This is a genomic window from Mesorhizobium sp. B264B1B (genome assembly GCF_020165765.1).
Taxonomy (GTDB): domain Bacteria; phylum Pseudomonadota; class Alphaproteobacteria; order Rhizobiales; family Rhizobiaceae; genus Mesorhizobium.
Genome location: NZ_JAIUIS010000007.1, coordinates 169,013 through 223,314, shown reverse-complemented (window position 1 = coordinate 223,314; position 54,302 = coordinate 169,013). Strand labels below are relative to the sequence as shown.

Here is a 54,302-nt window from a genome sequence, read left to right as displayed (position 1 = left end):
GAGGCGGCTGGAGTGGCGGAGGCGCCGACCATCAGGCCAGCAGCGATCGTCACCGCGGCAAGCGCGGTCCGGTTGTTGTTATTCATATTTGGGGGAAGGCTCCGTTTTTGACAGGCCCCAGCCGTTACGGAGACAATAAGGCACAAAATGCGGCAATCATCCGGCAGTTCCATGGCATCGGCACACGTTTAGAGTCGCCCGGTAACAGTCTGTCAGTGATTTCCCGACGGTCAGCGATCAACTCACGATGATGTTCCAGCGGATATCCATGTCTTGTTTGACAAGATCGAGCGGCAACATCCAAGTAGAAGATGCTGCTGCCGAACCGATTCCTTTGCCTCTTTCATCGCGACGGCGACGACGCGACCGATCAACTTCGGAAGGGAGAATCCGGCAATGAGACTGATCAAAAATCTGCTGGCGTTGATTGTGCTGGCCGTCGGCGCGCTGTGGTCGCTGCAAGGCATCGGCGCGATCGGCGGCAGCTTCATGACCGGCCAGTCGCAATGGCTCACCATCGGCATCATCGTCATGCTGGTCGGTCTCGCCGGGCTGGTGTGGGCGAACCGTTCGCGCGGTTGAGCCGCTCTCACTGCGACCAGTACTGCCAGGCCCAGTAGAAGCTTTCGTCTCGCGGCGGCAGGCGGTCACGCCCGGCCGGGAGTCGGACGGGCGCCGGCGAGCGCGGACCGTCCTCCCTTGTCGCCTTGTCCTCCTCTATCGCCTTGCCATCGGATGTCAGGCCCAGCAGCCAGGTGCCGAAATGGGCGAACAGCATGGCGGTGGAATGGGTCATCGTCATCTCCGTTTCCCGATCATTCGCGTCCCGCCCACGGCACGAGCGCGCGCTCGATCCTGCGGATGGCGAATTCGAGCACGAAGGCGATGGCCGCGATCACCAAAATGCCCATGACCACCACGTCGGTGACCAGGAACTGCGCCGCCGACTGGATCATGAAGCCAAGCCCGCGCGTCGCCGCCACCAGTTCGGCGGCTACCAGCGTGGACCACCCGGCGCCGAGCGCGATGCGCAGTCCGGTCAGGATCGACGGCAGCGCGCTGGGCAGGATCACGTGGCGGACCACCTGGCGCCTCGTCGCGCCAAGCGAACGCGCGGCGTTGATGCGCTCCTGCGAGACGCCGCGGATGCCGGACGCGGTCGACAAGGCCACCGGCGCCAGCATGGCGATGGCTATCACCAGGACCTTCGACGGCTCGCCGATGCCGAACCAGATGATGACCAGCGGCAGATAGGCGAGCGGCGGGATCGGCCGCAGGAATTCCAGCATTGGATCGAAAATGCCGCGGCCGACGGTGCTGATGCCGATGGCGAGGCCAACCGGCACGCCGACGAGGAGCGCCGCGACGAGCGCGGCGAACACCCGCCCCAGGCTGGCGGCGATATGCTGGACGAGCGTTGCGTCGACAAAGCCATCGCGGGCGACGATGATGAATTTGTTCCACACCGCCACAGGCGAGGGCAGGAATACCGGCGACACCAGTTGCAGGCGGGCCGACAGCGTCCACAGCGCCAGCACGAGAAGAATGGTAGCCGCGCTGACCATGCGCGCCGAAACGCCCTTGCGCTTCGGGACCGGGCGCGACCATGGCACCGACAGGCCGTCGGCCTCTTCGGTCCTGGAGCCGGAGCGTTCGGTGTAGGAGGAAATGGTCATGCCGCCTCTCCCTCGAAGATGGCGTCGGTCAGTTCGCCGCGCGCCGCGGCGAAGCCAGGATCGGCCTTGATGGCGCGGATGGCCTCGCCCGCTGCGTAGCGCCTGGAGAAACCCGGCTCCAAGGTCCGCACCACCCGGCCCGGCCCGGGCGCCAGCACCACGATGCGGGTGGCGAGCACCAGCGCCTCGTCGATGCCGTGCGTGACCATAAGCACGCCGACCTTGCTTGCCGTCCACAGGTCGAGCAGCGTCGTCTGCATACGCTCGCGCGTCAGCGCATCGAGCGCGCCGAGCGGCTCGTCGAGCAGCAGGAATTGTGGCTCGGCAGCCAGTGCCCGGGCAAGGCCGACGCGCTGGCGCATGCCGCCGGACAGCTCCCAGATGCGCTTGTCGCCGGCATCGGTGAGCTTGACCAGGCCGAGCAATTCGTCGGCGCGGCGCGCCCGCTCGGATGGCCCGACACCGCGCAGCCTGAGCGCGAAGGCGACGTTCTCGCGCGCCGTCAGCCAGGGAAACAGCGCGTCGTTCTGGAACACCACCGCACGGTCCGAACCGGGTGCTGCGATCGGCCGGCCGTCGATCGTGGCCGTGCCGCGTGCCGACGCGACAAAGCCGGCGGCGACATTGAGCAGCGAGGTCTTGCCGCAGCCGGAACGGCCGACAAGGACGACGAGGTCATCGCTGGCGACGTCGATCGACACCCGCTCGACGGCGGGTGCGGGCTGGCCGTCATAGTGGATCGAGATTCTGTCGAGCACGAGATGCGACATGAGCCCTCGCAGGGAGTTCGTTGAAGTCCGCCTGCCCGAAGCCGCGCCTCGTCAGCGGCTCCGGGACAGGCGACACGCGGCGTCAGGAAAGACGTGCGCGCGTCTCATAGGGGCGCCACCTGCCCGTCGTGACATGGGGCGCTCCAACGCTCGGGTCAGTTCGAGGCCAGCGCCTCGGTGACGTATTTCGATGTCACATATTTCGAATAGTCCGGCAGCACGGCGTCTACCTTGCCCTGCTCCTTGAGGAAGGCGGACGCGGCCGCGATCGCCTTGACCGTGCCGCCGCCGAGGAACTTGTCGGAGGCTTGTTCTTCGAGTGTCGGGAAGACATAGCCCTTGAGCAGTTCAGGCACTTCCTCGACCTTGGCGCCGGTCAGCTTGGCGATCTCGGCCGCCTGCGGCGACGCTGCCGACCAGGCATCGGGCTTGACCAGGTACTCGGCATAGGCCGCACCCGTCACCTTGACGAAGTCGCGCACCGCTTCCGGGTTCTTTTCGGCAAAGTCGGTGCGCACGATCCAGGCGTCGAAGGTCGGCGCGCCCCAGGCGGCGACCTGGGAGGAATCCAGCACCACCTTGCCTGATGTCTTGACCTGGCCGAGCGCCGGATCCCAGACATAGGCCGCATCGATATCGCCGCGCGAAAAGGCAGCGGCGATTTCCGGCGGCCTGAGATTGAGGATCTCGACCGATTTCGGGTCGACATTCTCATGTTTCAGCGCGGCAAGCAGGCTGTAATGCGTCGTCGAGACGAAGGGCACGGCCACCTTCTTGCCGGCGAGGTCGGCGACCTTCTCTATGCCGGCGCCGTTGCGTGCGACCAAGGCCTCGGATCGCCCGATCAGGCCGACGACGAAGATGGTCTGGACCGGCAATTCGCGGCTCGCCGCCGCCGCCAGCGGGCTCGAACCGACATAGCCGATGTCGACCGAGCCGGATGCGACCGCGGCGATGACATCGGCGCCGGAATCGAATTTGCGCCAGTCGATGGCGGCCTTGGTAGCCTTTTCATAGGCACCATCGGCCTGCGGCACCTTGGAGGGTTCGACCACCGTCTGGTAGCCGATGGTGATTTTGAGGTCGTCGGCAAAAGCCGGGCCGAGGAAGGCGGCGCCGGCAAGTGCGGCCGTAGACAGGAGAAGGATGCGTCGCGAAATGGTGGTGGACATCAAGGGCTCCATGAAACAGGGGAAAACCGGATTGCTTCATGATAGTCCGCTAATTCTATGATTCTTGTAGAGTTAAATTCTTCTAGCAGGGTTGGATTTGTTGGAAAAAGCTGCCGGTGCCGAGGTCCCCAGGCGGATTTGGCGGCTATGGCGCTTCAAGAGTGGCGAGATCATCACGTTCGGGAAGCTCCAGCCACCGCTACGGCCTCCGATCGCGAACGAGAATTCACGTTGCAGCCGCTTGAAAGGCAAATCCATGCTTCAGATGGATTGGAATTTAAAAACGTGTTCCGCCTGTTCGCGTTTAAGTATAGTAAACTTATCGACATAGAGACTTGGAGGCGACGATGAGAGGTCATACCCATCCGTATCGCGGCGATCGCCGGTGGCACCGGTCTCGGGCCGTCGCGCCACGGTTTGTGTCCCCGGCATCACAAGTCAGGTCCAAAATCGCCGCAATGGCTTGAAAATCAAGCAAGATCAATCGCGATTGGCTTGTATATCATGTCGGTAGAATTTATGTCATGGATGCTTGAGCGCGGCGGGATGCACGCCAGGCGTTTCGCAACGGATGGCCTCGAGCCATCGCATGACAGAGAAACGTTCGGATCATGCTCACCAAGAAAGGCAAGTACGGCCTCAAGGCGCTCGTCCATCTGGCGCGGATGCCGGCCGGGCAGCTTGCCTTCGTCAACGACATCGCGACCGGCAACAACATCCCGAAGAAGTTTCTCGACGCCATCCTGGGCGAACTGCGCAATGCCGGTTTCGTGCAGAGCCGCAAAGGCAAGGATGGCGGCTATCGCCTGGCGCGGCCACCGGAGGAAATCAGGGTCGGCCATGTCGTGCGTGTGCTCGACGGCCCGCTGGCGCCGATCCCTTGCGCCAGCCGTACCCAATACCAGCGCTGCGAAGACTGTAACGAGGCGACATGCCAGGTTCGACATCTGATGCTGGAAGTCCGGCAAGCGATCGCCGAGGTGCTCGACCAGCGCAGCCTCGCCGAGATGCGCGACATCGGCCTCGACGACCTTGGGGTCGCAAGGGGCCTCGACGACCTCTCGGTCGCGAGCGACGATCTGCCGGTTGCGGTGAAGGCCTGACGCCGGCGCGTCGCACGGGGCTGGCATGAGCGGCCGCGGCAACTCGATCATCATCGTCGGCGGCGGCGCCAGCGGGGTCGTGCTCGCCGCGCATCTGCTGAGACAGCCCAATCCCGACCTTCGCGTCACGCTGGTCGAGAAGCGCCCGCATTTCGGCCAGGGCATCGCCTATTCCACATTGCTCTCCGCGCATGTGCTGAACGTCAGCGCCGCCGGTATGAGCGCCTATGCCGACGATCCCGGCAATTTCTGGCGCTGGCTGCTGGAACGCGGCCTGGCAACGCCCGAGCAGGCGCCGGTCTACGCGCCGCGCAGCATCTATGCCCGCTATCTCGGCGAATTGCTGGATGATCTCGAGGCGCGCGAGAGGGAGACCGGACGCCTCCGGCTGATCCATGAGGAAAGCCTGTCGATCTCGCCCACGGCCTCGGGGGTCGAAGTGGCGCTCGCCAACGGCACCAGCGTCGTCGCCCATCTGGCGGTGCTCGCCACCGGCCATGACGAGGTGCCGGCCATGGGGCAAGGCCATGCGGTTCGGATGGGATCGGAGGCCGACACCGCGCTCGATCCCGACCGGAGCGTCATGGTGCTGGGAACGGGCCTCAGCATGGTCGACGCGTTCCTCGCCCTCGAACAGCGCGGCCACCGCGCCGAGATCGTCGCGGTGTCGCGGCGCGGCCTGCTGCCCTCGCCGCACCGCAAGGGCAATCCGATCAAGCTCGACGTCGCCGATATCCCGCTCGGCACCCAGCTTTCCTATTTCGTCGGCTGGTTCCGCGATTTGATCCGGGAAAACCAGAAGGCCGGCATCGACTGGCGCGACGTCGTCGACGGCCTTCGCCCGTTCAACCAGAAGATCTGGCAGAACTGGCCGGCCTCCGCCAAGCGTCGTTTCGTCGAGCACACCAAGGCGTGGTGGGACATCCACCGCCACCGCATGGCGCCCGAGGTCCATGCCCGCGTCACGCAAGCCGTGCAGTCCGGCCGCATCCGCCTCGTCGCCGGCCGTGTCGTCGACATCGCGGCGGGCGGCGAGTTCACGGTCCAGGTCCAGTCGCGCCACACCAAGCGGCTGGAGAGGTTCGAGGTCGCCCGCATCTATGATTGCTCCGGTATCGTCAGGGACATCTTGGCCTCGTCGAACAGCGTGGTGCGCTCGCTGGTCGACCGCGGGCTGGCGCGGCCGGATCCGCTGCGCATCGGCCTCGACGTGACGGCCAATTGCGAGATCATCGCCGGGGACGGCACGGTGTCCAGGAAAATCCTCGCCGTCGGCCCGCTGACCAGAGGCACCTTCTTCGAGATCGACGCCATTCCGGATATTCGCGTCCAGTGTGCGAGGCTGAGCAAGCAGCTGCTGGGGTAAAGTGTTGACGTCGGCGCTCTACGGCAGGCCAGAGGGGGGACGTGCCGCACAGTCCTGCAGCCGTTGCGCGTCGCAACCCGGAATTTCATTCTCCATCTAGCCGGTCGATTGGCACGATCTATCTTCTTTCCCACTGCAAAGGGCTGGAAAAGAGGATACGCTGCCGCCCTGCACGAGGCGGCCGCTTGATCATGGAGCATCGATATGAGCAGGCACAAGATCGCGCCCTCGGATAGCGCCCCTTTGGAAAGCGCCGCTTCGGAAAACGCAACGTCGCGCCTGCGGCCGCCTTACGGATCGGTGCTCGACCTGATCGGCCAGACCCCCGTGGTCGAGCTGACCCAATTCGACATCGGCAAGTGCCGGCTGTTCATCAAGCTCGAAAGCCAGAATCCCGGCGGCTCGATCAAGGACCGTATCGCGCTGTCGATGATCGCGGCGGCCGAGAAGGAGGGCAGGCTGAAGCAAGGCGGCACGATCGTCGAGGCGACGGCCGGCAATACCGGCCTAGGCCTCGCGCAGGTAGGCATCCCCAAGGGATACCGCATCATCCTGGTCGTGCCCGACAAGATGTCGCGCGAGAAGATCCAGCACCTGCGCGCGCTCGGCGCGGAAGTGCGCATGACGCGCTCCGACGTCGGCAAGGGCCACCCCGAATATTATCAGGACATGGCCGAAAAGATCGCGGCCGAGCTGCCCGGCGCCTTCTACGCCAACCAGTTCGCCAATCCGGCCAACCCTGAGGCGCACGAAACCACCACCGGTCCGGAAATCTTTTCGCAGCTCGACGGCGATGTCGACGCGGTGGTGGTCGGCGTCGGCTCCGGCGGCACGCTGACCGGCCTTGGCCGGTTCTTCGCCAAGGCATCGCCGAAGACGGAAATGGTGCTGGCCGATCCGGTCGGCTCGGTGCTGGCGCCGCTGATCAAGACCGGCAAGATGGTGGAGGCCGGCAGCTGGACTGTGGAAGGCATCGGCGAGGACTTCGTGCCGCCCAATGCCGAGCTGTCGCTGGTCAAGAAGGCCTATTCCATATCGGACAAGCAGAGCATGCTGGCGGTGCGCGATCTCCTGTCCCGGGAAGGCATCCTGGCCGGCTCGTCTTCGGGCACGCTGCTGTCGGCCGCCTTGCGCTATTGCCGCGAGCAGACGTCGCCCAAGCGCGTCGTCACCTTCGTTTGCGACAGCGGCAACAAATATCTGTCGAAAGTCTTCGACGATTTCTGGCTGGCCGAGCAGGGGCTGGCCGAGCACGAGCAGCATGGCGACCTGCGCGACCTGGTGATGCGCACGCACCGCACCGGCGACACCGTCTATGTCGGTCCGGACGAGAGCCTGCTCAACGCCTATGGCCGCATGCGCCGCTCCGATGTCTCGCAGCTGCCGGTGCTCGACGACGGCAAGCTGGTCGGCATCGTCGACGAAAGCGACATTCTGGCCAAGGTCGACGGCCCCTATGAGGGCCGCTGGGAGCGCTTCAACGCGCCGGTACGCACGGCGATGACCTCCAATCTGCATACTTTGCAGGCCAGCCAGACGCTGGACGCGCTGCTGCCGGTATTCGACCGCAACGAGGTCGCCATCATCTTCGACGGCGACGAGTTCGTCGGCCTGATAACCCGCATCGACCTGATCAACCATTTGAGGCGCCGTGCACGATGACCGCATCCGGAAAGAACCGCCTGGCCTTCTCCACCCGCACCATCCATGGCGGCCAGAGCCACGATCCCCTGACCGGAGCGGTGATGGTGCCGATTTACGCCACCTCGACCTATGGCCAGCAGTCGCCCGGCGTGCACAAGGGCTTTGAATATGCCCGGAGCCAGAATCCGACGCGCTTTGCCTTCGAGCGCGCGGTGGCCGATCTCGAAAGCGGCTCGGCTGCCTTCGCCTTCGCCTCCGGGCTGGCGGCGATCGCCACCGTGCTGGAACTGCTCGATTCCGGCGCCCACATCGTCGCCACCGACGACATCTATGGCGGCTCCTTCCGCCTGCTGGAGCGTGTGCGCAAGCGCTCCGCCGATCTCAAGGTGAGCTTCGTCGACTGCACCGACCTTGCGGTTATAGAGGCGGCAATCCGCCCGGAGACGAAAATGCTCTGGGTCGAGACGCCGACCAACCCGCTGCTGCGCATCGTCGATCTCGAAGGCGTCGCAGCCCTTGCAAGGCGCAAGGGCATCCTCTCGGTCGCCGACAACACATTCTGCAGCCCCTATTTGCAGCGGCCGCTGGAGCTCGGCATCGACGTCGTGGTGCATTCGACGACGAAGTACCTCAACGGCCATTCCGACATGGTCGGCGGCGTGGCTGTTGTCGGCGACAACAAGGATCTGGCCGATCGCCTGAAATTCCTGCAGAACGCCATCGGCGCCATTTCGGGCCCGTTCGACAGTTTTCTCGCCCTGCGCGGCCTCAAGACATTGGCGCTGAGGATGGAGCGGCACTCGTCGAACGGCCTCAAGATCGCGCAGTGGCTGGAAGCCCGCAAGGATGTGCGCCGGGTCATCTATCCCGGCCTCGCCAGCCATCCGCAGCATGCCGTTGCCGTCCAGCAGATGCATGCGTTCGGCGGCATGATATCAGCCGTGCTCGACCGCGACCTCGCCGGCACTAAACGCTTCCTCGAACGCACGCAATTGTTCACGCTGGCCGAAAGCCTCGGTGGCGTGGAGAGCCTGATCGAGCATCCGGCGCTGATGACGCATGGATCGATCCCGGCGGAGAAGCGCGAAGAGATCGGCATATCGGATTCGCTGGTGCGGCTGTCGGCGGGCATCGAGGATGGCGACGATCTGATCGCGGACCTGGAGCAGGCGCTGGGGGGCTGAGCGGCGGCGCTCCCGCTGAGACGAGCCAGTCTCCAAGCCAGCGCTGCCCCTTACCTGCCTGCCGGCATCCTCCCGTATAGTGACGGGGAGAGGGGCGCTGTGTCTCGATTTGCGCCAATTATCAACGGCGGCAAGAGGGAGCCGGGGTTGCGGTATCTCCCTTCTCCCCGTCACTATGCGGAGAGAAGGTGCCGGCAGGCGGATGAGGGGCAGCGCCAACTTCGCAGAAAGCCAGCCACAACCCCGTTGACCCCAAATCCCATCTGCCCGAGATGTAGAGCCTATGGCCACGCGCGACACATCTCCAGACGCTCCCCTCACTTTCGCGGTGCTGGTCTTCCCCGGCTTTCCGATGATGGCGTTCAGCTCGGTCATCGAGCCGCTGCGCGCGACCAATGTGCTGGCGAAGCGGGAATGCTATCGCTGGATCATCGTCGGCGCTACCCAAGGCGCGGTCGAGGCCTCGAACGGCGTCGTCATCCAGCCGCGCTTCTATGCCGGGGATGCGCCGAAGGTCGACCGCATCGTCGTCTGCTCAGGCGGCGATGCCGATCATCTCGTCGCCGAGGATGCGGCAAGCTGGATCCGCCGCAGCTTGCGCAGTGGCGCCCATATCGGCGCGGTGGCGGACGCCGCCTTCTTCCTCGCCCGCGCCGGCCTGCTCGACGGCCATGCCTGCACCTTGCACTGGACCAGCCAGGCGGCCTTCACCGAGGCCTTTCCCAATGTCGAGCTGAGGCGCGACCTCTATGTCATCGACCGCAAGCGTTTCACCTCGGCGGGCGGCGTCGGCAGCCTCGACATGATGCTGGAGATCATCACCCGCGACTACGGCGCCGAGCTTGCGGCCGGCGTCGCCGAATGGTTCGTGCACAGCCAGCTGCGCTCCAGCGTCGACCGCAAGCTGATGCCGCTGCGCCTCCGTACCGGCGTGCGGAACGAGCTGGTGCTGTCGGCCATCGCCATCATGGAGGACGCTGTGGAGGAGCGGCTCGGCATGGCGGAGCTGACGGCCAGGCTCGGCGTCTCCTCCGATAAGCTCGAACGCTCCTTCCGCTCCGAACTCGCCATCTCGCCCAATGGCTACTATCGGCGGCTCAGGCTGAAACGCGCCGCCGATCTCCTGGCGCACTCGACGCTCGCCGTGCGCGACGTGGCGCTCGCCTGCGGCTTTGCCTCGATGTCGAGCTTCGCGCGCGCCTTTCGCGAGGAGCACGGCCATCCTCCGAAGCTGGCGCGACGGCATTAGAGGTCTTGCTGGCGCTGAGAGACGTCGCCCCCCTCTGTCCTGCCGGCCATCTCCCATACGAGGGTCCCTCAAGGGGGGAGATTGAACGTCACAACAGCTTTCGCCAATTTTCACCGAAGAAGCGACGAGGTCAAAGCTGCCAATCTCCCCACTTGAGGGGGAGATGCCCGGCAGGGCAGAAGGGGGGCGCTTGGCACCTGCATCTCTTATTACCCAGCGGCATCTCGCACAACAAGCGCGGTTTTCCGCACAATCCCTCGTTATCTCCTGCGCCATGGTCTGATCTTGCAAACCACCCAAGGTCAGCCCCCATGAGCATCGTCGTATTCGACCCCGACAGCACTGAAGACGTCGACTTCAAGGACCGCATGCGCCACCCCGCGGCGGCCGATCCGGCGGGCGGCATGTGGCTGTCCGATACCGAGCCGTCCTTCATCGATGCCGACGCGCTTCGTAAAGGCCGGCTGGCCAAGCTGCGCGGCTGGATGCGTGAGGCCGGATATGGCGGCGTGGTGCTGTTCGATCCTTATAACCAGCGCTACGCCACCGGCTCGCGCAACATGTTCGGCTATTTTCTGCGCAACTCGACCCGTTATTTCTTCATTCCGACCGAAGGGCCGATCGTGCTGTTCGAATATCCGCAGAGCTACCATGTCTCGATGGTGCTCGACACGATCGACGAGGCGCGTCCTTCCAAGCTCGTCTGGTCGTCGGTCTCGGGCCGCGACGACGAGACCGCCGGTCCCTTCGCCGACGAGATCACCGAACTCCTGAAGCAGCATGGCAGCGGCTCGATGAAGCTCGGGCTCGACCGTTGCAGCCATCTGCAGGCGCTGGCGCTGGAGAAGCGCGGCTGCGAGGTCCGGGATTGCCAGGGCGAGATCCTGGCGGTGCGCGCGGTCAAGACGCCGGAGGAAGTGAAATGCCTGCAGGTGTCGATGGCCGGCGCGGAAGCCGCCGTCTATGCGGTGCGCGAGGCGATCAAGCCCGGCGTTTCCGAGAACGAGCTGTTCGCCATCATGTATGGCGAGGTCATCCGCCAGGGCGGCGAGTTCATCGAGACGCGGCTCTTGACGTCGGGCCAGCGCACCAATCCCTGGTTCAACGAGGCGAGCGGGCGAAAAATCCGGCCGGGCGAATTGTTGGCGCTCGATACCGACACGATCGGCTGCTATGGCTATTATTCGGATTTCTCGCGCACCTTCCGCTGCGGGCCCGGCAAGCCGACCCCCTATCAGAAATCGCTCTACCGCATGGCGCACGACCAGGTTCAGCACAATATCTCGATCGTGAAGCCGGACATGGCTTTCCGCGAGATCGCCGAAAAGGCGTGGAAGATCCCCGACCGCTTCGTCGACCAGCGCTACACCTCGGTCATGCACGGCGTCGGCATGCATGGCGAGACGCCCTTCATCGCGCACGCCATGGACTACGAAACCTATGGCCGCGACGGCCATATCGTGCCAGGCATGGTGGTGAGCGTGGAAAGCTATATTGGCGAGAAGGGCGGCCGCGAGGGCGTCAAGCTGGAGGATGAAATCCTGATCACCGAGACCGGCACCGAGCTCCTGTCGCGCTTCCCCTATGAGGATGAGTTTCTGGAGAAGCAGGTTTGACATCCACTGCCCGCCTCGGCGACGCATCGCAGCTGCAGAACGAGCGCCTCATTCCTTGGCGCCCCCCTCTGTCCCTCCAGCGTTTGGAAGTATCTTGGGGGCCAGGCGCATCCGCATGAAAAGCCCTATCTCCGTCAAGCGCGGCACCGTGGCCGCTGTCTTCATCGACCTGCAGGAAGAGCACCGGCAGGACCCGCGCTACCTGGTCGAGGGTTTTGACAAGATTCTCGCCAACATCCAGCGGCTGCAGGCGGCGGCGCGGCAGAACAATGTGCCGCTCTATCACTGGGCCTACATTGTCGATCTCGACAAGCAGGAGCGGCCCTTTCACCCTGTTGGAACCGACGGCAAGTCGGCCTTCTCCGACAAGAGCGATCCGCTGACCGAGATCTGCCGTGAGGTGGCGCCTGCTGATGGCGAGGCGCTGCTGATCAAGGCCGAGGCCAGCGCCTTCCGCGCGGGACCGGCCGCCGATCGGCTCAAGGCTTCCGGCGTCGAATGGCTGGTCATATCTGGCGTGTGGACCGAGGCCTGCATCGATGCCACCGTGAAGGACGCCGTGGCGCGCGGCTTTCGCGTGCTGCTGGTCAAGGACGCCTGCGGCAGCGGCAGTGCCGCCATGCACCAGACCGCAATCCTCAACCTCGCCAACCGGCTCTATGGCGGCGCCGTCACCGACACCGACGGCGCCTGCCTGCTGCTGGCTGGCGAGAGCGTCGCCGTCTGGCAGGTCGAGGGCTCGGTGCCGCTGCGTTTCAGCTTTGAAAACGCGGCCAGGCTTTACAGCGAGCTTTGAGGCAATGCCTTCCGAAACCGTGGGCAGCACTGAAATGACCGGTCGCAGCAAATACGCGACGCGGCTCGACCCTGCGCTGTGGGCCTATATAGACGGCATCAACGCCTGGTATCCGCCCGAGACGATCGACCTGCCGATCGCCAAGCAGCGTGCGATCTATGACAGGATGTGCCGGGCGCTTCGCCAGCCCTATCCGCCGGGGGTGACGGCGAGCGACGACCTCATCGCCGCCCCCGGCCGGAACATCGCGGTGCGGCACTACGGGATGGCAGGCACGGCCGCGCGGGCCACGGTGCTTTATTACCATGGCGGCGGCTTCATCCTGGGCGGGCTCGACAGCCATGACGACATCTGCGCCGAGATCTGCGCCGGCACCGGCTTTGCCGTGCTCTCGGTCGACTATCGGCTGGCGCCCGAACATCTCCACCCCGCCGCCTTCGACGACGCTCTGGCCGCCTTCGAATGGGCGGCGGCTAGAGCGAACGGGCCACTGCTGCTGTCCGGCGAGAGCGCCGGCGGCAATCTGGCGGCGGCGGTCAGTCACGCGACGCGCGCTCGCGCGAAGAGGCCGACCGGCCAGGTGCTGATCTATCCCGGCCTCGGCGGCGACGAGACTGCCCGCTCCTACATCGAGCATGCCGAGGCGCCGCTTCTGTCGACCGGCGACGTCGCCTTCTACCGCCACGTCCGCTCGGCCAAGAGACAGGCGCCGGACGATCCGACCTTCTCGCCGCTGCGCGCCGCCGACTTCTCCGGCCTGCCGCCCACCATTGTCGTTACCGCCGAATGCGACCCGCTGTCGTCGGACGGCGAGGCCTATCGCGACCGCATCCTGGCCGCCGGCGGCAAAGCGAGCTGGCACGAGGAGAAGCGCCTCGTGCACAGTTTCCTGCGCGCCCGCACCACCGTGCCGGCTGCCGCCGAGGCGTTCCGGCGCATAATCGCGGCGATCGCGGCACTTGGCGCGGGCGAATGGCCCGTCGAACACTGAACCCGAGCGACGCAGCCCTCAATTGCGCCCGTAAAACGCGTTCGGGACATGCACCGGCCAGCGCCATGGCAGCACGGCGATCATGTCGAACCGCATCGACAGCCTGCCGTAATCCGGCTGGCGCGACAGCCAGATGTCGGCGGCGCCTTCGATGCGGCGCTCCGATTCATGGGCGATCGCCTCCATCGCTTCCATCAGCGTGCGGCGCGCCTTGACCTCGACGAACAGCACCAGGTCGCCGCGCCGCGCGATCAGGTCGATCTCGCCGAAACGGGTGCGATGGCGGCGCGCCAGGATCCGGTAGCCTTTCAGCACCAGCGCCGCCGCCGCCAGCCATTCGCCGCGATGGCCGCGCCGGTAGGCCTTTTGACGGCTGACGCTCGGGAGCCTAGCCACGGTCCTCTCCAGAGGCATCCCTGAGTTCCAGCAGCCGCCGGTAAAGCGCCTGCTTCTGGCCGCCGGTCATCTTCGCCGCTTCCGCCGCCGCCTTCGAAGCCGGCATTTCGGCGGCGAGCGACAACAGCATCCGGTCGATATCGGCCGGCTCGTCCGCCCTGGCCTCGGCCGGACCGACGCACACCACGATCTCGCCCTTCGGCGTATCGGCCGCCGCATAGTGGTCGGCCAGCGCCCGCAGCGTGCCGGTGCGCATCTCCTCGAAGGTCTTGGTCAATTCCCTGCCGATCGCTGCCTTGCGCTCGCCGCCAAGCGCTTCGGCCATCGCGCCGAGAGACTCGGCCAGCCGGCGCGGCGATTCGAAGAAGATCAGCGTCGCCGGCACCGCTTTAAGCGCGTCCAGCCGCGCCAGCCGCTGCCCCGCCTTGACCGGCAGGAAGCCGGAGAACAGGAAGGCATCCGAAGGCAAGCCGGATGCGGTGAGCGCGGCAAGCGGCGCGGACGGACCGGGGATGGGCACGACGCGAATGCCCTGGTCGAGCGCCTCGCCGACCAGCCGGTAGCCGGGATCGGAAACCAGCGGCGTGCCGGCATCCGAGATCAGCGCCACGCTCTGCCCCGACTGGAGCGCCGCTATCAATTTTGGCCCGGCCTCGCCGGCATTGTGCTCGTGATAGGCCGTGGTGCGGCGGCGGATGCCGTAGCGGTCGAGCAGCACGCGCGACACGCGCGTGTCCTCGCAGGCGACCATGTCGGCGGCGGCCAGCGTCTCAAGCGCGCGCAGCGTGATGTCGGCGAGATTGCCGATCGGCGTCGCCACCAGATAGAGCGCGGGTTCGAGCGGCCGGGCCGCGATCTCGGTCTGCCCGATCACATAGCTGCGCTTTCCCGTCTCGCCAGTCACCGGTGCCCTTCTCCGTCAGCGGCGCGCCCGCGTCCAGATGGAGCCGCGAAGGACGTTCCGAAATCATCCGCCCTGTTTGGCACGGCCCGCGCCGGGTTGCAAAAGCCGCTGTAATGCAAGGCGAGCGCCATTCCTTCGCCACAGTAGGGAACGAAACCGTCTTTCGCAGATTTAGCCCCTGATTCCCCCGGGAGGACAGGATGGACAGACTGACCATACAGGACGCTTTCGAGCCCTACTATGCAGGCCGCAAGCGCTTTGCCGCGCAAGGAGACGGGAAGCCGCCCGCCACCACGGACGGCAAGCAGGGGCTCGCGCGCCGCCCTCCACCAGAGATCAAGCTACCCGACAACGAACCCGACAGCACGACGGAGCACTGACCGGACGATGCCCAATCGCTTCGATATTTTCATCACCCGTCTCGAAACCAAGAACGCCCGCCACGGCGCAGCACTACCCTCGATAAGCGACCAGCACCGCGCCCGCCGCGATAAGGGTGACGCCAAGCCAGTTCGCACCGGTGAGCCGCTCGCCGAGAAAGACCGCGCCAAACACCGCCACAAGCACGACGCTTAGCTTGTCGATGGGCGCCACCTGCGCCGCATTGCCGATTTTCAGCGCGCGGAAATAGCAGAGCCACGAGGCTCCGGTCGCCAGTCCCGACAGGCTAAGGAAAAGCCAGGTCTTCCCGGAGATTGAGGCCCACGATTGGAATTGGCCGCTGGCGGCGAGGATCGCCGCAAGCACGACCAGGATGATGGCTGTCCGGATGAGGGTGGCGAAATCGGAATTGATGGTCTCGATGCCGACCTTGGCAAAGATCGCCGTCAGTGCCGCGAAAGTCGCCGACAACAGCGCCCAGAATTGCCAGGAAAGCGTCAGGTTCATTCGGATAGCCTCACCGGTCGGGTCTCAACTCAGATACCGCGAAACAGCTGCCTCCAGAAGCGTAATCTTGGCTTCGAGATTGGGAGCAGCATCCCCGCCTACCGCGCCAGATCGGCCACCACTGCGTCGAGCACGATCATGCCGGCGGGCGTGGCGCGCAGGCGGGCGTTGCCGATCGGCGCCACCAGCCCTTCGCCTTGCAGCACCGACAGCCGTGCGCTCGACAGGCCGCGCCCGGAAAACGCTTCGTAGCGCGACAGGTCGATGCCTTCCGCCAGCCTCAGTCCCATCAGCAGGAACTCGTCAGCCTCTTCGGAGCGCGTCAGGGTCTCGCCGCCGGTGACGCCATGGCCCTTGGCCTCGACCAGATTGGCCCAGGTTTCCGGCATCCTCTCCGCGATGGTCACGACGCGGTGGCCGTTCTCGACGAAGCGGCCATGCGCGCCGGGGCCGACGCCGACATATTCGCCATAGCGCCAGTAGGTCAGATTGTGCCGGCTTTCGGCACCCGGCCGGGCGTGGTTTGAGATCTCATATGCCGGCAAACCATGGGCTGATGTCACCTCTTGCGTCAGCGCATAAAGGTCGGCGGCGTGGTCGTTGTCGGGGATGATGAATTTCTTCGCCGCGTGCAGCGCGTGGAACGGCGTGCCTTCCTCGATGGTCAGCTGATAGAGCGACAGATGGTCGGCGGCGTGGCCGATCGCCTGTTCGAGCTCCGATGCCCAGGCCTCCGGCGTCTGGCCTGGCCGTGCGTAGATCAGGTCGAAGGAGAGCCTTGGGAATATCTCCCGCGCGAGCCCGATCGCGTGCAGCGCCTCGTCCACATTGTGCAGCCGGCCAAGGAAGCGCAAATCCTTGTCGTTCAGCGCCTGCACGCCGAGCGAGACCCGGTTGACGCCCGCAGCGCGATAGCCGCGAAAGCGTTCGGCTTCGACCGAGGAGGGATTGGCCTCCAGCGTCACCTCGATGCCGTCGGGCACCGTCCAGTTCTTCGCCACGGCGTCCAGGACCCTGGCCACCGTTTCCGGCTTCATCAACGACGGCGTGCCGCCGCCGAGAAAGATGCTGGTCACCTCGCGTGGGCCGGTGCGCTGGCGCATCGTCGCCAGTTCCGCCTCGAAGGCGGCGGCAAAGCGCTCCTGGTCGACCGGCTGGTGGCGGACATGGCTGTTGAAGTCGCAATAGGGGCATTTGGCCGCGCAGAACGGCCAATGCACATAGACGCCGAAACCGGGGCTGCGGTCGAGCGGCATGGTGGCGCCGGGCCTGATCATGCCGAACCTGACCTGGCCAGACCCAATCGAGCTTGGGCGAATTTCTGGAAGGCGCGGGCGCGGTGCGACAGAGCCGTGGCCTGGCCGGGTTTCCAGCCGTGTTTTTCCTCGGCACTCATCTCGCCGAAGGTCTTTTCGAAACCGTCGGGCAGGAACACCGGGTCGTAGCCGAATCCGAGCTCGCCGCGCGGCGGCCAGACCAGCGTGCCTTCGGCCTCGCCGCGGTAATATTCGGCCTCGCCGTCGGGAAAGGCGAGGCAGATGACGGCGACGAAGCGTCCCGTGCGCTGCGCGGGCGTGGCGGCGCCGACTTCCTGCAGCGCCACTTCGGTGCGCTGCATGGCGATGCCGAAATCCCTGCTGCCATCAGGCGTTTCGGCCCAGTTGGCGGTGTAGACGCCGGGCGCGCCGTCGAGCGCGTCAACGCACAGGCCCGAATCGTCCGACAGCGCCGGCAGGCCCGTCGCCTTGGCCGCGGCGAAGGCCTTGATATAGGCGTTCTCCTCGAAGGTTGTGCCGGTCTCCTCGGGTTCGGGCAAGCCATAGTCCTTCGCCGATTTCGCCTCGAATCCGAATGGCGCCATCAGATCGGCGAATTCGCGCAGCTTGCCTTCATTGTGGCTGGCGACGACGATCTTTTTTCCGTCGAGAGAATGCATCAAAGTCCCCAGATTCTCGGCTCGGCGAATTCGATCGAATTGCCGGAGGGATCGCGGATATAAAGCGAGCGGCCGCCTTGCGGCCATTCGAATTCGCTTTCGACAGCGATGTTCTTCGCCTTCAGATGGGATTTCCAGCGGCTGATTTCATCGGCGGTCGCCGCAAAGCAGAGATGGCCTTCGCCCGATGTGCCGTGTGGCGGCACTTTCAGCCTCGCGTCGGGCGCGGGCGGGACCTTGGTCGCCTCCGCGTTGAAGATCAGCAGCACGCCGGCTCCGCAACGGAAGAAGAGATGGCGGCCCTCGACCTTGCCGAGAGGAGTGAGGCCGAGGATGTCGGTGTAGAAGGCTTCGGCAGCGGCGAGGTCGGTGACGTAAAGAGCGGATTCAAGAATGGCAGAGGGGATCACGAGGCACCCCCCTCTGGCCTGCCGGCCATCTCCCCCGCAAGGGGGGAGATTGGCAGCGTGAGCGCCGGCTCATGGTATTCTATTCTGATTATTGGCGAAGCTCTAGACAACAGCCGATCTCCCCCCTTGCGGGGGAGATGCCCGGCAGGGCAGAGGGGGGTGCCCAGGCTCCGCATGAATAAACTACGCCACCGCCATCTGCTGCAAACTCACCAGCCTCTGGATGCCTTTCTTGGCCAGGCCCATCAGCTCGGCGAACTGCCCTTCCGAAAAGGGCTCGCCCTCGGCCGTGCCCTGGATCTCGACGATGCCGCCCTTGCCGGTCATGACGAAATTGGCGTCGGTGCCGGCGGAGGAATCCTCGAGATAGTCGAGGTCGATGACCGGCTGGCCGTCATGGATGCCGCAGGAAATCGCCGCGACATGGTCCTTCAGCACCTTGGCGACGCTCACCATCTGCCGCGCTTCCATCCAGCGCAGGCAATCGTAAAGCGCCACCCAGCCGCCGGTGATGGAGGCGGTGCGGGTGCCGCCATCGGCCTGGATGACGTCGCAGTCGACGGTGATCTGCTGCTCGCCCAGCGCCTGCAGGTCGACCACGGCGCGCAGCGAGCGGCCGATCAGCCGCTGGATCTCCAGCGTGCGCCCGCCCTGCTTGCCGGCGGAGGCCTCGCGGCGCATGCGCTCGCCTGTCGAGCGCGGCAGCATGCCGTATTCGGCCGTCACCCAGCCTTTCCCGGAATTGCGCATCCAGCCCGGCACCTTTTCCTCCAGGCTTGCCGTGCACAAGACATGCGTGTCGCCGAACTTCACCAGGCACGAGCCTTCGGCATGTTTGGAGACGCCGCGCTCGAAGGAGATGGCGCGCATTTCGTCGAACTGGCGTTTGGAGGGGCGCATTCGGCCTGCTTTCTTGTCAGCTTTTTTGAATCTTGGCCGGCTTTTAGACGCATGCGGGGCACGGCGTAAAGGAAAATGGACCGGCGGCCGCAAACGCGGCGACACCGGGGCGATCGCGCAACACGACACCGGGGTGATCGCAAGTGCGACACCGGGGTGATCGCAAGTGCGACACCGGCTGATCGCGCAACGCGACACCGGGTGATCGCAAGTGCGACACCGGGTTGCGCGCAGCGCCGCGAAGTCTATATCCTTGAACCGGAGGTTATGGCCGCAATGACCAAGGCAGTCGATCCCGCTTCGCAGTCGCTCGCTCTTCACGCGCCGGCACTTCAGGCGCCCGCACTTCAGGCGCCCGCACTTCAGGCGCTCGACATGCGTTCGCGCGACATCTTCCGGCGTATCGTCGATTCCTATCTGAGGGACGGCGAGCCCGTGGGATCGCGCAGCCTGTCGCGCATCCTGCCGTCCTCGCTGTCGCCCGCCACCATCCGCAACGTGATGAGCGATCTCGAACATCTCGGCCTGATCTACGCGCCGCACATCTCGGCCGGCCGTCTGCCGACGCAGGCCGGCCTGCGCTTCTTCGTCGACGCCTTCATGGAATTGGGCGACCTCTCCGACGAGGAGCGGCGCAGCATCGAGGCGCAGGTGCGCGCCTCCGGCTCGGGCGCCACGCTGGAACACATGCTGACCGAGGCCAGCCAGATGCTGTCGGGCATGTCGCGCGGCGCCGGCCTGGTGCTGGCCGCCAAGAACGAGGTGGCGCTCAAGCACATCGAGTTCATCCAGCTCGAGCCCACCAAGGCGCTGACCGTGATGGTGTCGCAGAACGGCGACGTCGAGAACCGGGTCATCGATCTGCCGGCCGGCATCACCGTCTCGCAATTGCACGAGGCCTCGAATTTTCTCAACGCCCATATTCGCGGCCGTACGCTGGCCGAGGCGCGGGCGGAGGTCGAGCGTATCAAGAAAGAGACAAGGGCAGCGCTCGACACGCTGTCGCAGGACCTGGTGGAGAAAGGGCTGGCGGTGTGGGCCGGCGCGGAAAGCGGCCTGCCGGCGCGCCTGATCGTGCGCGGCCGCGCCAATCTGCTCGAAAACGTCACCGCCCAGGCCGACATCGAACTCCTGCGCCACCTGTTCGAGGACATGGAGACGCAGGACGGGCTGATCCAGCTGCTCGACCTCGCCGAGGCGGGACCGGGCGTGCGCATCTTCATCGGCTCGGAAAATAAGCTTTTCTCGCTCTCCGGCTCGTCGCTGGTCGTGGCACCCTACCGCGACAAGGACGCCCGCGTCGTCGGCGCGCTCGGCGTCATCGGCCCGACCCGGCTCAACTACGCCCGCATTGTCCCGATGGTCGACTATACGGCGCAGCTGATATCGCGCATGCTGCGCTGAGAGCTGGGATCGATCCAGACGGCCGAGGAGAGAAAAGATGGCGCTGGAATCGTTCAAGGCCCAGATCAGCCTGCTGCTGGAGGAGATGGTCAACCAGCCTGAGGATGTGCGCGAAGTGCAGGAGCAATTGCGCGAGAAGCTGCGCGAAATCCGCGCCATGGGCATGCCGCTGCCGGCCGATCTCGTCGAACTGGAAAAGAACCTCGACGCCGATCTCGATCTCGACGCGGATACCTGACCCGAATTCCTTCAACTCCCCGTGTCGTCCGGAACGACTGCCGAGCCCGCCCGTTCCCTTGATGCATGTGACTTCGGTCTTGGGACAACGACATGCATGAAGAAGCGAGAAGCTGGAGACTGGGATGATCCGACTTGCCGGCGCCGTGGTAATCGCTGCTGCCTTGCTCTTCGCCGCGACGGCATTGGCCCAGCAGGAAGAGCCGGTGCTGAAGGGCGCGGCCGCATTCGGTGACTGGCGGGCCGATGCGCCGGGCGTGCGCCGGTTGATCAGCCCGCAAGACCAGCCCAGGCCCTATGTCACCAGATCCGCCTCGAACGGCGCCGGTCCGGTGCAAAGGCCGCAAGGCGCCGAGCCGCGGCTGCCGGCGGGCTTTTCGGCGGAACTGATCGCTTCGGGCATCGACAATCCGCGCGTCGTGCGCGTCGCGCCCAATGGCGACCTGTTCGTCGCCGACAGCGAGGCCAACCAGATCCGCGTCTACCGTCTCGGCGAGGGCAGCGCGAAACCTGTCAGGGACGGCATCTTCGCCCGCAATCTCAACCAGCCCTACGGCATCGCCTTCTACCCGCCTGGGGACAACCCGCAATGGGTCTATGTCGCCAACAGCGACAGCATCGTGCGCTTTCCCTACCGCGATGGCGACCTGGAGGCCTCCGGCGAGCCGGAAACCATCGTCCGCGATATTCCGGCCACTCATCACTGGACCCGCGACATCGCCTTCTCGCCGGACGGCAAGACGCTGTATCTCTCGGTCGGCTCCGGCTCGAACGCCGCCCAGGACATGGCAAGGAAACCGCGGGGCGGGCTCGACGCCTGGGCCAGGTCGAAGCCGCTCGGCGCCACCTGGGGCGCGGAGGAAGGCCGCGCCGACGTCAGGGCTTTCGACCCGGACGGTAGGAATGGGCGCATCGTCGCCACCGGCCTGCGCAACTGTTCGGGCATGGCCATCCAGCCGGCGGCGGGCGCGCTGTGGTGCGTGGTCAACGAGCGCGACGCGCTCGGCGACAACGTGCCGTTCGAATATGCGACCGAAGTGAAGGAAGGCGCCTTCTACGGCTGGCCCTGGTACTATATCGGCGACAATGAGGATCCGCGCCACAAGGGCGCGCGTCCCGACCTTGCCGGCAAGGTCACCGTCCCCGACATTCTGATGCAGGCGCATTCGGCGCCGCTCAACATCGCCTTCTACGACGGCAGGAATGTCCGCGCAGGATCCGGTTTTCCGGCCGAATACAGGGGCGACGCCTTCGTCGCCCTGCACGGTTCGTGGAATCGCGGCAACAGGACTGGCTACAAGGTGGTGCGGCTCAAGTTCAAGGACGGCAAGCCGACCGGCGAATATGAGGATTTCATGACCGGCTTCGTCACCTCCGGCGGCGAGGTCTGGGGCCGGCCGGTCGGCGTGGCGGTGGCGAGCGACGGCGCGCTGATCGTCACCGAGGACGGCAACGGCACCATCTGGCGCGTGACCTACGGCGACGGCCGGTCCTGATCCGCTGGGAGGCCTCGAGCACGGGGCATGCCTGGTGCAACCAAATCCGGCTCCAGGCAATTCCCGCCCGCGAAACTCTGTGCGACAAGGCGCCGTCCCAGCAGTTTCGCGGACGCAAGGCTCGATCCATGACCCTCACCGGCTTTCTCGCCTACAGCGCCGCCCTCGGCTTGGCCGCGGCCATTCCCGGCCCCGGCATCACCGCGCTTGTGGCGCGCGCGCTCGGTTCCGGCTTCCGCTCGTCGCTGGCCATGTCCTTCGGCCTGATGCTCGGCGACCTCCTTTATCTCACCGCCGTGGTGCTTGGGCTTGCCTTTGTCGCGCAGACCTTCGGCTTGGTGTTCCTCGCCGTCAAATGGGCCGGCGTCGCCTATCTCGCCTTCCTCGGCTGGCGCTTCTGGACCGCCGGCATCACGCCCGAGACGGTCGAGGCCAGGAAAGGCAAGGGCGGGCTAGCGTCGAGCTTCCTCGCCGGCCTGACGGTGACGCTCGGCAATCCGAAGACGATGATCTTCTATCTCGCCATCACGCCGACCATCGTCGACCTCAAGACCATCACGCTGGCCGATTACGGCATCCTCGCCGCACTCACCGTCCTCGTCCTGTTCGTGGTGCTGGTGCCTTATCTGACGCTGGCGGCCAAGGCGCGCTGGTTCCTGCGCTCGCCGCGCGCCCTGAAGGCGCTGAACCGCACCGCGGCCGGTTTCATGGTCGGCGCGGCGGCGGCGATCGCCGCCCGCCAATAGGGCCATTTTTGCCAAGGCATTCCGCCGGACTGGCTTTTGCGGGAACGCTTTTCCGAGGCCGAGGCGTTTTAGACACGGGCCCCACTCGGATATTTTCGGGCGACGGTCTATCTTGCGTCCGTGGAAGGCCTATCTTGGCGGCCATCCGTCTGAGATCAGTTCCATCCGCCTGACATTCTGGGAGCCAAACCAATGAACAAGTTCGCCGCCTCCGCTCGTGTTCCCGGCCGTGGCCGCATCTACAATTCCATCACCGATACGATCGGCGACACGCCACTGGTGCGGCTCGACAAATTCGCCAAGGAGAAGGGCATCGTTGCCCATCTCCTTGCCAAGCTCGAATTCTTCAACCCGATCGCCTCGGTCAAGGACCGTATCGGCGTGGCGATGATCGAGGCGCTCGAGGCATCGGGCAAGATCGCTCCCGGCAAGACGACGCTGATCGAGCCGACTTCGGGCAATACCGGCATAGCGCTTGCCTTCGCTGCCGCCGCCAAGGGCTACAAGCTGATCCTCACCATGCCCGAGACCATGTCGGTCGAGCGCCGCAAGATGCTGGCGCTGCTCGGCGCCGAACTGGTGCTGACCGAAGGGCCGAAAGGCATGAAGGGCGCCATCGCCAAGGCCGACGAACTGGCGGCCACCATCCCCAACGCCATCATCCCGCAGCAGTTCGAGAACCCGGCCAATCCCGAGATCCATCGCACGACGACTGCCGAGGAGATCTGGAACGACACCCATGGCGAGGTCGACATCATCGTCTCCGGCATCGGCACCGGCGGCACCATCACCGGCGTCGGCCAGGTGCTGAAGAAGCGCAAGCCTTCGCTGCATGTCGTCGCGGTCGAACCGGAAACCTCGCCGGTGCTGTCGGGCGGCCAGCCTGGCCCGCACAAGATCCAGGGCATCGGCGCCGGCTTCGCGCCAAAAATCCTCGACACCACCATCTATGACGAAATCGTCACGGTCTCGAACGAGGATTCGGTCGCCAATGCCCGCCTCGTCGCCCGGCTGGAAGGCGTGCCGGTCGGCATCTCCTCGGGCGCCGCTTTGCAGGCGGCGATCGTCGTCGGCTCGCGGCCGGAGAACAAGGACAAGAACCTGGTGGTGATCATCCCGTCCTTCGCCGAGCGCTATTTGTCGACGATCCTGTTCGAAGGGCTGGGCGCTTAGGGTCTTCGTTGGGCGAAGCGATACGACGCGTCGCCTGTCAAGTTTCGACACGCCCCCTGCCGAGCGCCTAACACAAAGGTGCTTAGCCTGGCCCGCTGAAAAAACCCGCCGTGGCGGATGCCACGGGCTTGAGCAGCGCCCTGCTTCCGGTTCATATCGCCCCCGGCCCCCGCAGGGCCGGCGGAGGACCTCATGTACAAGCTCTACACCCGTCCCGGCAGCGGCGGCTTCGTTGTCGAGGCGGCCCTGGCGCTGGCCAAGGCGCCGTTCGAGCAGATCGACGTACCGAAATCCGATCGGCCCGATCCCGCTTTCCTCCACATCAGCCCGCTGAACCAGGTGCCGGTGCTGACCTTGCCGGACGGCCGCTCGCTGACCGAATCGGCGGCCATCTGCATCCTGCTCGCCGAACGCCATCCGCGGGCCGGGCTGGCGCCGGCGGCCGATGAACCGGCCCGCGCCGACTTCCTGCGCTGGATGGCGTTCATGTCGTCCGCCCTCTATCCGGCGGTGCTGCGTTTCTACTACGCGCCGCGCTACACGGCCGACGCCGACGGCGCCAAGGCCGTCAAGCAGGCGGCCGTGGCCGAGATGGACCGCGGCTTTGCCGTCGTCGATGCCGCCTTGCGCGGCCGCGACTGGCTGGCAGGCGAGGCGATGTCGGTGGCCGATATCTATCTGGCCATGCTGGTGGCCTGGCATCCCGACAGCGGCAAGGCACGCACTGCCTGGCCCGACATCGAACGCCTGTGGGCCAGGCTTCGCGAGCACCCGCTGATGAAGACGCTCAACGCATCGCACGAAATGTGGCCGGGCTGAACAATTCATCGGCAAAGCACCGCGCTCAGGCATTTCAATGCCTGAGCGTCGCGCGTTTTCCCTGCAGGAAGCGGCGTACCGCCGGATCGCTTTCGAGGCCGATCGCACGGTCATAGGCTTCGACCGCCTGCGGCACCTGGCCGAGCCTGGCCAGAAGGCCGGCGCGCGCTGCCCAATAGGGCTGGTAATCATTGAGCCGCTTGTCGTCGCCAAGCACGTACAGCGCCGCCAGCCCCGCCACGGCGCCCTCGGCTTCGGCGATCGCCACCGCGCGGTTGATCGCCACCACGGGCGATCGTGCGATCGAAAGCAACGCGTCGTAGAATTCGCGGATCGCCACCCAGTCGGTCTCGCCGCTCAGCCGCCGCGCCGCGTGAACGGACTGCACGGCCGCCTCGAGCTGGTAGCGGCCGATCACGCCCATGGAGGCGGCGCGGCCGAGCAGGGTTTCCGCCTCGTCGATCAAGGCATGATCCCAAAGCGCATGATCCTGCTCGGCGAGCGGCACATAATCTCCGGACCCATCGCGGCGCGCGGTACGGCGCGCCTCGGCGAACAGCATCAGCGCAAGCAGGCCCAGCGCCTCCGGTTCGTCCGGCAGCAGCGAGGCCACCAGCCTGCCGAGCCAGATCCCTTCGGTGGCCAGGTTCCGGCGCCGCGTCTCTGTGCCCGCCGGGTCGGACCAGCCCTCGGCGAAGGTCGCGTATATGGCCTCCAGCACGGTATCCAGGCGCTCGCCGAGTTCGGCCCGCTCCGGTACGCGGAACGGAATGCCGGCTTCACGGATGCGGGCCTTGGCCCGCACCAGGCGCTGGCCCATTGTCGCCGGCGGAACCAGGAAGGCGGAGGCGATCGTCGCGGCGTCGAAACCAAGCACGGCCTGCAGGATCAGCGGCGCGCGCACGCCAGGTTCGATCGCCGGATGCGCGCAGGCGAACATCAGCCGCAGCCGTTCGTCGGGCAGGTCCTGGTCGGTCATGCACGCCTCCGCCTCCTCGGCAATCAGCTTGAGATGGTCGCGGCCGGTTTCGCTGGTGAGCCGCCGCCGCACCGCGTCGACACGCCGCCGCCTTGCCACGGCAAGCAGCCAGGCCTCCGGCTTTTCGGGCACGCCGGTTCGCGGCCAGCGTTCGAGCGCCGCGGCAAAGGCGTCGGCCAGCGCGTCCTCGGCGGCGGCCACATCGCGCGTGCGCGCCGCGAGCCAGGCGACCAGCTTGCCGTAGCTTTGCCGGGCGGCGGCCTCGGCGGCTGCCCGGGCAATCTGCGCGCTGCTGTCCATCACATCGTCATTTCTTGGGCATGTATTCGGCCATTTCCCAAATCGGCCGCAACTCGACCGTGCCTGTGCTGGCCGCCGGGCAGCGCGCGGCCCATTCGATGGCGGTATCGATGTCGGCCGCTTCGATCATGTAGAAGCCGGCAAGCTGCTCCTTGGTGTCCGCATAGGGGCCGTCGATCACGTTGGTCTTGCCGTCGGTGATCCGCACCGAGGTGGTTGCCTGAGTCGGGCGCAGCCTTTCTCCGGCCAGCCACGCGCCGGATTTCTTCAACGCTTCGGTATAGGCGCCATAGGCCGCGCTCATCTGTTGGGCCTTTTCGATCGGCGTGTTCGCCAGTGCGGCTTCGTCGTTGTTGATCAAAAGCATGTATCGCATGGGTCTTCTCCCGTGGTTTCGTAGGCCGCGTCCTTGCGAGCCGGACATATGTCGCGCGGCAAGGTCCGATTTCGACAGGTGCCGGAAAAAATCTTTCGGCCACGGTCGCGTCCCGCGCAAGCCGGGAGCTGTTTCCGCATCCATTCAACCGTTCGTCTAATGAATGCAATTGCGGGTTGGCATTTGCGGCCCGCCGTCTAAACTTGGCCGGCTCGCATCGAGGAGGTGGTGCGGCAGCCAATATTTCAGGGAGGAAACCGGATGTTCCATTTCAGAACGAAGTTCGTTGCAGCCGGCGCAATGGCGCTATCGCTTGGGCTCGGCATTGCCTCGGCCAGGGCACAGGAATTCATCAACGTGCTGACCGGCGGCACGTCGGGCGTCTACTACCCGCTCGGCGTGGCGCTGTCGGAAATCTACAGCAAGGGCATCGCAGGCGCCCGCACCCAGGTGCAGGCCACCAAGGCTTCGGTCGAGAACCTCAACCTGCTGCAGCAGGGCAAGGGCGAGATCGCCTTCGCGCTCGGCGATTCCGTCAAGATGGCCGCCGAAGGCAATGCCGAGGCCGGCTTCCCCGGCAAGCTCGACAAATTGCGCGGCATCGCCGCCATCTACCCCAACTACATCCAGATCGTCGCCAGCCAGGAATCCGGCATCAAGACGCTGGCCGACCTCAAGGGCAAGAGCCTGTCGGTCGGCGCGCCGGCCTCCGGCACCGAGCTCAATGCGCGTGCCATCTTTGCCGCCGCCGGGCTGAAATACGAGGATCTCGGCCGGGTCGAATACCTGCCCTTCGCCGAATCGGTCGAGCTGATCAAGAACCGCCAGCTCGATGCCACGCTGCAGTCGGCCGGCCTTGGGGTCGCCTCGATCCGCGACCTCGCCACCTCGGTGCCGATCAATGTCGTCGCCGTGCCGGCCGAGGATGTCGCCAAGATCGGCGCGCCCTATCTGTCGGTCGTCATCCCGAAGGGCACCTATGAGGGCCAGGCCGAGGACGTCGCGACCGCCGCCGTCGGCAATTTCCTCGTCACCCGCGCCGATGTCTCCGACGAGACGGCCTACCAGATGACCAAGCTGCTGTTCGAGCATCTCGACCAGCTCGCAGCCGCCCACGCCGCCGCCAAGGCGATCGACCCTGCCAAGGCGCTCGACGGCATGCCGGTGCCGCTGCATCCGGGCGCTGAGCGGTACTACAAGGAGAAGGGGTTGCTGAAGTAGGCGAGGACTATCTGAGATGTCTTCGCGACGCGCCCCCCTCTGTCCTGCCGGACATCTCCCCCTCAAGGGGGGAGATTGGCCGTCGTCACCTCCTTCGCCAACTGCTGACGTTGCTGAAAGAACGCCGACACCGATACTGCCGATCTCCCCCCTTGAGGGGGAGATGCCCGGCAGGGCAGAGGGGGGCGCCTCGCACTGTCATTCGCTCATTTTGGAGTGCGTCGGATGAGCGAAGCAGCCGACGGCAAATCCTCCACCTTCCATCTCCCCGTCGCCGAAGAGCAGGTCGAAGGCTTGCCGCCGGGCTTTGGCGAGGGCATCACCGGCAAGGCTGCCTTCCTCATCGCCGTCGCCTTTTCCGTGTTCCAGATCTACGTCGCCGCCTATGGCAGCATCCCGAGCCAGGTGGTGCGGGCCATGCATGTCGGTTTCCTGCTGCTGCTCGGCTTTGGCCTGATCGGCAACCTGCGCGCCCGAAGCCTGCCGGCCAAGGCCGTGTTCTGGGCGCTCGGCGTGCTCGGCTTCGGCACCGGCCTCTACAATTGGGTGTTCTACACCGACCTCATCCGCCGCTCCGGTTTCCTCACCACGCCGGATCTTGTCGTCGGCGCGGTGCTGGTGGTGCTGGTCTTCGAGGCGGCCCGGCGGCTGATGGGAATGCCGCTGGCGATCATCGCTTTCATCTTTCTCGCCTATTGTTTCGTCGGCAACCATCTGCCGCCGCCCTTCATCCATCGCGGTTACGATTTCGCCCAGCTCGTCGACACTTTCGCCTACGGCACCGAAGGCATATACGGCACGCCGGTCTATGTCTCGGCCGCCTATATCTTCATCTTCGTCGTCTTCGCCGCCTTCCTCGAACGCGCCGGCATGATCGCGCTGTTCAACGATTTCGCGCTCGGCCTGGTCGGCTCGTGGCGCGGCGGCCCGGCGCAGGTCTGCGTTTTGTCCTCGGCGCTGATGGGCACCATCTCCGGCTCCGGCGTTGCCAATGTCGTGGCCAGCGGCCAGTTCACCATCCCGCTGATGAAGCGCTTCGGCTTCCGCTCGGCCTTCGCCGGCGCCGTCGAGGCGACCTCCTCGATGGGCGGCCAGATCATGCCGCCGGTGATGGGCGCGGTTGCCTTCATCATGGCCGAGACGCTGAACATCCCCTATGCCGAAGTGGTCAAGGCGGCGATCATCCCGGCGCTGCTCTATTTCGGCGCCTGTTTCTGGCAGGTGCATCTGGAAGCCGGCAAGGCCGGCCTGCACGGCATGGCCAAGGCCGAACTGCCCAATCCCTGGGATGCCGTGCGCCAGCACTGGCCGCTGGTGCTGCCGCTGGCGGCCCTCATCTATCTCCTGTTTGCCGGCTACACACCGATCTTCGCCGGCACGATGGGGCTGGCGCTGACCATCGTGCTCATCCTCGGCACGCCACTGGCGGCCCTGATCGGACCGCTCGCCTTCCGCGTCGTCTTCTGGCTGGCGCTCGGGCTCGCCGCCGCCTCGTTCATGCGCTTCGGCGTCAACATACTCGGCCTCGTCATCGCCGCGCTCGTCGTCGCCTGCTTCGCCTTCAAGGGCGGGCGCGAAACGCTGCGGATCTGCGTGGATTCACTCGCCGAAGGGGCCAAGAACGCGCTGCCGGTCGGCATCGCCTGCGCCATCGTCGGCATCGTCATAGGCACGCTGACGCTCACCGGCATCGCCTCCACTTTCATCGGCTGGATCATCTCCATCGGCCAGGACAATCTGTTCCTGTCGCTGGTGCTGACCATGCTCACCTGCCTGGTGCTTGGCATGGGCATCCCGACCATTCCCAACTACATCATCACCTCCTCGCTGGCGGGCCCCGCGCTGCTGTCGCTCGGCGTGCCGCTGGTGGTCAGCCACATGTTCGTCTTCTACTTCGGCATCATGGCCGATCTCACGCCGCCGGTGGCGCTGGCCGCCTTCGCGGCCGCCCCGATGGCCAGGGAAAGCGGCCTCAAGATCGGCATCCAGGCGACCAAGCTTGCCATTGCCGGTTTCGTCGTGCCGTTCATGGCCGTCTACACGCCGGCGCTCATGCTGCAGGATCCAGGCCCGGTCGCCGCCCAGTTCGGCTACCCCGTCGAGGTCGCCTACATCGTCGTCAAGGCGTGCATGGGCATCGTGCTGTGGGGCGCCGCCGCCGTCGGCTTCCTTGCCAGGCGCATGGCGTGGTGGGAACGGCTCATCGCCTTCTGTGCCGGCGTGCTGCTGGTCGCGGCGATCCCGCTCACCGACGAGACAGGCTGGGCATTGTCGTTTGCCTGGATCGGCTGGCATTTCTGGCGTGCGCGGCGGGCGACGGCCCAAGCATGAGCCTGTGTATCCTTGCCGCCGGCAAGACGGTGACGCTGGCGGCCGCCGCCTTCACCCTCTCCTGGACGCACTCGGTGGAGCGCACGCGCTGGGAGGAACACTGGAAGGTGATGCCTTCCGGCCTGCAAGTCACCGAGGCGCGCATAAAGGGCTCGGGCGCCGGCATGGAACCACCGGAGGGCGCGGTGCTGCGAGACGGCTGGTGGGCCTATGCTCCGAAGGTCGGGCCGCAGCGAAGCCTTATGCTCGCCGCCTCCGGCGCGACCGGTGATGGTTGGACACTGTGCACAGATCAGGGTTGCCGAGAACTCGGCAAGGTGGCCGGCGGCACGATCGTGCTGGAGCCGTGTGCTCCGGACGGCACGAGCCTGCCGCGGTAGCGCACGATCATCCCGGCTGGAGCCAGCGCCGTCGAAGACGGTCAGCGGATGGCTTGCATCGAAGGGTATTCAGAAGGACGGCTTGGACTGGGCCCGACTGGACTGGGGCCGACTGGGCTGGAGAAGGTCGCTTACGCGGGCCTCGGCGGCTCGTGTCCTGAGACATTAAGCCGGCGAAGGCGGTCTCAAAGCCGCGGCGATGTCGCACGCCGCCGATCGGCGAAGGTCGGGCGCTCGGCGCGATAGGTGGTGGCGCGCGACTCGACGTCAGGCCTGCAGATGCGGCTGTTGTGTCGGCTCTCGAAAGTCATGGTCAGTGCGCGCCCAGCGAGGTGCCGCGACGAGCGCAGGCCGGGCCCGGCCCGCGCATGTAGTAGCGCTCGGGCCGATAGGTCGGCGCGACGAATTCGCGGATGGCTGCGGCATAGCCGATGAGGTGCGTGAGGAAGTTCATTTTACCTGTCCCTGTCCCGACTTTCGGGTGTCCCTTCCGAATTGCGGAAATCATAGCGTCGAGGCGTGAATAGTCGGTGAACGCGATGTTAATTTCTGGTCGAAAACCCGTCGCTTCATGGCCGGAATGCGGCTGATTCGGGGTCTTTCCACGCCTTTTGTCGCCATTTCGGCGTGTGTGACTTTTGCATCACATATGTTTCGTTTGGATGTCGCCTGGGTGCGGTTGCGTTTCAGCTTTCGCCCTGGCGGGAGAATTTTCCTTGCTCGCCGCCGCAAGTCCGGAACCCGGCCTGGGACGAGACGTTGATTCTTCGAGCCGGCATGGCCGGCCCATGGGGCCGCCGACCTGCGGCCCCACGCTAACCCGCAACCGCAAGAGCAAAGGAAGGGCCGCAATCATGGGCTTCTTTTCGAAGGACATCAAAACCCTGGACGACCTCTTCGTGCACACGCTGCGCGACATCTATTATGCCGAAAAGCAGATCGAGAAGGCATTGCCGAAGATGATCGACAAGGCGACGGATCCGCAGCTGAAGGCCGGCTTCGAGAAACATCTCGAGCAGACCAGGGGCCATGTCGAGCGCGTCGAGCAGGTGTTCGAACTGCACGGCGTCAAGGCCAAGGAAGTCAACTGCCCGGCCATAGACGGCATCCTCGAGGAAGCCGACGACGTCAGCGGCGACGTCGACGACAAGGAGGTGCTGGACGCGGCGCTGATCGCCTCGGCGCAAGCGGTCGAGCACTATGAGATGACCCGCTATGGCACCTTGATCGCCTGGGCCAAGCAGCTTGGCCGCAGCGACTGCGCCAACGTGCTGGCCAAGAACCTCAAGGAAGAGCAGGCGACGGATCGCAAGCTGACCGAAATAGCGGAAAGCAAGATCAACCTGCAGGCCGCCGAATAGGGGCTGAAAGAGCCGGGGCCGGTGGCAATCGCGCCGGCCTTGGCTCGACCGGATTGGAACCGTTGGGGTCGTCGTCCGTTCCAGCCAGGTCTTTCTCTACAGGAAATCATCATGGCGCCGCGTCCCGCCTGGAGAGGCTATCTGAAGCTTTCGCTGGTCACCTGCGCCATCGAACTGACCAATGTCGTCACCCATGCCGAGAAGGTCTCTTTTCGCATCCTCAACCGCGAGACCGGCAACACGGTGAAGCGGATCTATGTCGACGCCGAAACCGGCAAGCCGCTTGAGGATGGCGACGAGATAAAGGGCTACGAGGACGACGATGGCAAGTTCATCCACATCGAAGAGGACGAGATCGAGGCCATCCAGATCGAGTCCTCGCACACGATGAGCCTCGACGGCTTCGTCGACAAATCCTCCATCGAGCAGATCTATCTCGATACGCCCTATTACGTCGCGCCGGCCGACAAGGTCTCGCAGGACGCTTTCGCCGTCATCCGGGACGCGATGGCCGGCAAGAAGATGGCGGGCCTGGCGCGCATCGTGCTCTATCGGCGCGAACGTCCCGTGGTCATCGAACCGCTCGGCAAGGGCATGGTGCTGACGACGTTGCGCTACGACAACACGGTGCGCCAGCCGGACACCGTCTTCGGCGACATCGAATCGGTGAAGACGGATCAGGAGATGACCGATCTGGCCGAGCTCATCATCGACAAGAAGAAAGCGAAGTTCGATCCCTCGAAATTCGAGGACAAGTACGAGGATGCGCTGCTCGAACTGATCCGCGCCAAGAAGGCGGGCCGCAAGGCGCCGAAGGCCAAGGCGGCGCCCAAGCCGTCCAACGTCGTCAATCTTTTCGACGCTCTGAAGAAGAGCCTTTCGTCGGACGGCGGATCGGGCGAACGCCGCGGCAAGGCCTCCGCGAAAGCCAAGCCGGCGGTCAAACGCGGCAAGCCGAAAGAAGCCGCGCCCAAGCGCAAATCGGCGTGAGGACATCAAGGGATGGCTAGCCTCGAACAATATCACGCCAAGCGCGATTTCAGGAAAACCGCCGAACCCCCCGGCAAGGTCGCCCGCGGCAAGAAGAGCGAGGCAGGCGGCATCTTCGTCATCCACAAGCACGCCGCGACCAGGCTGCATTACGACCTGCGCCTCGAACATGCCGGTGTGCTGTGGAGCTGGGCGGTGACGCGCGGGCCCAGCCTCGATCCGCACGAGAAACGGCTCGCCGTGCATGTCGAGGACCATCCGATCGACTATGCGCCGTTCGAGGGCACCATTCCCAAGGGCGAATATGGCGCCGGCTCGGTCATCGTCTGGGACGAGGGCACATGGGTGCCCGAGGGCGATCCGGCCAAGGCGATGAAGAAGGGCCATATCAACTTCGAGCTCAACGGCCACAAGCTGCACGGCCGCTGGCACCTGGTGCGGCTGAGACCGCGCCCCGGAGAGAAGCGCGACAACTGGCTGCTGATCAAGTCGGACGATGGCGCGGCCCGGCCAGGCGAGGATATTCTGGAGGAAGCGCCGAAATCGGTGAAGTCGGGCCTGACGATCGAGGAGGTCGGGGCGGGCAAGGCCGCGAAAGGGGAGAAGGCGAAGGTCTGGCACTCCAACAAACCGGCCGCCGCCCAAGCCAAGGCCGGACACGCAAAGCGCCTCGACTTCATCGAGCCGCAACTGGCCACGCTCGAGCGGGAAGCGCCGCCGGGCGAGGACTGGCTGCATGAGGTGAAGTTCGACGGCTATCGCATGCAGACGCAGATCGCCGGCACGGACGTGCGGCTGCTCACCCGCACCGGCCTCGACTGGACGAAGAAATTCGGCGACGCGATCGTCGCCGAGCTCGCCGGATTGAAATGCAGCGACGCCATCATCGACGGCGAGATCGTCGTGCTGGCCGACAGCGGCGTCTCTTCCTTCGCGCTTTTGCAGGCCGACCTGTCGGCGAAGCGCACGGATCGCTTCATCTACTACGTCTTCGACCTGATGCGGCTGAATGGGCGGGACCTGCGCCGCGAGCCGCTGGTCGAGCGCAAGCAGGCCTTGCAGGAATTGCTGGCCGGCCAGCCGGAGGATTCGGCGGTCCGCTTCAGCGACCATTTCGCCGAGCCCGGCAAGGTCATGCTCGAGCATGCCTGCCGCATGGGACTGGAGGGCGTCGTCTCCAAGCGCGCCGACGCGGTCTACCGCAGCGGGCGCGGGCCGTCCTGGGTGAAGTCGAAATGCACGCTGCGACAGGAGTTCGTCATCGCCGGCTACCTGCCGTCAGACAAGACTGGGCGCGGGCTGCGTTCGCTGCTGCTCGGCTATTTCGAGGCCGGCAAGCTGCACTATGCCGGCCGCGTGGGCACCGGCTTCTCAACCGGCGGCGCCAATGCCCTGAAGAAGAAGCTCGATGCTCTGCAAACGAAGTCATCGCCCTTCGACAAGGCCGTGCCGAGGGGCAAGGGCCTGGTCTGGGTTAAGCCCGAGCTTGTCGGCGAAGTGGAGTTCCGCAGTTGGACCTCCGACCGTATAGTACGCCACGCCTCGTTCCAGGGGCTGCGCGAAGACAAGCCGGCGGAGGAAGTCGTGCAGGAAAAGCCGAAGGCACCGACAGGTAAAAGCACGGCCCGAGCCAAGCCGGCGTCGGGCGGGGCGACGCCGGCAAGGGCGGCAACAACCACGGTGAAGCTGTCCCATCCGGACAAGCTCCTATGGCCCGACGAAAAGATATCCAAGCAGGGGCTGCTCGACCATTACGCGCTGGTGTGGCCGCGCATGAAACAATTCGTGGTCAACCGCCCGCTCAGCCTGGTCAGGGCCCCCGACGGGGTCGGCGGCCAACGCTTCTTCCAGAAGCATGCCTCGCCCGGCATGCATGACAAGATCGAGAAGACGAGGGACCCCACGGATGGCGAGGAAATCCTGTTCATCCGTGACTTCGACGGCATCGCGGCACTTGTCCAGCTCGGCGTGGTCGAGATCCACATCTGGGGTTGCACCATCGACGAGCTCGAACGTCCCGACCAGATCGTCTTCGATCTCGACCCCGATGAAGGCGTCGACGTGAAGGCGGTGCGGGCGGCGGCACTCGACATAAGGGGCAAGCTTGACGAGCTGTCGCTGCCCAATTTCGTCAAGACATCGGGCGGCAAGGGCTTTCATGTCGTCGTGCCGCTGAAACCATCGGCCAACTGGGAGGAGGTGAAAGGCTTCGCCCATGATTTCGCGCGCGCGCTGGAACAGGGCGCGCCCGACCGCTACACCGCGACGCTGTCCAAGAAGGCGCGCACCGGCAAGATATTCGTCGACTATCTGCGAAATGGCAGCGGCGCGACCACGGTGGCCCCCTACTCGTCGCGGGCCAAGAAGGGTGCCACGGTGTCGATGCCGGTGACCTGGGCCGAGATCGAAGCCGGCCTGCCGCCGAACGCATTCCCCATCGGCGAGAAGACGACGCTGAAGCAACTCGCGGAAGCCGATCCGTGGAAGGATTTCTTCAAGAAGGGGAAGGTGTTGAAGCGGGGGTAATCCTGCCCGCATTTGCAGCGCGGCGATCCTTCGCGCCTGTCCCGCCGACGAATCGATGCTGGCAACAGCGCCGATAGCTCAAGCCAAAAACACCTTCTCGAACGCCTGTTTGCCGGGCGGCGAAAAAATCACGGCGCGGCTGTCCTTCTCCCGGCGCGCCCATTTCTCGGTGAGGATCTTGTCGAGGATGGCGGCGCCCAGCGTGCCGGCGAGATGCGAGCGCCGTACGCTCCAGTCGAGGCAGGCGCGGCACACCGGCCGCCGGGCCTTTGCCTCCACATCGATGCCCATCGCCGCGAAATGCGAGGCGGCCGAAGGCGCCAAGCGGATTTCGCCGTGGTCTCGCAGCAGCAGTCTCCGGTCGATGAGGCGGTCGAGCATCGCCACCGCCTGCTCGCCGGCAAGATGATCGTAGCAGACGCGCGCCACGCGCATCGCCCCGTCGCGAGGGCCCGGCCGCACGCGCCTGGGGCCGATGGTTTCGGCGACGCCGGCGATGGCTTCGATCATTTCAGCCACCTGCGGCCCGGCGAGCCCGTAATAGCGATGCCGGCCCTGGCTTGCCACGGTCAGCAGCCCGCCTTCCATCAGTTTCGACAGATGCGAGGAGGCGGTCGGCATCGATACGCCGGCCTCGAGCGCCAGTTCGCTTGCCGTCAGCGCCGTGCCGCCCATCAATGCGTTGAGCATGTTGGCGCGGGCCGGGTCGCCGATCAGGCTGGCGATGCGGGCAATGTCGGGTCCTTCGCGCATAGTTTCATCCCTATCGAAGCATTCTCGGCAGATAATCACTATCCTTCGCTGAGCTCAAGGAGCGCTGACGATGCTCCTGACAGGAAACTGCTTAGCACACCGGCGTAGGCGACGTTTCGACAGAGATCGAATTATCTGTGCGTCAACTCAGGGAGACCGGAATGACCATCACCTGCTTCATCCGCTACGAGATCGATCCGTTCGGCAAGGCCGCGTTCGAGGAATATGCCCGCAACTGGGGCCAGGCCATTCCGCGCTGCGGCGCCGACCTGATCGGCTACTACGCGCCGCATGAAGGCTCGGCCACGACCGCCTATGCGGCCTACAACATAGAAAGCCTGGCTGCCTATGAAGCCTATAGGGCCCGGCTTGCCGCCGACCCGGCCGGCAAGGCAAACTACGAATTCGCCCGCCGTGAAAAATTCATCCTCAAGGAGGACCGCATGTTCCTGAAACTGGCGTCCGGCCCGCACGCGAAGCTGGTGCTGCCGTGATCGCCGTCATCTTCGAGGTCGAGCCGGCCGCGGGCAGGCGCGACGCCTATCTGGGCATCGCCGCCCAGTTGCGGCCGCTGCTTGAAGGCATCGATGGCTTCATCTCGGTCGAGCGCTTCCAGAGCCTCGCCAATCCGGACCGCATCCTGTCACTATCGTTCTGGCACGACGAGGATGCGGTGAAGGCCTGGCGCAACACGCAAGAACACCGGCAGGCGCAGCAGGCCGGGCGCGGCGGCATCTTTGCCGGCTACCGCCTGCGCATCGCGCACGTCGTGCGCGATTATGGCTTGAGTGAAAGGCAACAGGCGCCGGTGGATAGCCGGGCGGTGCACGGGTAATCGGCAGGTCCTTCCTTCTCCCAAAAGGGGGAGAAGGAAGAACCCTATGCGTTCCCGATCAGCACGCCCGCCGCGAACACCAGCGCGCCGCCGAGCACCACCTGGAAGGCCGCGCGCAGGAAGGGTGTCTGCATGTAGCGGTTCTGGACGAAGGCGATGGCCCAGAGTTCGAAGAACACCACCACGGCGGCAACCGCTGTCGCCGTCCAGAAATGCGGGATGAGGTAGGGCAGTGCATGGCCGAGGCCGCCGAGCGTCGTCATGATGCCCACGGTAAGGCCGCGCTTGACCGGCGAACCCCGGCCCGACAGCTTGCCGTCGTCGGAGGCGACCTCGGTGAAGCCCATCGAGATGCCGGCGCCGATCGAGGCGGCGAGGCCGACGAGAAGCGTCTGCCAGGTGTCGTGCGTGGCAAAAGCGGCGGCGAAGATCGGCGCCAGCGTCGATACCGAACCGTCCATCAGTCCGGCCAGTCCCGGCTGCACATAGGTGAGGATGAACTGGCGCTGCTCGGCCGTCGCCTCCTCGACCTTCACGGTGCCCGGCACGTGCTGCTGCTCCAGCCGCTGCGCCATGCTCTCATGGCTCTGTTCCGCCGCCGCCAGTTCGTCGAGCAGCTTTCTGGTCGAGGCATCGGTGGTGCGCCTGGCCGCCTCGACATAGAACAGGTAGGCCTGCCGCTCCATCGCCTCGGCCTGGCGGCGTACCTGCTCGATGCCGAGCGGCTTGACCAGCCAGTCGGGCTTGCGCTCGTAATAGCCCTTCACATGCTCGCGCCGGATCAGCGGAATGCGCTCGCCGAAACGCCTGCGGAAAAGCTCGATCAGCGCGTCGCGATGACCGTCCTCCTCCTCGGCCATGTCCTCGAACATCTTGGCCGATTGCGGAAAATCCTCCGCCAGCCCATCCGCATAGGCGCGGTAGATGCGACCGTCGTCTTCTTCCGACGAGATGGCAAGCGCCAGGATCTCCTGTTCGGAGAGCGAATCGAAGGAGCGGCGGCCGAAGCCGAAAACACGGGAAAGCATGAGGAAATCACCCTAGTTTAGAATTGTTCTAAACTAAGGTTTGCTGCCGCATCGGTCAATCGTGCGCCTGGGCGGCAGTCAAGATTTGTTGAAGCAGCCATTCGGCGCCGGCCCTTCATTATCGGCAAATGTTCACTTATATGACGGAACTCCAAGCCAACAACCGAGGAAGCCGCCGATGACTGCAAAGCCGCACGCCCATCACTTCGACCCGAAACCCGTCCTCGACCTCATAGCCAGCATCGAGGCAGATCTGCAGCGCCTGAAAGGTCTGGTCGAGCAGCAGATCGAGAAGTTCGATCCCGCCAACCCGCACAACAAGACCCTCGACGGCAAGCTGACCGAGGAAGGCGTCGAGTGCTGCTACCGCATGTTCGACGAAGGCAAGTCGCGCTATTCGGTCTCCCAGCAGATGAAGATTTCCTTTGCCGCCGCCACCCATCGCTTCAATGCCTGGCGCAAGGCCGGCGGCAACAAGCGGCAGCGGACGTTGTTGGGGTGAGGGTTGAACTGGACGGACCGGCAGGCAGGTGACTGCCGGCACTGCCGGCCGTCGTGATCCCAAACCTTGTGACGGTTACATTTTTTTGTTGGCCTCGCGCGGCCCTTTGCGTGCACCATGGCCGGACCACATCTTACAGGACCCGCCATGACCACGCCTCCCGGCATCGCCGATATCCACGCCGCCGCCGCCCGGCTCTCCGGCCTTATCGTCGAGACGCCGCTGATCGAATCGCCGGAGCTCAACAGCCGCTTCGGCGGCCGCATCCTGTTCAAGCCGGAAACGCTGCAGCGTACCGGCTCGTTCAAGTTCCGCGGCGCTTACAACAAGCTGTCCTCGCTATCGGCCGAGCAGCGTGGCCGCGGCGTGGTCGCCTTTTCCTCGGGCAATCATGCGCAAGGCGTTGCCGCTTCCGCCGCCATGTTCGGCGTCAGGGCGGTCATCGCCATGCCGTCGGACGCACCGGCCATGAAGATCGGCAATGTCCGCAAGATGGGCGCCGAAGTGGTCGCCTTCGATCGCGTCCGCGAAGACCGCGTGGCCGTGGTTCGGCCTTACGTGGAGAAGGGCATGGTCCTGGTGCCGCCCTATGACGATCCCGCCATCATCGCCGGCCAGGGCACGATCGGCCTCGAACTGCTGCGTCAGGCCAAGGCGCTTGGCATGAGCCTCGACGCCGTCATCATTCCCTGTGGCGGCGGCGGGCTGAGCAGCGGGATTTCGATCGCGGTCAAGGACGGTTCGCCCGCCACCGCCGTCTGGGCGGCAGAGCCGGAATTTTTCGACGACACCAGCCGGTCGCTGGCCAAGGGCGCCAGGGTAGCGAATGAGCCCGGCCACACCTCGATCTGCGATTCACTTCTCGTCGCCGAGCCGGGCGCGCTCACTTTCGAGATCAATCGCAAGACGCTGGCCGGCGGGATTGCCGTCTCGGAGGAGGCGACGAAGCAGGCCATGCGCGACGCCATGGCCCATCTCAAGCTCGTCGTGGAGCCCGGCGGCTGCGTCGGGCTCGCCGCGCTCTCGTCGGGCAGGATCGACTTGGCCGGCAAATGCGTGGCCGTGGTGCTGTCTGGCGGCAATGTCGATTTCGACGCCTATGCCAAGATCATGGCTGCTGCCGCTTGACGCCCGCCCTGCATGGCAGGGCGGGCAGCCTTGTTGTTTCGCAATTCCGGATGGAAACCGCTGCGCACTTTTCCTGGAATTGCCCAGTGCCCGTCAGCTGATGACGGTGCCGTCAGTCGATGACTTTCACGATGCGACGGGTTCCGGGATCGACGAGGACGGTCTGACCGTTGACGACGACATAGCGGTACTGCACATCAGGAACATCGATCGCATGCAGCTCAACAGTGTCCGGCAAGGTCGAGCCGATGGCCAGCTGGACGCCCAGCAGGTCGACCGAGGCGATCGGCTTCTTGTGCACATATTCGCGGATAACGGTCTCCTGCTGCGGCTCGATGATCACGTCCTGAGCAGCGGCGGCACCGATGCCGGCGGCTAGCAGAAGCCCGGCCGCGGTGGCGGAAAGATACAGTCTCATCATTGCCTCCATTGCTGGTCGATAGAGCGCAATACAGTTGCAAGTCTCGGCTCTATCTCGTTGTCTTGGTGGCATTCCGCACCCCGCCAGATGATCCGGCCGGACTTCGGAGTGCCAAGGCTTCGCTTGCACTGAGGGGGCCGTCTTGGCCCGCAAGTGGCAGCGGCGAGGCTGATCGACAACGCCGGGGCAGAAGCATGGTTCCAACGGGAGGGTCCAGGTTCGATGGAACCCTGGACCGCCCCAGCGGCTGTTTTCAGTCCAGTGTGCGGCGGAAGCGGACAAGGGCGACGCCGGCAAACAGCGCCACGAATACCACCAGCCAGCCGATCTCCACGGCCACCGCCGGCAGCTGCGCGCCCTTCAGCATGACGGCACGGGTAATGCGCAGGAAATGCGTGAGTGGAAAGATCTCGCCGAAGATCTGCGCCCAGCCCGGCATGCCGCGATAGGGAAACATGAAGCCTGAAAGCATGATCGACGGCAGGAAGAAGAAGAAGGTGAGCTGCAACGCCTGCATCTGCGTGCGCGCAACGGTCGAAATCGTGTAGCCGAGCAGCACCAGGGACAGCACGAACACCAGCACCGCCGACAAGAGCAGCGTCATCGACCCCGTGAAAGGGATGGCGAACAGAAGCTTCGACGCCGCCAGCACCACCACGACCTGCACCGCGCCGACCGCCAGATAGGGCAGCACCTTGCCCAGCATGATCTCGAGCGGGCTCGACGGCATGGCGAGCAGGTTCTCCATCGTGCCGCGCTCTGTCTCGCGTGTCAGCGCGATCGAGGTCATCATCACCATCGTCATCTGCAGGATGACGCCGAGCAGGCCGGGGACGATGTTGTATTGCGAGATGCCCTCCGGATTGTATCGCCGGTGCACGACCACATCGAGCTGGCCCCGGGCGGCCTCGGCGGCGGCCTCCTGCATGCCTTGCGCTCTGAGCAGCGCCTGGCCGGCGACGGTGCTGAGCGTCGAGATGGCGCCGCTGGCAACCGCCGGGTCGGTGGCGTCGGCCTCGATCAGGATCTGCGGATTGTCGCCGCGCTCCACCCGCCGCGCGAAATCGGCCGGAATGGTGACGACGAAGGCGACGTCGCCGCGCGCCATCAGGAATTCGGCCTCCTCGGCACTTTGCGCCACATGGTCGAAACGGTAGTAGCCGGTGGTCTGCAGCGCCGAGACCATGGCGCGCGTATAGGGATCGCTGCTCGTCGCCACGAGTGCCGCCGGCAGGCTCTTCGGGTCGTTGTTGATGGCGTAGCCGAACAGCACCAGCTGGATCAGCGGCACGCCCAGCATCATGGCGAAGGTGATGCGGTCGCGGCGCATCTGGATGAACTCCTTGATCAGCAGCGCGCCGAGCCGGGCGAAGGAGAAGACCGCGTTCATGCCATGTTGTCCTTCGAGCCGGACATGAACTGGATGAAGACGTCCTCGAGGCTGGTTTCGCCCGGCGCCACCGTCACGCCCTTGTGCTCCTTCTCGACATCGGCCAGCGCCGCCTCCAGCTTCTTCTTGTCGGCTCCCACGACATGCAGCGTCGCGCCGAACGGCGCCACCTGGTCGACGCCCGGCCGGCCTTCGAGCGCTTGCGCCACCTGGTCGAGGCGCGGGCCCTGCAGGACGAAAGTGGTCAGGCCGGCATTCCTGACCACCTCGGCGACGGTGCCCGTCGCCAGCATCTTGCCGTAGGAGATATAGCTGATGCGATGGCACCGCTCGGCCTCGTCCATGTAGTGGGTGGAGACCAGCACGGTCAGCCCGCCGCTCGCCAGCCGGTGGATCTCGTCCCAGAACTCGCGCCGCGCCTTGGGGTCGACGCCGGCCGTCGGCTCGTCGAGCAGAAGCAGCTTGGGCTTGTGCATGATGCAAGCGGCCAGCGCCAGCCGCTGCTTCCAGCCGCCCGACAGCGTCCCGGCGAGCTGGTTGCGGCGTGTCGTCAGGCCGAGTTCCTCCAGGGTCCTGGCGACATGCTCCTCGACCGGCTTCAGCCGGTAGAGCCGCGCCACGAATTCGAGGTTCTCGCCGATCGTCAGATCCTCGTAGAACGAGAATTTCTGCGTCATGTAGCCGACCTCGCGCTTGATGCGCAGGCTGTCGGTGAGGATGTCGAAACCCAGCACCGTGCCTTCGCCCTCGTCCGGGGTCAGCAGGCCGCACATGATGCGGATGGTGGTGGTCTTGCCCGAGCCGTTGGGGCCGAGGAAGCCGACGATCTCGCCTTCCGCCACCGTCATCGTGACATGGTCGACGACGGTCTTGTCGCCGAAGCGCTTGACCAGGCCGTGCACGTCGATGACGTTCATTTCCCTGAAACCGCCAGCTCGACGTCGACGATCTGGCCCGGCTGCAAGGCGCCGGCGCCGCCCTCCGGCCGCGCCTCGACGAGGTAGACCAGCTTCTGCCGGTTCTCCAGCGAATAGATCACCGGCGGGGTGAATTCCGGATCGGGCGAGACATAGCTGACGCGCGCCTTTACATCCGGGCCGCAGCCGTCGCAATGGACGCGGAGCAAGGTGCCGACCTTGACCGAGGAGAAGGCGGCTTCCGGTATATAGACGCTGAGCTTCACCGCGCCGTCGGGCAGCACGGAGATGACGGGCGCGGTCGGACCTGCCGTGTCGCCCGGATTGCGAATGACGTCGCTGACGCGGCCCGGAGAAGGGGCCGCCAGGGTGCGCTTGGATAGCCGCCACGCCGCTTGGTCGAGCGCGGCCTGTGCCTGCTTGACCTGACTTTCGGCGGCCTTGATCGTCTCGGGACGCGCCGGCAGGCCGCCGGCGGCGAGATTGGCCTGCGCCTGTCCGACCTGCGCGTTGGCCGTCTCCAGCGTGGCCGAGGCGGTGTCGTAGTCGGCCTGCGTGCCGGTGCCGCGCTTGAAGAGGTCGGCGGCGCGGTCGTATTTGCGTCTGGCGTCGTCAGCCTGAGCCTTGGCCATGTCGACCTGGGCCTTGAGGGCCGCGATTTCTTCCGGCCGCTTGCCTACCTGCAGATCGGCAAGCTGCGCCCGCGCCTGGGCGAGACTTGCCGTGGCCTGTGCGACCGCGATTTTCGCGTCGGCGTTTTCCAGCGTCACGATCGTGGTGCCCGATGTGACGCGATCGCCGCGCTTGACCGCGACGGTCTCGACCTGCGCCACCTCGATCGGCGCCAGCAGCACATAGTCGCCTTCGACATAGCCGACGGCCAGCGGCGAAGCCGGTGCGCAGGCGCCGAAGAGTTGAGCGGCAAGCGGCAGCGAACAAAGAAAGCTCATCGTCTCGATCCCTTCCGGGCGGCCAGTATGGCGCTGAGGTTGTCCGATGTGACGGCCGCCACCTTGGCGGCCTCGGCGGCGCCGATCTCGCGCCAGCCCATTCGGCGCATGACCGCCTCGCGGCCGATGCGGAAATAGATGACCTGTCCGATCAGCGTGAACACGGTGAGCCGGGTCGCCTCGCTCTCGGCCGCCTCGCCGGTCGCCTGTTCCCAGAGCAGGCAGAGGCGCCGATGCGTCGGCTCGAACACGCCGTCATAGATGCGGTCGAGCGCCGCGGTCGGGTGCGAGAGCTCGCGCAGCACGAACTGCACGATCTCACCGGCCTGCGGCTGCGCCACGACGAATGCCACCATCCGCTCCAGCGCGGCGAACAGCTGCGCGCGCGCCGTCTCGGCGTTCGCGATTGCCGGCGCCCGCGTCTCGCCGAGTGCCTGGCCGGCGACCGATTGTATGGTGTCCACGATATGGTCGGCGGCGGCGAGGCGCAGCCCCTCCTTGCTGCCGAAGTGATAGGCGATGGAACCGATATTGGCCTTGGCCTCCGCCGCGATTTCGCGCGTGGAGGTGCCGTCGAAGCCTTGTCGTCCGAACAGCTTGAGCGCCGCGCGGACCAGCGCTTCACGCGTCATCTCCGCAGCGGGCGGCTTGATCATGTGGCATACTTTAATCAATCGATTGATTAAAGTCAAATCCGAGTTCGGACATGGCTTGCCATGCCGGCCCGCGCGGGCTTTAGTGCGCGGCCATGGGCAAGGAAGTCGAGCGCAAGTTCCTGGTCTCCGGCACGGCATGGCGGGATCTGGTCGAGACGGACGTCCGCATCCTCCAGTTCTATCTCGCCGCCGCGCCAGGACGCACGGTGCGCGTGCGCATCAGCAACGGCGCCTCGGCCAGGTTGACGCTCAAATTCGGCAGCACGGCGCGGGAGCGCGACGAATTCGAATATCCCATTCCGCTGGCCGACGCCGTGGAGATGCTCGGCTTCGCCATCGGGCGTGTCATCGAGAAGACACGTCATCATGTTAGGCATGGCGGCTATCTCTACGAAGTCGATGTCTTCGGCGGCGCGCTGGCGGGGCTTGTGATGGCCGAACTCGAAACGCCGGACGATGTTCCGGATGAAATGCTGCCAGACTGGCTCGGCCGCGAAGTGACTGGCGAACAGAAATTCTACAACGCGTCGCTCGCCCTCGGGGGGATTCCGGAGATCGCCGCATGAGCTTTCGCATCGATCCGCGCCTGCCGCTGACCGGCGAGGTCAGGCGTATCCTGGCCGAGGAAATCGGCAAGGCGCTTGCTCATCTCGACATGGCGCGTGACAGGCCGGAACAGGGACTGCACAAATCCCGCAAACGACTGAAGAGCGTGCGTGCCTTGTTGCGTCTGGTTCGTTCCGGTGACGAAACATTCTGCCGCACGGAGAATGAATGTTACAGGCAGGTCTCGGCATTGCTCGCCGGACCGCGCGAGGCGACCGCCTTGATCGAGACGATCGACCGCCTGGCCGACACCTTTCCGGGGCAAAGCGCCGGTCACGGCCTCGGCCCCGCCCGCGATCGCCTGGTGATGCGCCAGCACGCGCTTCATGCCGGCGCCGGTCTCGACGCGGCCATAAAAGCTGCCATCGCCGCCTGCCAGGAGGGCCTCGAACGCGTCGACAGGCTGTCCTTGCCGGACCAGCCGGAGCAGGCCGCCGACATTCTGGCGGAGGGCGCCCGCGCCACATTGCGGCGCGCGCGCAAAGCACTGGACAAGGCGGCCTCGAGCGGCGGGGCCGAGGATTTCCACGACCTGCGCAAGGCGGCCAAGACCCACAGCATGCATCTGTCGCTGCTCGGCCGCCTGTGGCCGACGCCAATCAAGGCTCGTCGCAAGGCGGTCGACAAGCTCGCAGAGCAACTCGGCGAACTGCACGACGTCTTCGTCATGCGCGCGATGCTGGAGGCCGGCGGCGAGCCGCTTGGGCCGCCCGGGGATACGAAACTCCTTGGCAAACTCCTGAAGCATTCCGAAAAGAGCCTGAGGAAGTCCTGCCTTGCCGAGGCGGCCGAACTGTTCGGCGACAGTCCCAGGCGCTCGACGAAGAAGCTGGCCCGCAAGGCGCGCGACGATCTTGCCGGCGCTCCGCCCGCGGAGGAATTGGCGGCGAGGTGACGCAACGGCATTCATCGCCGGTCATGCCGGCATTGGCCGTGTATGGCTCGCCGGGAGGGGCTGGCCCTTCATTCGCGCACCGGCATCGGTACCGACGGCAAGTCGATCCTCTATATCCCGCTGATGAACGAGGGCGAAGTCGCGGCGCTGAAGCTGGATTGAGAAGATTTTCGGAGCCGGCCGCACGAGAGCCTTTGCCACATGGGCCGGGCGGATCTAAAACCAGCCGCCATGAGGATGGTCGTCCGCCGCCCGCTCGCTCGTTCGGAACTGCCGCACGATACGGCCGCTCTCGCGCGCTATCTCATCGGCAAGATCGTGGTCCGGGAATTGCCCGAAGGCATTGCCAGCGGCCGCATCGTCGAGACCGAGGCGTATGTCGCCGGCGATGCTGCCGGGCACGGCTTCAGGGGAATGACCCCGCGCAATCGCTCGCTGTTCCTCGAGCGCGGGCATGCCTATGTCTATCTCGCCTACGGCATCTCATACATGCTGAATGTCTCGAGCGAGATGCCCGGCATCGGAACCGGCGTCCTGATCAGGGCACTGGAGCCGCTCGACGGCATTCCGATCATGCAGCTCAATCGCGGCATCGAGCGCCTGCGTGACCTGGCGCGAGGACCGGGAAGGCTCGCCATGGCGTTGCGGATCGACCGTTCGCTCGACGGGCTCGATCTTTGCCGGGAAGGCCCTCTATGGCTTGCAAGCGATGGCCGCGACCCCGGCGAAATCGGGCAGAGCGTTCGGATCGGCATTTCGAAGGATGCCGACCGCCTGCTGCGATTTTACGTCCGGGAAAGTCCGTTTGTCAGCGGTTCACGATCGCTCAACCCATGAGAGGTGCTTCCCGGCGCGTTGAAAGGAAGAAGAATGCAAGCTACTGCGCTGCCCTTTTTCCCTCCAACTGCGCCTGCGCTGCCCGGATCGAGGCGGCGTAGGTCACCAGCGGGCGCTTGAGGCCGTGGTTGATCAGCGTGCGTCTTGTCTGCGGCGAAGCGCCAGATATGACAAAGCGCACGCCGGCGCGCCTGGCCTTGTGCGCCGCACCCTCGATGACATTGGCCGCGGTCGAATCGAAGAACGGCACCGCCGAGCAGTCGAGGATGAAGTTCTTGCGCTGGTCGGCGATGCGGTCGAGCACCGCGCCGACGGTCGAAGCGGCGCCGAAGAAGAATGCGCCGGAGATGCGGTAGACGACGGTGTCGGCGTCGGTCGCGTCCCTGGAATCATAGACGCTCTCGCGGTCGGCGACGTCCTCGGGCACCAGCGTCTGGTCGGCCTCGACGGCGATGGATTTCGCCATGCGGTCGATGAACAGGATCGAGCCCAGCGCGAATCCGACAACGATGCCTTCGGTCAAGTCGCGGAAGACCACGATCAGGAAGGTGGCCATCAGCACCAGCGCATCGCCGCGCGAGGCGCGCAGCAGCGTGGCGAAAGCCTGCTTCTCGAACATGTTCCAGCACACCACCGCCAGCACGCCGGCGAGGGCGGAGAGCGGGATGTAGCTGGCGAGCGGCGCTGCCGCCAGCATCAGGACGAGCAGGATCATGGAGTGGATCATGCCCGAAACCGGCCCGTGCGCGCCGGCCCGCACATTGGTGGCGGTACGGGCAATGGTGCCGGTGGTGCAGATGCCGCCGAACAGGGCCGAGGCGATGTTGGCGAAGCCTTGCGCCACCAGTTCGCAGTTGGAACGGTGCCGGCGGCCGGTCATGCCGTCGGCGACGACGGCCGACAGCAAGGATTCGATGGCGCCCAGCAACGCGAAGGCGATGGCGTCCGGCAGCACGTCGATCATCCTGTCGAGGCTGACGGGGGGAAGCGCCGGCCATTGCAGGCTGCGCGGGATCCCGCCAAAGCGCGTGCCGATCGTCTCGGCCGGCAGCGCAAACAGCGCCACCGCGAGCGACGCCAGACCGATGGCGATCAACATCGCCGGCCATTTCGGCCGCCAGCGCTTCAGGAAAGCGATGGTTGCGATTGTCAGCACCGCCACGAAGGTCGCCGCGAGATTGATCGTGCCGGCCGCCTCGCCGATCGCCGTCAGCTTCGGCACCAGCGGGCCTGGCTCCTTGCCGGCGAGCTTCAGCCCGAACAGTTCGACGATCTGGCCCGAGAAGATGATGACGGCGATACCGGCGGTAAAGCCGACCGTCACCGGATAGGGAATGAACTTTATGTAGGTGCCGAGCCGCAGGTACCCGATGGCGATGAGGAAGATGCCGGCCATCATCGTCGCCAGCAACAGCCCGTCCACGCCGACCCGCGCGACCGTCGCCGCCACCAGCACGATGAAGGCGCCCGCGGGGCCGCCGATCTGGAAACGGCTGCCGCCGAACGCCGAGATGATGAAGCCGCCGATGATCGATGTGTAGAGCCCGCGCTCCGGCGTCACCCCTGATGCGATGGCGATTGCCATCGACAGCGGCAAGGCGACGATGGCAACGGTCAGCCCGGCAATGGCATCGGCCCTGAGATGTTCGAGCCTGTAGCCTTCGCGCCAGACCGTCACCAGTTTCGGTGTGAACAGTTCGGAAAAAGTCGGCTTTGCCGGCCCATGGGTCGGTTTGCGCGCGGTTTCGTTGAGCGTCTGCCCGATCTCGTCCATGGACTTCCTTCCGCACCTGAAAGGCGGCGGGATCGTCGGCAGGACTGTCGGCGGTCGCCGTCGCGACTTATGCCGGCTCAGCTTTCGGATTGGGCGGCACGGCAGGCTTGAGGCGCACGCCCCGGCCGCCGCGCTCACTGGGTTGATTCTCGCCGATCAGCTCCACCCCGGCCTCGTCGAGGGCCTGGATGACCTTCATCAGCGTATCGACCACACCCCTGACCACGCCGTCGCTCGCTTCCATGCGCTGGATGGTGGGAAGCGAAACGCCGGCGCGCTCGGCGAGCGTCTTCTGATCGATGCCGGCCAGCGCCCTCGCGGCGCGCATCTGCGCGGCAGTGATCATCGGCCGGGATCCCCGTCTGAGTCTGCGGATATGATGTATAATACGATCATTATGATGTTTCAAGCATCAGGATGTACGCTTGAGCCTTGATCATCATCGCTATCGAGCATTTTTCGGATACTTCCCGAGCATTGAGAGCTATGGTGTTCCATCTGGGGCAGGGGATAACGTGGTTGACCATTTTCAAGACATTGACGACATCGGCATGCCTGGTATCGGTGGTCCTTCTGCTAACGGGCTGCGGACACTTGATCAACCGGCTGATCTGACCGCTTCCCGGTCGAGCGTCGTCAGACGTCGTCACGCACCACCCTGCGCCGTTGCAGGACCCTTGCCGCCAACCAGCACAGCATGGCCCAGGCAAAGCCCGCGCACCAGCCGGCCAGCACGTCCGACGGCCAGTGGACGCCGAGATAGATGCGGCTGATGCCGACCAGCACCGTCGTCAGCACGGCGAGCGCCAGAACATAGATCTTCGTCGTCCGGCCCTGCAGGAAGCGCGCCGCAAGCGAGCCCAATGTGAGATAGGTCACCGCCGAAAGCATCGCGTGGCCGCTCGGGAAGGAAAGCGAGGTCTCGTTGACCAGATGCGAGACGAGTTCGGGCCGCGGCCGGTCGACGCCGAGCTTCAGCAGGCTCGACAGCATCTGGCCGCCCGCCACGGCGACGAAGATGAGAAGCGCGGTCCCGGGCCTGCGGATCAACAGCAGATAGATGATCGTCGCCGCCGTGATCAGCACCAGCACGCTGGTGCTGCCGAGGCTGGTGATGTCGCGCATCGCCCCTTCCATCCATGGCGGGCCGATCGGGATACCGGGTTGGCCGGCCTGGCGGAAGGCAAGCATGATTTCAGCGTCGAAGGCGTGCGGCGTGGTGGCCCGTGCCACCTCCATCAACTCCACGAAGCCCCACAGGCCGGCGGCGACGACAAGGCCGGCCAGCAGCACCGGGAATTCGACCCGGCTCAGCAGAGCCTTTGCCGCAGTTCTCATCGGACCTCGTTTCGCAACCATGGTTTGCCGGTCATCGCCCTTGCACATAGGGCCCGAGCGTGATCAGCGCCACGGCGGCAATCGCCAGCACGATGCCGGCCGCCTGCAGCGTATTGATGCGCTCGCCGAAGAATATCAGCGCCACCAGATTGACCGATACCAGCTGGATGACCGCCGACAGGCTGAACGACACCGACATGCCGAACTCGCGAATCAGCCGCAGCATGATCAGGTTGCCCAGCGAATAGAGCGCAAGCGTCAGCACGATCTTGCCCAGGCTGGGCGCCATCCCCCATTGCTTGGCGGCCGCCGCCGCCAGCAGAAAGATCACGGTCGAAAGACCGAGCTGAAGTAACCCCGAAAAACTCACGCTGCCCTCGATATTGATGCCGGTCGTCCGTGCCTTGTTTCGCAAGCGCGTCGCGACGTCAAGCAGCTGCCGTGGGACCAGGCTCTTGTGTCGGCAGGACCGAAGCGCCAAAGTCGCGGCCACTACCCTGCCCCTGCGGGTGGGGGCGAGGAGCGTGGCGTGCGATTTCTCGAAACCTTGTCGCGGCGCTGGAACGGGCTTACGCTGGCGCTGCAGTTCATCATTGCCGGCGGCTTCGGGCTGCTTGCGGTGATGCTGGTGGTCGGCTTCTGGGTCACCGCGCAAATCCGCGAAAGCGTGCTCCACAATTCGGCGGCCACGACTGCCCTTTATGTCGACAGCGTGATCGCTCCGCTGCTCCCCGATCTGCGCACGAACCATCAGCTCGATGACGCCGTCAAACGGGCGCTTGACGAGACCCTCGGCCAAGGCGCGCTCGGCAAACGGCTGTTTTCCTTCAAGTTGTGGCGTCGGGACGGCACGGTGCTGTATTCGAAGGACACGGCCTTGATCGGCCGGCAGTTCGGCCCGAGCGCCAACCTGCGTGCCGCCTTCGCCGGTAATGTCGTCGCCGAGTTCAACGAGCTAGGCGACGAGGACGACAAGGAGGAGAGGGCCGCGGGCGTGCCGCTGCTGGAAATCTACAATCCAGTCCGCGAACCCTGGTCGGGCGAGGTGGTCGCCGTCACCGAATTCTACGAGATCGCCGACGATTTCCAGGCGGCTCTGGCTTCCGCCTTGCTGTCGAGCTGGCTGATCGTGGCCGGCGCCACGCTGACGGCGCTGCTGCTGTTGTCGGGGATCGTCATACGTGGCAGCCGCACCATCGACAAGCAGCGCGGCGTTCTGCAGGGCCAGGTCTCCGAGCTGCAGGCGCTGGTCTCGCAAAACCGGGCGCTGCGCCTGCGCGTCCAGCAGGCGTCGCGCCGTGCCACGGCGCTCAATGAACGATACCTGCGTCGCATCGGTGCCGACCTTCATGACGGGCCGGCTCAGCTCGTCGCGCTGGCGGCGCTGCGTGTGGACAGCCCCGCCATTTCCGGCGAGGGTGCCTCCAGCGACAGCCGCAACGCCGAGATCGCCATGATCCGCATGGCGCTGGACGACGCGATGCGTGAAATCCGCGGCATCTGCAACGGCCTCGTCCTGCCGCAGATAGAAACGGCCGCGACCGGCGACATTCTGCGTCTTGCCGTCGACGAGCATCAACGCAGGACCCGCAGTTCCGTGGCGCTGACCCTATCCAGGCAGTTGCCCGAACTGGGCGCTTCGGAGAAGATCAGCATCTATCGCTTCGTCCAGGAGGGGCTGAACAACGCTTATCGTCATGGGCAGGGCAAGGATCAGGAGGTGAAGGCCGGGATGACAGGCGGCAAGTTCTTCGTTGAAGTGTCGGATGGCGGGCCCGGATTCGACCCGAGGCGAGCCGAGGGCCTGGGGCTCGCCGGCATCAGGGAACGTATCGAAAGCATTGGTGGCCAGTTCGAGACCACGACCGGGCCACAGGGAACACGATTGATGATTACGCTAGCCGTCGAGGATCAACCATGATCGGTACCATCCGTGTCGCCATTGTCGACGACCACCCGCTGTTTCGCGAAGGCGTTACCCGCAGCCTGTCGGAGATCGGCGGCTTCGAAATGGTGGCCCAGGGCGCCACGGCGCAGGATGCCGAACGCATCGCCTCGACTTTGCAGCCCGACATACTGCTGCTCGACATCAGCATGCCGGGTGACGGCCTTGCGTCGGTGGCCGGCATACTGGGTGCCAATCCCGGGCAGAAGATCGTCATGCTGACGGTCTCGGAGGCCAATGCCGACGTGGCGCGGGCGCTGAACGCCGGTGTGCGCGGCTATGTGCTGAAGGGGGTCGGCTCGCGCATGCTGGCCGAAATCCTGCATGGTGTCGCGGCCGGCGAGACCTATGTGTCGCCGACCCTGTCGGCCCGCCTGCTTTCGGACCTGCAATCGCTGCAGCCGGCCAACGGCAGGACGGATCGCCTGCGTCAGCTCACCGGACGCGAGGCCGAGATCCTGCAGCTGGTGGCGGAAGGGCTGAGCAACAAGGAAGTGGCGCTGCGGCTGGCACTGCAGGAAAAAACGGTCAAGCATCACATGACCGGTGTGCTGTCCAAGCTCAACGTCCGCAATCGCACCGAGGCGGCGCTGCTGATGCGCGAAGCGCGGGATCGGGCCGGCAGCTAATCCTGGTCGGCCGCAAGGGATCCCCGGTTTGGGATAACGACACGCATAAATGAAAACCTGAAGCGCGGTGCAGCAGCGGAACGCTCCCGGGCAAAAAAGACGGCCCCTATACGGGGCCGGAGCGACAAGGTCACCTCCGCCGGGGGGCGGCGGAGGTGACACGTAAAGCGGGCGATGCCTATTGCCCGCTCTACAACCCCTTGAGGCGGCTTATATCCGCCGCCGTCGCAGGGCGCTCGACGATCGTGCGGCCCAGAGCGTCGGTCATTTTGAAGCGACCCTTCTCGATCTCTTCCCCGAAGCCGTTAGGGTGCTGCACCACGATCTTGTTGTCGTCTATTTCGACACGATCGCCGGTTGTTGCGTTCACATGCTTGCCGGAGCTGTTGGCACCCTTCCCCTTGCCGTTGTTGCCGCCGCCATTGTTCCCGTTGCCGCCAGCGTTGCCATTGTTGCCTCCTGCGTTGCCATTGTTGCCGCCGCCGTTATTTCCATTGCCGCCATTGCCGCCATTGCCGTTACCGCCATTGCCGCTGTTCCCGCCAGGCTTGGCTTGGGCGCTGGACGCGACAATGCCTGCGGCGGAACCGTGAAAATCGAGGTGATAGGGGGCTATGGTCAGCGCCAGTGCCGGCACTGCTCTCAGGGCCAGCCAGCAACAATGAGCCATGATCGAGCTGCGCATCAGTCCCTCACTTGATCGGGCCGGCGAATTCAAGGGCCATCTCGTGCAGGTACGCGACCATCGGCGACATGGCGTGTTCGTGTAAGTGGCCCACGACCGATGCCGCGGCAATCCGGACCTTCGCCCGATCGGTTTAGGACCTTGGTCCGAGTTTCAAACCGAATGTGGCGCGAGGTTCGCGGTCAGCTGGCGGGTGCACGAATGTCACGAAAGTGTGACCGATCGTCTATAAGGGGTCGAAACGCGTGACACGCTCCAGCCATCCAGCCAGAGGCAGACCCATGACCGACCATCGCTCGCCCGACGCCCGATTCCGCACCAGCCTGCTTGAGGAAAGCAACGGTCCGGCGACCAACCCCACCGACAACAGCACCATGGGCGAAATCATCGCCGAACGGTTTTCCCGCCGCGCTTTCCTCAAGGGCTCGCTGGCCGTCTCGGCCATTGCCGCCACCGTCAGCCCGCTGGCGCTCGTGGCCGCCGACGATGCGCGTGCCGCCGAGGGCTCCGCCTTCTCGTTCGAGGAACTCGAAGCCGGTATCGACGACAAGCACCATGTCGCGCCGGGCTACGATGCCGACGTGCTGTTGCGCTGGGGCGATCCGCTGTTTGCCGATTCGCCGGAGTTCGACCCGGCCAGGCAGTCGGCTGAGGCCCAGGCAAGACAATTCGGCTACAACAATGACTATGTCGGCTATATCGGGATCGGTGGCTCCGCCGAGCACGGCCTGCTGGTCGTCAACCACGAATACACCAATCCGCATCTGATGTTCCCGGGCATCGTCAGGATCGTCGAGAAGGACGGCAAGAAGGCGGCCGAACTCGCGCCGCTCTCGAAGGAGCAGGTCGATGTCGAGATGGCGGCACATGGCGGCACCATCGTCGAGATCCGCAAGGAAGGCGGCAAGTGGCAGGTGGTGCGCGACGGCAAGTTGAACCGCCGCATCACCTCCAACACCGAAATGGCGCTGTCGGGCCCGGTCGCCGGTCATGACCGCGTCAAGACCAATGCCGACCCATCCGGCACCAAGGTCATCGGCACATTCAACAACTGCGCCGGCGGCGTCACGCCTTGGGGCACCTATGTCATGGCCGAGGAGAACATCCACGGCTATTTCTCCGGTGAACTGCCGGAAGGCCATAAGGAAGCCGCCAATTACAAGCGCCTCGGCATTCCGGAAGGCGCCTATGAATGGGGCGCGCATTACGATCGTTTCGACCTCGCCAAGGAGCCGAACGAGCCCAACCGTTTCGGCTGGATCGTCGAGGTCGACGTCAACGATCCGACATCCACGCCGAGGAAGCGCACCGCAATGGGCCGCTTCAAGCATGAAGGCGCCGAATCGATCGTCGCCAAGGATGGCCGCGTCGTCTTCTATCTCGGCGACGACGAGCGCTTCGAGTACGTCTACAAATTCGTCACCGCGGGCCGTTTCGATCCGGACGACCGCGCCGCCAACATGAACCTGCTCGACGACGGCACGCTGCATGTCGCCAAATTCGCTGCGGACGGTACGGTGGAATGGCTGCCGATCGTCTTCGGCCAGGGCCCGCTGACACCTGAGAACGGCTTTGCCGGCCAGGCCGACGTGTTGATCGAGACGCGGCGTGCCGCCGACCTGCTCGGCGCCACCAAGATGGACCGTCCCGAGGACATCCAGCCCAATCGTGTC

Annotated in this window: 59 protein-coding genes (2 of these 59 running past the window's edge); 32 read left to right on the top strand and 27 right to left on the bottom strand. The window is 65.3% G+C overall.

Annotation, left to right across the window (positions count from 1 at the left end; all coding sequences use genetic code 11):
• On the bottom strand, nt 1-86 hold the 5' portion of the coding sequence (locus LB547_RS16705) for a septal ring lytic transglycosylase RlpA family protein (protein ID WP_140759070.1). It extends 283 nt beyond the left edge of the window; 86 of the gene's 369 nt are visible here — the first part of the coding sequence; it begins with the start codon at nt 84-86; its stop codon lies beyond the left edge, outside the window.
• A gap of 310 nt (nt 87-396) precedes the next feature.
• Here LB547_RS16705 and LB547_RS16700 point away from each other — a divergent pair, with 310 nt between their 5' ends.
• Nucleotides 397-582 (top strand): hypothetical protein, encoded by a 186-nt coding sequence (locus LB547_RS16700; RefSeq protein WP_181165190.1) that lies wholly within the window; start codon nt 397-399, stop codon nt 580-582.
• Between the two features lie 7 nt (nt 583-589).
• Here the strand turns inward: LB547_RS16700 and LB547_RS16695 are convergent, their stop codons facing one another.
• From LB547_RS16695 to tauA, 4 genes are all read right to left on the bottom strand, one after another.
• Nucleotides 590-796, bottom strand: a complete 207-nt coding sequence (locus LB547_RS16695; protein ID WP_140491853.1) for a hypothetical protein — start codon at nt 794-796, stop codon at nt 590-592.
• 19 nt (nt 797-815) lie between these two features.
• The gene (locus LB547_RS16690) at nt 816-1,676 is read right to left on the bottom strand and encodes an ABC transporter permease subunit (RefSeq protein WP_140759068.1); all 861 of its coding nucleotides are present in this window, start codon (nt 1,674-1,676) and stop codon (nt 816-818) included.
• Entirely contained in the window at nt 1,673-2,446 is a 774-nt protein-coding gene (locus LB547_RS16685; RefSeq protein ID WP_140759066.1) for a taurine ABC transporter ATP-binding protein, read from the bottom strand. The genes LB547_RS16690 and LB547_RS16685 overlap by 4 nt, the downstream gene beginning before the upstream one ends.
• Nucleotides 2,447-2,601: 155 nt before the next feature.
• Entirely contained in the window at nt 2,602-3,618 is a 1,017-nt protein-coding gene (gene tauA / locus LB547_RS16680) for a taurine ABC transporter substrate-binding protein (RefSeq protein ID WP_140759064.1), read from the bottom strand.
• A gap of 611 nt (nt 3,619-4,229) precedes the next feature.
• Between tauA and LB547_RS16675 the strand changes: the two genes are divergently transcribed.
• The 8 genes from LB547_RS16675 (at nt 4,230) to LB547_RS16640 (ending at nt 13,567) form a co-directional block, all read left to right on the top strand.
• Nucleotides 4,230-4,721, top strand: coding sequence for an RrF2 family transcriptional regulator (locus tag LB547_RS16675; protein WP_140491847.1), 492 nt, complete (start codon nt 4,230-4,232; stop codon nt 4,719-4,721).
• Between the two features lie 25 nt (nt 4,722-4,746).
• Complete coding sequence (locus LB547_RS16670) at nt 4,747-6,087, top strand: FAD/NAD(P)-binding protein (protein WP_140759062.1); 1,341 nt, start codon at nt 4,747-4,749, stop codon at nt 6,085-6,087.
• A gap of 204 nt (nt 6,088-6,291) precedes the next feature.
• Nucleotides 6,292-7,749, top strand: coding sequence for a pyridoxal-phosphate dependent enzyme (locus LB547_RS16665; protein WP_140759059.1), 1,458 nt, complete (start codon nt 6,292-6,294; stop codon nt 7,747-7,749).
• Complete coding sequence (locus tag LB547_RS16660; RefSeq protein ID WP_140759058.1) at nt 7,746-8,915, top strand: trans-sulfuration enzyme family protein; 1,170 nt, start codon at nt 7,746-7,748, stop codon at nt 8,913-8,915. Before LB547_RS16665 ends, LB547_RS16660 begins: the two co-directional genes overlap by 4 nt.
• Before the next feature lie 283 nt (nt 8,916-9,198).
• On the top strand, nt 9,199-10,164 hold the full coding sequence (locus tag LB547_RS16655; protein ID WP_140524457.1) for a GlxA family transcriptional regulator: 966 nt from the start codon (nt 9,199-9,201) through the stop codon (nt 10,162-10,164).
• Nucleotides 10,165-10,475: 311 nt separating this feature from the next.
• The gene (locus LB547_RS16650) at nt 10,476-11,780 is read left to right on the top strand and encodes a M24 family metallopeptidase (protein ID WP_140759056.1); all 1,305 of its coding nucleotides are present in this window, start codon (nt 10,476-10,478) and stop codon (nt 11,778-11,780) included.
• Nucleotides 11,781-11,895: 115 nt separating this feature from the next.
• Complete coding sequence (locus LB547_RS16645; RefSeq protein WP_140625308.1) at nt 11,896-12,576, top strand: isochorismatase family protein; 681 nt, start codon at nt 11,896-11,898, stop codon at nt 12,574-12,576.
• A gap of 34 nt (nt 12,577-12,610) precedes the next feature.
• Nucleotides 12,611-13,567, top strand: coding sequence for an alpha/beta hydrolase (locus LB547_RS16640; protein WP_140491833.1), 957 nt, complete (start codon nt 12,611-12,613; stop codon nt 13,565-13,567).
• An 18-nt stretch (nt 13,568-13,585) separates the two neighbouring features.
• Here LB547_RS16640 and LB547_RS16635 read toward each other — a convergent pair whose 3' ends face one another.
• Nucleotides 13,586-13,963 carry a YraN family protein gene (locus LB547_RS16635; protein WP_181165189.1) on the bottom strand — a complete coding sequence of 126 codons (378 nt, stop codon included), beginning with the start codon at nt 13,961-13,963 and terminating at the stop codon, nt 13,586-13,588.
• On the bottom strand, nt 13,956-14,867 hold the full coding sequence (rsmI, locus tag LB547_RS16630; RefSeq protein ID WP_140563839.1) for a 16S rRNA (cytidine(1402)-2'-O)-methyltransferase: 912 nt from the start codon (nt 14,865-14,867) through the stop codon (nt 13,956-13,958). Before rsmI ends, LB547_RS16635 begins: the two co-directional genes overlap by 8 nt.
• Nucleotides 14,868-15,067: 200 nt before the next feature.
• Between rsmI and LB547_RS16625 the strand changes: the two genes are divergently transcribed.
• Entirely contained in the window at nt 15,068-15,247 is a 180-nt protein-coding gene (locus LB547_RS16625; RefSeq protein WP_140759054.1) for a hypothetical protein, read from the top strand.
• A 73-nt stretch (nt 15,248-15,320) separates the two neighbouring features.
• Here LB547_RS16625 and LB547_RS16620 read toward each other — a convergent pair whose 3' ends face one another.
• The 5 genes from LB547_RS16620 to rph all read right to left on the bottom strand — a co-directional run bounded on the left by LB547_RS16620 (nt 15,321) and on the right by rph (nt 19,001).
• On the bottom strand, nt 15,321-15,755 hold the full coding sequence (locus LB547_RS16620) for an EamA family transporter (RefSeq protein ID WP_140759052.1): 435 nt from the start codon (nt 15,753-15,755) through the stop codon (nt 15,321-15,323).
• A 98-nt stretch (nt 15,756-15,853) separates the two neighbouring features.
• Nucleotides 15,854-17,032 carry a radical SAM family heme chaperone HemW gene (gene hemW / locus LB547_RS16615; protein WP_140491825.1) on the bottom strand — a complete coding sequence of 393 codons (1,179 nt, stop codon included), beginning with the start codon at nt 17,030-17,032 and terminating at the stop codon, nt 15,854-15,856.
• Entirely contained in the window at nt 17,029-17,691 is a 663-nt protein-coding gene (gene rdgB / locus LB547_RS16610; protein ID WP_140759050.1) for an RdgB/HAM1 family non-canonical purine NTP pyrophosphatase, read from the bottom strand. The genes hemW and rdgB overlap by 4 nt, the downstream gene beginning before the upstream one ends.
• On the bottom strand, nt 17,691-18,101 hold the full coding sequence (locus LB547_RS16605; RefSeq protein ID WP_140491818.1) for a VOC family protein: 411 nt from the start codon (nt 18,099-18,101) through the stop codon (nt 17,691-17,693). The genes rdgB and LB547_RS16605 overlap by 1 nt, the downstream gene beginning before the upstream one ends.
• Nucleotides 18,102-18,284: 183 nt before the next feature.
• On the bottom strand, nt 18,285-19,001 hold the full coding sequence (gene rph / locus LB547_RS16600; protein ID WP_140491814.1) for a ribonuclease PH: 717 nt from the start codon (nt 18,999-19,001) through the stop codon (nt 18,285-18,287).
• A gap of 276 nt (nt 19,002-19,277) precedes the next feature.
• On the opposite strand from rph, the gene hrcA reads away from it, so the two are divergent.
• From hrcA to LB547_RS16570, 6 genes are all read left to right on the top strand, one after another.
• Entirely contained in the window at nt 19,278-20,405 is a 1,128-nt protein-coding gene (hrcA, locus tag LB547_RS16595; protein WP_140759048.1) for a heat-inducible transcriptional repressor HrcA, read from the top strand.
• Nucleotides 20,406-20,442: 37 nt separating this feature from the next.
• Complete coding sequence (locus LB547_RS16590) at nt 20,443-20,643, top strand: hypothetical protein (RefSeq protein ID WP_140514129.1); 201 nt, start codon at nt 20,443-20,445, stop codon at nt 20,641-20,643.
• Nucleotides 20,644-20,767: 124 nt separating this feature from the next.
• Nucleotides 20,768-22,138 (top strand): PQQ-dependent sugar dehydrogenase, encoded by a 1,371-nt coding sequence (locus LB547_RS16585; RefSeq protein ID WP_140491808.1) that lies wholly within the window; start codon nt 20,768-20,770, stop codon nt 22,136-22,138.
• 128 nt (nt 22,139-22,266) lie between these two features.
• Complete coding sequence (locus LB547_RS16580; RefSeq protein ID WP_140759046.1) at nt 22,267-22,884, top strand: LysE family translocator; 618 nt, start codon at nt 22,267-22,269, stop codon at nt 22,882-22,884.
• Between the two features lie 192 nt (nt 22,885-23,076).
• Nucleotides 23,077-24,057: a cysteine synthase A gene (gene cysK, locus LB547_RS16575; protein WP_140759044.1), complete on the top strand. Its 981-nt coding sequence runs from the start codon at nt 23,077-23,079 to the stop codon at nt 24,055-24,057.
• Nucleotides 24,058-24,249: 192 nt separating this feature from the next.
• Entirely contained in the window at nt 24,250-24,876 is a 627-nt protein-coding gene (locus LB547_RS16570) for a glutathione S-transferase family protein (protein ID WP_140514133.1), read from the top strand.
• Nucleotides 24,877-24,910: 34 nt separating this feature from the next.
• On the opposite strand, the gene LB547_RS16565 is transcribed toward LB547_RS16570, so the two are convergent.
• Both LB547_RS16565 and LB547_RS16560 read right to left on the bottom strand, forming a co-directional pair.
• Nucleotides 24,911-26,155, bottom strand: coding sequence for an RNA polymerase sigma factor (locus LB547_RS16565; protein WP_140685328.1), 1,245 nt, complete (start codon nt 26,153-26,155; stop codon nt 24,911-24,913).
• A 7-nt stretch (nt 26,156-26,162) separates the two neighbouring features.
• Nucleotides 26,163-26,531 carry a YciI family protein gene (locus LB547_RS16560; protein ID WP_140491798.1) on the bottom strand — a complete coding sequence of 123 codons (369 nt, stop codon included), beginning with the start codon at nt 26,529-26,531 and terminating at the stop codon, nt 26,163-26,165.
• A gap of 261 nt (nt 26,532-26,792) precedes the next feature.
• Between LB547_RS16560 and LB547_RS16555 the strand changes: the two genes are divergently transcribed.
• From LB547_RS16555 to LB547_RS16545, 3 genes are all read left to right on the top strand, one after another.
• The gene (locus LB547_RS16555; RefSeq protein ID WP_140559152.1) at nt 26,793-27,752 is read left to right on the top strand and encodes a TAXI family TRAP transporter solute-binding subunit; all 960 of its coding nucleotides are present in this window, start codon (nt 26,793-26,795) and stop codon (nt 27,750-27,752) included.
• A gap of 225 nt (nt 27,753-27,977) precedes the next feature.
• The gene (locus LB547_RS16550; RefSeq protein WP_140759042.1) at nt 27,978-30,083 is read left to right on the top strand and encodes a TRAP transporter permease; all 2,106 of its coding nucleotides are present in this window, start codon (nt 27,978-27,980) and stop codon (nt 30,081-30,083) included.
• Entirely contained in the window at nt 30,080-30,463 is a 384-nt protein-coding gene (locus tag LB547_RS16545) for a DUF1850 domain-containing protein (RefSeq protein WP_140563825.1), read from the top strand. The genes LB547_RS16550 and LB547_RS16545 overlap by 4 nt, the downstream gene beginning before the upstream one ends.
• Before the next feature lie 313 nt (nt 30,464-30,776).
• Here the strand turns inward: LB547_RS16545 and LB547_RS16540 are convergent, their stop codons facing one another.
• A complete protein-coding gene (locus LB547_RS16540; protein WP_013892047.1) occupies nt 30,777-30,917 on the bottom strand; it encodes a hypothetical protein in 141 nt (46 codons plus the stop codon).
• A gap of 400 nt (nt 30,918-31,317) precedes the next feature.
• Between LB547_RS16540 and LB547_RS16535 the strand changes: the two genes are divergently transcribed.
• The 3 genes from LB547_RS16535 (at nt 31,318) to ligD (ending at nt 35,340) form a co-directional block, all read left to right on the top strand.
• Nucleotides 31,318-31,824 carry a ferritin-like domain-containing protein gene (locus LB547_RS16535; RefSeq protein ID WP_140491790.1) on the top strand — a complete coding sequence of 169 codons (507 nt, stop codon included), beginning with the start codon at nt 31,318-31,320 and terminating at the stop codon, nt 31,822-31,824.
• Nucleotides 31,825-31,935: 111 nt separating this feature from the next.
• Entirely contained in the window at nt 31,936-32,814 is an 879-nt protein-coding gene (locus LB547_RS16530; protein ID WP_140514137.1) for a Ku protein, read from the top strand.
• Between the two features lie 12 nt (nt 32,815-32,826).
• Nucleotides 32,827-35,340: a DNA ligase D gene (gene ligD, locus LB547_RS16525; protein ID WP_140759040.1), complete on the top strand. Its 2,514-nt coding sequence runs from the start codon at nt 32,827-32,829 to the stop codon at nt 35,338-35,340.
• Nucleotides 35,341-35,418: 78 nt separating this feature from the next.
• Here ligD and LB547_RS16520 read toward each other — a convergent pair whose 3' ends face one another.
• Entirely contained in the window at nt 35,419-36,093 is a 675-nt protein-coding gene (locus LB547_RS16520) for an ArsR/SmtB family transcription factor (RefSeq protein ID WP_140759038.1), read from the bottom strand.
• Nucleotides 36,094-36,254: 161 nt separating this feature from the next.
• Between LB547_RS16520 and LB547_RS16515 the strand changes: the two genes are divergently transcribed.
• A complete protein-coding gene (locus LB547_RS16515; protein WP_140491782.1) occupies nt 36,255-36,587 on the top strand; it encodes an NIPSNAP family protein in 333 nt (110 codons plus the stop codon).
• A complete protein-coding gene (locus LB547_RS16510) occupies nt 36,584-36,928 on the top strand; it encodes an antibiotic biosynthesis monooxygenase family protein (RefSeq protein ID WP_140759036.1) in 345 nt (114 codons plus the stop codon). The genes LB547_RS16515 and LB547_RS16510 overlap by 4 nt, the downstream gene beginning before the upstream one ends.
• 44 nt (nt 36,929-36,972) lie before the next feature.
• Here LB547_RS16510 and mbfA read toward each other — a convergent pair whose 3' ends face one another.
• On the bottom strand, nt 36,973-37,956 hold the full coding sequence (gene mbfA, locus LB547_RS16505; protein WP_140491779.1) for an iron exporter MbfA: 984 nt from the start codon (nt 37,954-37,956) through the stop codon (nt 36,973-36,975).
• 178 nt (nt 37,957-38,134) lie between these two features.
• Here mbfA and LB547_RS16500 point away from each other — a divergent pair, with 178 nt between their 5' ends.
• Nucleotides 38,135-38,458, top strand: a complete 324-nt coding sequence (locus LB547_RS16500) for a hypothetical protein (protein WP_140491777.1) — start codon at nt 38,135-38,137, stop codon at nt 38,456-38,458.
• A 147-nt stretch (nt 38,459-38,605) separates the two neighbouring features.
• Nucleotides 38,606-39,586 (top strand): threonine/serine dehydratase, encoded by a 981-nt coding sequence (locus LB547_RS16495; RefSeq protein WP_140759034.1) that lies wholly within the window; start codon nt 38,606-38,608, stop codon nt 39,584-39,586.
• A gap of 112 nt (nt 39,587-39,698) precedes the next feature.
• Here LB547_RS16495 and LB547_RS16490 read toward each other — a convergent pair whose 3' ends face one another.
• From LB547_RS16490 to LB547_RS16470, 5 genes are all read right to left on the bottom strand, one after another.
• A complete protein-coding gene (locus tag LB547_RS16490; RefSeq protein ID WP_140491773.1) occupies nt 39,699-40,004 on the bottom strand; it encodes a DUF1236 domain-containing protein in 306 nt (101 codons plus the stop codon).
• A 256-nt stretch (nt 40,005-40,260) separates the two neighbouring features.
• Nucleotides 40,261-41,397 (bottom strand): ABC transporter permease, encoded by a 1,137-nt coding sequence (locus LB547_RS16485; RefSeq protein WP_140559144.1) that lies wholly within the window; start codon nt 41,395-41,397, stop codon nt 40,261-40,263.
• Nucleotides 41,394-42,314, bottom strand: a complete 921-nt coding sequence (locus tag LB547_RS16480) for an ABC transporter ATP-binding protein (RefSeq protein ID WP_140563813.1) — start codon at nt 42,312-42,314, stop codon at nt 41,394-41,396. Before LB547_RS16480 ends, LB547_RS16485 begins: the two co-directional genes overlap by 4 nt.
• Complete coding sequence (locus LB547_RS16475; protein WP_140524405.1) at nt 42,311-43,264, bottom strand: HlyD family secretion protein; 954 nt, start codon at nt 43,262-43,264, stop codon at nt 42,311-42,313. The genes LB547_RS16480 and LB547_RS16475 overlap by 4 nt, the downstream gene beginning before the upstream one ends.
• Complete coding sequence (locus LB547_RS16470) at nt 43,261-43,920, bottom strand: CerR family C-terminal domain-containing protein (protein WP_140580278.1); 660 nt, start codon at nt 43,918-43,920, stop codon at nt 43,261-43,263. The genes LB547_RS16475 and LB547_RS16470 overlap by 4 nt, the downstream gene beginning before the upstream one ends.
• A gap of 92 nt (nt 43,921-44,012) precedes the next feature.
• On the opposite strand from LB547_RS16470, the gene LB547_RS16465 reads away from it, so the two are divergent.
• The 3 genes from LB547_RS16465 (at nt 44,013) to LB547_RS16455 (ending at nt 46,258) form a co-directional block, all read left to right on the top strand.
• A complete protein-coding gene (locus LB547_RS16465; RefSeq protein WP_140559142.1) occupies nt 44,013-44,486 on the top strand; it encodes a CYTH domain-containing protein in 474 nt (157 codons plus the stop codon).
• Complete coding sequence (locus tag LB547_RS16460; RefSeq protein ID WP_140554707.1) at nt 44,483-45,421, top strand: CHAD domain-containing protein; 939 nt, start codon at nt 44,483-44,485, stop codon at nt 45,419-45,421. Before LB547_RS16465 ends, LB547_RS16460 begins: the two co-directional genes overlap by 4 nt.
• A gap of 231 nt (nt 45,422-45,652) precedes the next feature.
• Complete coding sequence (locus LB547_RS16455; RefSeq protein ID WP_411970489.1) at nt 45,653-46,258, top strand: DNA-3-methyladenine glycosylase; 606 nt, start codon at nt 45,653-45,655, stop codon at nt 46,256-46,258.
• Nucleotides 46,259-46,298: 40 nt separating this feature from the next.
• Here the strand turns inward: LB547_RS16455 and LB547_RS16450 are convergent, their stop codons facing one another.
• The 4 genes from LB547_RS16450 to LB547_RS16435 all read right to left on the bottom strand — a co-directional run bounded on the left by LB547_RS16450 (nt 46,299) and on the right by LB547_RS16435 (nt 49,740).
• Nucleotides 46,299-48,032 (bottom strand): SulP family inorganic anion transporter, encoded by a 1,734-nt coding sequence (locus LB547_RS16450; RefSeq protein WP_140491759.1) that lies wholly within the window; start codon nt 48,030-48,032, stop codon nt 46,299-46,301.
• 67 nt (nt 48,033-48,099) lie between these two features.
• Nucleotides 48,100-48,378 (bottom strand): helix-turn-helix domain-containing protein, encoded by a 279-nt coding sequence (locus LB547_RS16445; RefSeq protein WP_140491757.1) that lies wholly within the window; start codon nt 48,376-48,378, stop codon nt 48,100-48,102.
• Nucleotides 48,379-48,668: 290 nt separating this feature from the next.
• Nucleotides 48,669-49,370: a phosphatase PAP2 family protein gene (locus tag LB547_RS16440; RefSeq protein ID WP_140563805.1), complete on the bottom strand. Its 702-nt coding sequence runs from the start codon at nt 49,368-49,370 to the stop codon at nt 48,669-48,671.
• Between the two features lie 31 nt (nt 49,371-49,401).
• Nucleotides 49,402-49,740: a hypothetical protein gene (locus LB547_RS16435; protein WP_140493450.1), complete on the bottom strand. Its 339-nt coding sequence runs from the start codon at nt 49,738-49,740 to the stop codon at nt 49,402-49,404.
• A gap of 159 nt (nt 49,741-49,899) precedes the next feature.
• Between LB547_RS16435 and LB547_RS16430 the strand changes: the two genes are divergently transcribed.
• A complete protein-coding gene (locus tag LB547_RS16430) occupies nt 49,900-51,291 on the top strand; it encodes a sensor histidine kinase (protein WP_140491753.1) in 1,392 nt (463 codons plus the stop codon).
• A complete protein-coding gene (locus tag LB547_RS16425; protein ID WP_140491751.1) occupies nt 51,288-51,944 on the top strand; it encodes a response regulator in 657 nt (218 codons plus the stop codon). The genes LB547_RS16430 and LB547_RS16425 overlap by 4 nt, the downstream gene beginning before the upstream one ends.
• 190 nt (nt 51,945-52,134) lie before the next feature.
• Here LB547_RS16425 and LB547_RS16420 read toward each other — a convergent pair whose 3' ends face one another.
• Nucleotides 52,135-52,581 carry a hypothetical protein gene (locus tag LB547_RS16420; RefSeq protein WP_318013181.1) on the bottom strand — a complete coding sequence of 149 codons (447 nt, stop codon included), beginning with the start codon at nt 52,579-52,581 and terminating at the stop codon, nt 52,135-52,137.
• A gap of 329 nt (nt 52,582-52,910) precedes the next feature.
• Between LB547_RS16420 and LB547_RS16415 the strand changes: the two genes are divergently transcribed.
• Nucleotides 52,911-54,302 carry the 5' portion of a PhoX family protein gene (locus LB547_RS16415; RefSeq protein WP_140759032.1) on the top strand. 612 nt of this gene lie beyond the right edge of the window, so only the first 1,392 of its 2,004 coding nucleotides appear in the window; its start codon is at nt 52,911-52,913; the stop codon falls past the right edge of the window.

Bases quoted from the DNA above. Each gene is read 5' to 3' on its own strand.
- LB547_RS16590 (WP_140514129.1), top strand. From the start codon at position 20,443: ATGGCGCTGGAATCGTTCAAGGCCCAGATCAGCCTGCTGCTGGAGGAG.
- tauA (WP_140759064.1), bottom strand. From the start codon at position 3,618: ATGTCCACCACCATTTCGCGACGCATCCTTCTCCTGTCTACGGCCGCA.
- LB547_RS16550 (WP_140759042.1), top strand. From the start codon at position 27,978: ATGAGCGAAGCAGCCGACGGCAAATCCTCCACCTTCCATCTCCCCGTC.
- LB547_RS16540 (WP_013892047.1), bottom strand. From the start codon at position 30,917: ATGAACTTCCTCACGCACCTCATCGGCTATGCCGCAGCCATCCGCGAA.
- LB547_RS16690 (WP_140759068.1), bottom strand. From the start codon at position 1,676: ATGACCATTTCCTCCTACACCGAACGCTCCGGCTCCAGGACCGAAGAG.
- LB547_RS16515 (WP_140491782.1), top strand. From the start codon at position 36,255: ATGACCATCACCTGCTTCATCCGCTACGAGATCGATCCGTTCGGCAAG.
- LB547_RS16555 (WP_140559152.1), top strand. From the start codon at position 26,793: ATGTTCCATTTCAGAACGAAGTTCGTTGCAGCCGGCGCAATGGCGCTA.
- LB547_RS16500 (WP_140491777.1), top strand. From the start codon at position 38,135: ATGACTGCAAAGCCGCACGCCCATCACTTCGACCCGAAACCCGTCCTC.
- LB547_RS16640 (WP_140491833.1), top strand. From the start codon at position 12,611: ATGACCGGTCGCAGCAAATACGCGACGCGGCTCGACCCTGCGCTGTGG.
- LB547_RS16445 (WP_140491757.1), bottom strand. From the start codon at position 48,378: ATGATCACTGCCGCGCAGATGCGCGCCGCGAGGGCGCTGGCCGGCATC.
- LB547_RS16645 (WP_140625308.1), top strand. From the start codon at position 11,896: ATGAAAAGCCCTATCTCCGTCAAGCGCGGCACCGTGGCCGCTGTCTTC.
- LB547_RS16665 (WP_140759059.1), top strand. From the start codon at position 6,292: ATGAGCAGGCACAAGATCGCGCCCTCGGATAGCGCCCCTTTGGAAAGC.
- LB547_RS16650 (WP_140759056.1), top strand. From the start codon at position 10,476: ATGAGCATCGTCGTATTCGACCCCGACAGCACTGAAGACGTCGACTTC.
- LB547_RS16580 (WP_140759046.1), top strand. From the start codon at position 22,267: ATGACCCTCACCGGCTTTCTCGCCTACAGCGCCGCCCTCGGCTTGGCC.
- LB547_RS16565 (WP_140685328.1), bottom strand. From the start codon at position 26,155: ATGGACAGCAGCGCGCAGATTGCCCGGGCAGCCGCCGAGGCCGCCGCC.
- LB547_RS16625 (WP_140759054.1), top strand. From the start codon at position 15,068: ATGGACAGACTGACCATACAGGACGCTTTCGAGCCCTACTATGCAGGC.
- LB547_RS16655 (WP_140524457.1), top strand. From the start codon at position 9,199: ATGGCCACGCGCGACACATCTCCAGACGCTCCCCTCACTTTCGCGGTG.
- LB547_RS16460 (WP_140554707.1), top strand. From the start codon at position 44,483: ATGAGCTTTCGCATCGATCCGCGCCTGCCGCTGACCGGCGAGGTCAGG.
- LB547_RS16480 (WP_140563813.1), bottom strand. From the start codon at position 42,314: ATGAACGTCATCGACGTGCACGGCCTGGTCAAGCGCTTCGGCGACAAG.
- LB547_RS16700 (WP_181165190.1), top strand. From the start codon at position 397: ATGAGACTGATCAAAAATCTGCTGGCGTTGATTGTGCTGGCCGTCGGC.
- LB547_RS16530 (WP_140514137.1), top strand. From the start codon at position 31,936: ATGGCGCCGCGTCCCGCCTGGAGAGGCTATCTGAAGCTTTCGCTGGTC.
- LB547_RS16450 (WP_140491759.1), bottom strand. From the start codon at position 48,032: ATGGACGAGATCGGGCAGACGCTCAACGAAACCGCGCGCAAACCGACC.
- LB547_RS16465 (WP_140559142.1), top strand. From the start codon at position 44,013: ATGGGCAAGGAAGTCGAGCGCAAGTTCCTGGTCTCCGGCACGGCATGG.
- LB547_RS16695 (WP_140491853.1), bottom strand. From the start codon at position 796: ATGACCCATTCCACCGCCATGCTGTTCGCCCATTTCGGCACCTGGCTG.
- LB547_RS16470 (WP_140580278.1), bottom strand. From the start codon at position 43,920: ATGATCAAGCCGCCCGCTGCGGAGATGACGCGTGAAGCGCTGGTCCGC.
- LB547_RS16490 (WP_140491773.1), bottom strand. From the start codon at position 40,004: ATGAGACTGTATCTTTCCGCCACCGCGGCCGGGCTTCTGCTAGCCGCC.
- LB547_RS16425 (WP_140491751.1), top strand. From the start codon at position 51,288: ATGATCGGTACCATCCGTGTCGCCATTGTCGACGACCACCCGCTGTTT.
- LB547_RS16455 (WP_411970489.1), top strand. From the start codon at position 45,653: ATGAGGATGGTCGTCCGCCGCCCGCTCGCTCGTTCGGAACTGCCGCAC.
- LB547_RS16585 (WP_140491808.1), top strand. From the start codon at position 20,768: ATGATCCGACTTGCCGGCGCCGTGGTAATCGCTGCTGCCTTGCTCTTC.
- LB547_RS16520 (WP_140759038.1), bottom strand. From the start codon at position 36,093: ATGCGCGAAGGACCCGACATTGCCCGCATCGCCAGCCTGATCGGCGAC.
- LB547_RS16675 (WP_140491847.1), top strand. From the start codon at position 4,230: ATGCTCACCAAGAAAGGCAAGTACGGCCTCAAGGCGCTCGTCCATCTG.
- LB547_RS16535 (WP_140491790.1), top strand. From the start codon at position 31,318: ATGGGCTTCTTTTCGAAGGACATCAAAACCCTGGACGACCTCTTCGTG.
- mbfA (WP_140491779.1), bottom strand. From the start codon at position 37,956: ATGCTTTCCCGTGTTTTCGGCTTCGGCCGCCGCTCCTTCGATTCGCTC.
- LB547_RS16485 (WP_140559144.1), bottom strand. From the start codon at position 41,397: ATGAACGCGGTCTTCTCCTTCGCCCGGCTCGGCGCGCTGCTGATCAAG.
- LB547_RS16685 (WP_140759066.1), bottom strand. From the start codon at position 2,446: ATGTCGCATCTCGTGCTCGACAGAATCTCGATCCACTATGACGGCCAG.
- hemW (WP_140491825.1), bottom strand. From the start codon at position 17,032: ATGATCAGGCCCGGCGCCACCATGCCGCTCGACCGCAGCCCCGGTTTC.
- cysK (WP_140759044.1), top strand. From the start codon at position 23,077: ATGAACAAGTTCGCCGCCTCCGCTCGTGTTCCCGGCCGTGGCCGCATC.
- LB547_RS16440 (WP_140563805.1), bottom strand. From the start codon at position 49,370: ATGAGAACTGCGGCAAAGGCTCTGCTGAGCCGGGTCGAATTCCCGGTG.
- LB547_RS16570 (WP_140514133.1), top strand. From the start codon at position 24,250: ATGTACAAGCTCTACACCCGTCCCGGCAGCGGCGGCTTCGTTGTCGAG.
- LB547_RS16475 (WP_140524405.1), bottom strand. From the start codon at position 43,264: ATGAGCTTTCTTTGTTCGCTGCCGCTTGCCGCTCAACTCTTCGGCGCC.
- ligD (WP_140759040.1), top strand. From the start codon at position 32,827: ATGGCTAGCCTCGAACAATATCACGCCAAGCGCGATTTCAGGAAAACC.
- LB547_RS16560 (WP_140491798.1), bottom strand. From the start codon at position 26,531: ATGCGATACATGCTTTTGATCAACAACGACGAAGCCGCACTGGCGAAC.
- hrcA (WP_140759048.1), top strand. From the start codon at position 19,278: ATGACCAAGGCAGTCGATCCCGCTTCGCAGTCGCTCGCTCTTCACGCG.
- rdgB (WP_140759050.1), bottom strand. From the start codon at position 17,691: ATGCATTCTCTCGACGGAAAAAAGATCGTCGTCGCCAGCCACAATGAA.
- rph (WP_140491814.1), bottom strand. From the start codon at position 19,001: ATGCGCCCCTCCAAACGCCAGTTCGACGAAATGCGCGCCATCTCCTTC.
- LB547_RS16670 (WP_140759062.1), top strand. From the start codon at position 4,747: ATGAGCGGCCGCGGCAACTCGATCATCATCGTCGGCGGCGGCGCCAGC.
- LB547_RS16660 (WP_140759058.1), top strand. From the start codon at position 7,746: ATGACCGCATCCGGAAAGAACCGCCTGGCCTTCTCCACCCGCACCATC.
- LB547_RS16545 (WP_140563825.1), top strand. From the start codon at position 30,080: ATGAGCCTGTGTATCCTTGCCGCCGGCAAGACGGTGACGCTGGCGGCC.
- LB547_RS16495 (WP_140759034.1), top strand. From the start codon at position 38,606: ATGACCACGCCTCCCGGCATCGCCGATATCCACGCCGCCGCCGCCCGG.
- LB547_RS16620 (WP_140759052.1), bottom strand. From the start codon at position 15,755: ATGAACCTGACGCTTTCCTGGCAATTCTGGGCGCTGTTGTCGGCGACT.